This window comes from Kitasatospora sp. NPDC023385 (genome assembly GCF_055664045.1).
In genome coordinates this window covers 1-57,671 of sequence record NZ_JBVOOL010000002.1, presented here as the reverse complement: position 1 = coordinate 57,671, position 57,671 = coordinate 1, and the positions used below count along the sequence as shown (strand labels likewise).

48 protein-coding genes and 1 pseudogene (1 of these 49 running past the window's edge) are annotated in these 57,671 nt (G+C 73.0%); 21 read left to right on the top strand and 28 right to left on the bottom strand.

All coding sequences use genetic code 11. From position 1 onward, the window contains the following. From AC0B61_RS03155 to pdhA, 5 genes are all read right to left on the bottom strand, one after another. On the bottom strand, positions 1-302 hold the 5' portion of the coding sequence (locus AC0B61_RS03155; RefSeq protein ID WP_471738890.1) for a M64 family metallopeptidase. It extends 877 nt beyond the left edge of the window; the window shows 302 of its 1,179 coding nt (coding positions 1-302); its start codon is at positions 300-302; the stop codon falls past the left edge of the window. A gap of 230 nt (positions 303-532) precedes the next feature. Further along, entirely contained in the window at positions 533-1,756 is a 1,224-nt protein-coding gene (locus AC0B61_RS03150) for a benzoate/H(+) symporter BenE family transporter (protein ID WP_471738889.1), read from the bottom strand. 140 nt (positions 1,757-1,896) lie between these two features. Continuing rightward, entirely contained in the window at positions 1,897-3,378 is a 1,482-nt protein-coding gene (locus AC0B61_RS03145; RefSeq protein WP_471738888.1) for a dihydrolipoamide acetyltransferase family protein, read from the bottom strand. A gap of 15 nt (positions 3,379-3,393) precedes the next feature. Further along, on the bottom strand, positions 3,394-4,368 hold the full coding sequence (locus AC0B61_RS03140; protein ID WP_471738887.1) for an alpha-ketoacid dehydrogenase subunit beta: 975 nt from the start codon (positions 4,366-4,368) through the stop codon (positions 3,394-3,396). Continuing rightward, entirely contained in the window at positions 4,368-5,522 is a 1,155-nt protein-coding gene (gene pdhA / locus AC0B61_RS03135) for a pyruvate dehydrogenase (acetyl-transferring) E1 component subunit alpha (RefSeq protein ID WP_471738886.1), read from the bottom strand. The genes AC0B61_RS03140 and pdhA overlap by 1 nt, the downstream gene beginning before the upstream one ends. A 425-nt stretch (positions 5,523-5,947) precedes the next feature. Between pdhA and AC0B61_RS03130 the strand changes: the two genes are divergently transcribed. Together AC0B61_RS03130 and AC0B61_RS03125 are read left to right on the top strand one after the other, a co-directional pair. Then, entirely contained in the window at positions 5,948-6,607 is a 660-nt protein-coding gene (locus AC0B61_RS03130) for a response regulator (protein ID WP_471738885.1), read from the top strand. 65 nt (positions 6,608-6,672) lie between these two features. After that, positions 6,673-7,773, top strand: a complete 1,101-nt coding sequence (locus AC0B61_RS03125) for a phosphotransferase (RefSeq protein WP_471738884.1) — start codon at positions 6,673-6,675, stop codon at positions 7,771-7,773. Between the two features lie 61 nt (positions 7,774-7,834). On the opposite strand, the gene AC0B61_RS03120 is transcribed toward AC0B61_RS03125, so the two are convergent. The 10 genes and pseudogenes from AC0B61_RS03120 to AC0B61_RS03075 all read right to left on the bottom strand — a co-directional run bounded on the left by AC0B61_RS03120 (position 7,835) and on the right by AC0B61_RS03075 (position 19,317). After that, positions 7,835-9,571 carry a protein kinase domain-containing protein gene (locus AC0B61_RS03120; RefSeq protein WP_471738883.1) on the bottom strand — a complete coding sequence of 579 codons (1,737 nt, stop codon included), beginning with the start codon at positions 9,569-9,571 and terminating at the stop codon, positions 7,835-7,837. Positions 9,572-9,694: 123 nt separating this feature from the next. Continuing rightward, positions 9,695-11,140 (bottom strand): protein kinase domain-containing protein, encoded by a 1,446-nt coding sequence (locus tag AC0B61_RS03115; RefSeq protein ID WP_471738882.1) that lies wholly within the window; start codon positions 11,138-11,140, stop codon positions 9,695-9,697. A 291-nt stretch (positions 11,141-11,431) separates the two neighbouring features. Next, positions 11,432-12,046: a bacterial proteasome activator family protein gene (locus tag AC0B61_RS03110; protein ID WP_471738881.1), complete on the bottom strand. Its 615-nt coding sequence runs from the start codon at positions 12,044-12,046 to the stop codon at positions 11,432-11,434. Between the two features lie 281 nt (positions 12,047-12,327). Next, complete coding sequence (locus AC0B61_RS03105) at positions 12,328-12,744, bottom strand: hypothetical protein (RefSeq protein WP_471738880.1); 417 nt, start codon at positions 12,742-12,744, stop codon at positions 12,328-12,330. A gap of 496 nt (positions 12,745-13,240) precedes the next feature. Beyond that, positions 13,241-14,218, bottom strand: a complete 978-nt coding sequence (locus tag AC0B61_RS03100; protein WP_471738879.1) for an NAD(P)H-quinone oxidoreductase — start codon at positions 14,216-14,218, stop codon at positions 13,241-13,243. 71 nt (positions 14,219-14,289) lie between these two features. Continuing rightward, positions 14,290-15,372 carry a potassium channel family protein gene (locus AC0B61_RS03095; protein WP_471738878.1) on the bottom strand — a complete coding sequence of 361 codons (1,083 nt, stop codon included), beginning with the start codon at positions 15,370-15,372 and terminating at the stop codon, positions 14,290-14,292. Then, positions 15,369-16,577 carry a molybdopterin molybdotransferase MoeA gene (locus tag AC0B61_RS03090; RefSeq protein WP_471738877.1) on the bottom strand — a complete coding sequence of 403 codons (1,209 nt, stop codon included), beginning with the start codon at positions 16,575-16,577 and terminating at the stop codon, positions 15,369-15,371. Before AC0B61_RS03090 ends, AC0B61_RS03095 begins: the two co-directional genes overlap by 4 nt. Next, a pseudogene (locus AC0B61_RS03085) lies at positions 16,574-17,516 on the bottom strand (NTP transferase domain-containing protein). The gene AC0B61_RS03090 and the pseudogene AC0B61_RS03085 overlap by 4 nt, the downstream one beginning before the upstream one ends. A 16-nt stretch (positions 17,517-17,532) precedes the next feature. After that, entirely contained in the window at positions 17,533-18,561 is a 1,029-nt protein-coding gene (locus AC0B61_RS03080) for an MBL fold metallo-hydrolase (protein WP_471738876.1), read from the bottom strand. 108 nt (positions 18,562-18,669) lie between these two features. Continuing rightward, on the bottom strand, positions 18,670-19,317 hold the full coding sequence (locus AC0B61_RS03075) for an FMN-dependent NADH-azoreductase (protein ID WP_471738875.1): 648 nt from the start codon (positions 19,315-19,317) through the stop codon (positions 18,670-18,672). A 102-nt stretch (positions 19,318-19,419) separates the two neighbouring features. Here AC0B61_RS03075 and AC0B61_RS03070 point away from each other — a divergent pair, with 102 nt between their 5' ends. Beyond that, positions 19,420-19,827 carry a winged helix-turn-helix transcriptional regulator gene (locus AC0B61_RS03070; protein ID WP_471738874.1) on the top strand — a complete coding sequence of 136 codons (408 nt, stop codon included), beginning with the start codon at positions 19,420-19,422 and terminating at the stop codon, positions 19,825-19,827. A gap of 75 nt (positions 19,828-19,902) precedes the next feature. On the opposite strand, the gene AC0B61_RS03065 is transcribed toward AC0B61_RS03070, so the two are convergent. Beyond that, positions 19,903-20,667, bottom strand: coding sequence for a polyprenol monophosphomannose synthase (locus AC0B61_RS03065; RefSeq protein ID WP_471738873.1), 765 nt, complete (start codon positions 20,665-20,667; stop codon positions 19,903-19,905). 328 nt (positions 20,668-20,995) lie between these two features. On the opposite strand from AC0B61_RS03065, the gene manA reads away from it, so the two are divergent. Further along, positions 20,996-22,183 (top strand): mannose-6-phosphate isomerase, class I, encoded by a 1,188-nt coding sequence (gene manA, locus AC0B61_RS03060; RefSeq protein WP_471738872.1) that lies wholly within the window; start codon positions 20,996-20,998, stop codon positions 22,181-22,183. Between the two features lie 15 nt (positions 22,184-22,198). Here manA and dnaB read toward each other — a convergent pair whose 3' ends face one another. Continuing rightward, a complete protein-coding gene (gene dnaB, locus AC0B61_RS03055) occupies positions 22,199-23,761 on the bottom strand; it encodes a replicative DNA helicase (protein WP_471739364.1) in 1,563 nt (520 codons plus the stop codon). Between the two features lie 578 nt (positions 23,762-24,339). Between dnaB and AC0B61_RS03050 the strand changes: the two genes are divergently transcribed. Then, entirely contained in the window at positions 24,340-25,695 is a 1,356-nt protein-coding gene (locus AC0B61_RS03050) for an MATE family efflux transporter (protein ID WP_471738871.1), read from the top strand. 68 nt (positions 25,696-25,763) lie between these two features. Here the strand turns inward: AC0B61_RS03050 and rplI are convergent, their stop codons facing one another. The 4 genes from rplI to rpsF form a co-directional block, all read right to left on the bottom strand. After that, the gene (gene rplI / locus AC0B61_RS03045) at positions 25,764-26,210 is read right to left on the bottom strand and encodes a 50S ribosomal protein L9 (protein WP_471738870.1); all 447 of its coding nucleotides are present in this window, start codon (positions 26,208-26,210) and stop codon (positions 25,764-25,766) included. A 17-nt stretch (positions 26,211-26,227) separates the two neighbouring features. Further along, on the bottom strand, positions 26,228-26,464 hold the full coding sequence (gene rpsR, locus AC0B61_RS03040) for a 30S ribosomal protein S18 (RefSeq protein WP_030059640.1): 237 nt from the start codon (positions 26,462-26,464) through the stop codon (positions 26,228-26,230). A gap of 80 nt (positions 26,465-26,544) precedes the next feature. Further along, a complete protein-coding gene (locus tag AC0B61_RS03035) occupies positions 26,545-27,165 on the bottom strand; it encodes a single-stranded DNA-binding protein (protein WP_471738869.1) in 621 nt (206 codons plus the stop codon). A 96-nt stretch (positions 27,166-27,261) separates the two neighbouring features. Next, positions 27,262-27,552 carry a 30S ribosomal protein S6 gene (gene rpsF / locus AC0B61_RS03030; RefSeq protein ID WP_030233085.1) on the bottom strand — a complete coding sequence of 97 codons (291 nt, stop codon included), beginning with the start codon at positions 27,550-27,552 and terminating at the stop codon, positions 27,262-27,264. A 320-nt stretch (positions 27,553-27,872) separates the two neighbouring features. Here rpsF and AC0B61_RS03025 point away from each other — a divergent pair, with 320 nt between their 5' ends. The 3 genes from AC0B61_RS03025 to AC0B61_RS03015 all read left to right on the top strand — a co-directional run bounded on the left by AC0B61_RS03025 (position 27,873) and on the right by AC0B61_RS03015 (position 30,513). After that, positions 27,873-28,172, top strand: a complete 300-nt coding sequence (locus tag AC0B61_RS03025; RefSeq protein ID WP_471738868.1) for a hypothetical protein — start codon at positions 27,873-27,875, stop codon at positions 28,170-28,172. A 175-nt stretch (positions 28,173-28,347) separates the two neighbouring features. Further along, the gene (locus AC0B61_RS03020) at positions 28,348-29,466 is read left to right on the top strand and encodes a lipid II:glycine glycyltransferase FemX (RefSeq protein ID WP_471738867.1); all 1,119 of its coding nucleotides are present in this window, start codon (positions 28,348-28,350) and stop codon (positions 29,464-29,466) included. Between the two features lie 12 nt (positions 29,467-29,478). Beyond that, complete coding sequence (locus AC0B61_RS03015; protein WP_471738866.1) at positions 29,479-30,513, top strand: alanine racemase; 1,035 nt, start codon at positions 29,479-29,481, stop codon at positions 30,511-30,513. 19 nt (positions 30,514-30,532) lie between these two features. Here AC0B61_RS03015 and AC0B61_RS03010 read toward each other — a convergent pair whose 3' ends face one another. Then, positions 30,533-32,110: a glycosyltransferase family 87 protein gene (locus AC0B61_RS03010; protein WP_471738865.1), complete on the bottom strand. Its 1,578-nt coding sequence runs from the start codon at positions 32,108-32,110 to the stop codon at positions 30,533-30,535. A gap of 153 nt (positions 32,111-32,263) precedes the next feature. Further along, complete coding sequence (locus tag AC0B61_RS03005) at positions 32,264-34,723, bottom strand: transglycosylase domain-containing protein (RefSeq protein ID WP_471738864.1); 2,460 nt, start codon at positions 34,721-34,723, stop codon at positions 32,264-32,266. A gap of 547 nt (positions 34,724-35,270) precedes the next feature. On the opposite strand from AC0B61_RS03005, the gene AC0B61_RS03000 reads away from it, so the two are divergent. The 5 genes from AC0B61_RS03000 to AC0B61_RS02980 all read left to right on the top strand — a co-directional run bounded on the left by AC0B61_RS03000 (position 35,271) and on the right by AC0B61_RS02980 (position 40,533). Then, positions 35,271-35,972: a PadR family transcriptional regulator gene (locus AC0B61_RS03000; RefSeq protein ID WP_471738863.1), complete on the top strand. Its 702-nt coding sequence runs from the start codon at positions 35,271-35,273 to the stop codon at positions 35,970-35,972. A 124-nt stretch (positions 35,973-36,096) separates the two neighbouring features. After that, entirely contained in the window at positions 36,097-37,179 is a 1,083-nt protein-coding gene (locus tag AC0B61_RS02995; protein ID WP_471738862.1) for an inositol-3-phosphate synthase, read from the top strand. Between the two features lie 140 nt (positions 37,180-37,319). Then, entirely contained in the window at positions 37,320-38,636 is a 1,317-nt protein-coding gene (locus AC0B61_RS02990) for an MFS transporter (protein ID WP_471738861.1), read from the top strand. Between the two features lie 108 nt (positions 38,637-38,744). Further along, the gene (locus AC0B61_RS02985) at positions 38,745-39,446 is read left to right on the top strand and encodes an LppU/SCO3897 family protein (protein WP_471738860.1); all 702 of its coding nucleotides are present in this window, start codon (positions 38,745-38,747) and stop codon (positions 39,444-39,446) included. A 31-nt stretch (positions 39,447-39,477) separates the two neighbouring features. Then, the gene (locus tag AC0B61_RS02980) at positions 39,478-40,533 is read left to right on the top strand and encodes an LppU/SCO3897 family protein (RefSeq protein WP_471738859.1); all 1,056 of its coding nucleotides are present in this window, start codon (positions 39,478-39,480) and stop codon (positions 40,531-40,533) included. 75 nt (positions 40,534-40,608) lie between these two features. Here the strand turns inward: AC0B61_RS02980 and AC0B61_RS02975 are convergent, their stop codons facing one another. Then, positions 40,609-42,102, bottom strand: coding sequence for a CCA tRNA nucleotidyltransferase (locus tag AC0B61_RS02975; protein ID WP_471738858.1), 1,494 nt, complete (start codon positions 42,100-42,102; stop codon positions 40,609-40,611). 99 nt (positions 42,103-42,201) lie between these two features. On the opposite strand from AC0B61_RS02975, the gene AC0B61_RS02970 reads away from it, so the two are divergent. The 8 genes from AC0B61_RS02970 (at position 42,202) to trxA (ending at position 53,385) form a co-directional block, all read left to right on the top strand. After that, on the top strand, positions 42,202-42,498 hold the full coding sequence (locus AC0B61_RS02970; protein ID WP_471738857.1) for a hypothetical protein: 297 nt from the start codon (positions 42,202-42,204) through the stop codon (positions 42,496-42,498). Then, the gene (locus AC0B61_RS02965) at positions 42,491-45,004 is read left to right on the top strand and encodes a DUF6049 family protein (RefSeq protein ID WP_471738856.1); all 2,514 of its coding nucleotides are present in this window, start codon (positions 42,491-42,493) and stop codon (positions 45,002-45,004) included. Before AC0B61_RS02970 ends, AC0B61_RS02965 begins: the two co-directional genes overlap by 8 nt. Positions 45,005-45,062: 58 nt before the next feature. Beyond that, positions 45,063-47,570, top strand: a complete 2,508-nt coding sequence (murJ, locus tag AC0B61_RS02960; protein WP_471738855.1) for a murein biosynthesis integral membrane protein MurJ — start codon at positions 45,063-45,065, stop codon at positions 47,568-47,570. A 361-nt stretch (positions 47,571-47,931) separates the two neighbouring features. Further along, positions 47,932-49,986: a protein kinase family protein gene (locus AC0B61_RS02955; protein WP_471738854.1), complete on the top strand. Its 2,055-nt coding sequence runs from the start codon at positions 47,932-47,934 to the stop codon at positions 49,984-49,986. Between the two features lie 44 nt (positions 49,987-50,030). Further along, a complete protein-coding gene (gene sigM / locus AC0B61_RS02950) occupies positions 50,031-50,786 on the top strand; it encodes an RNA polymerase sigma factor SigM (RefSeq protein WP_471738853.1) in 756 nt (251 codons plus the stop codon). After that, positions 50,783-51,787, top strand: coding sequence for a hypothetical protein (locus AC0B61_RS02945; RefSeq protein ID WP_471738852.1), 1,005 nt, complete (start codon positions 50,783-50,785; stop codon positions 51,785-51,787). The genes sigM and AC0B61_RS02945 overlap by 4 nt, the downstream gene beginning before the upstream one ends. A 172-nt stretch (positions 51,788-51,959) precedes the next feature. After that, positions 51,960-52,925 carry a thioredoxin-disulfide reductase gene (gene trxB / locus AC0B61_RS02940; RefSeq protein ID WP_471738851.1) on the top strand — a complete coding sequence of 322 codons (966 nt, stop codon included), beginning with the start codon at positions 51,960-51,962 and terminating at the stop codon, positions 52,923-52,925. A 133-nt stretch (positions 52,926-53,058) separates the two neighbouring features. Next, positions 53,059-53,385, top strand: a complete 327-nt coding sequence (gene trxA, locus AC0B61_RS02935) for a thioredoxin (RefSeq protein WP_471738850.1) — start codon at positions 53,059-53,061, stop codon at positions 53,383-53,385. Between the two features lie 116 nt (positions 53,386-53,501). On the opposite strand, the gene AC0B61_RS02930 is transcribed toward trxA, so the two are convergent. From AC0B61_RS02930 to rsmG, 4 genes are all read right to left on the bottom strand, one after another. Next, on the bottom strand, positions 53,502-54,119 hold the full coding sequence (locus tag AC0B61_RS02930) for a GNAT family N-acetyltransferase (RefSeq protein WP_471738849.1): 618 nt from the start codon (positions 54,117-54,119) through the stop codon (positions 53,502-53,504). A 123-nt stretch (positions 54,120-54,242) separates the two neighbouring features. Further along, a complete protein-coding gene (locus AC0B61_RS02925) occupies positions 54,243-55,298 on the bottom strand; it encodes a ParB/RepB/Spo0J family partition protein (RefSeq protein WP_471738848.1) in 1,056 nt (351 codons plus the stop codon). After that, positions 55,295-56,344, bottom strand: coding sequence for a ParA family protein (locus tag AC0B61_RS02920; RefSeq protein WP_471739363.1), 1,050 nt, complete (start codon positions 56,342-56,344; stop codon positions 55,295-55,297). The genes AC0B61_RS02925 and AC0B61_RS02920 overlap by 4 nt, the downstream gene beginning before the upstream one ends. Positions 56,345-56,534: 190 nt before the next feature. After that, on the bottom strand, positions 56,535-57,353 hold the full coding sequence (gene rsmG / locus AC0B61_RS02915; RefSeq protein WP_471738847.1) for a 16S rRNA (guanine(527)-N(7))-methyltransferase RsmG: 819 nt from the start codon (positions 57,351-57,353) through the stop codon (positions 56,535-56,537). Between the last annotated feature and the right edge of the window lie 318 nt (positions 57,354-57,671).

The window sequence follows — 57,671 nt, the reverse complement described above, 5'->3', positions numbered from 1 at the left end:
CCCTGGTAGGTGCGGAAGGGCTCGATGTCCATCAGCGCGTGCCAGGCCTTGTCGGCCTGCTGCCGGAACTGGTCCTGCTCGCCGGCCGTGTAGCCGTCGCCGAGCAGGACCAGGGTGATCCGGTTGGCCGGGTCGCCGGTGCGACGTATGTCGACGGTGGGGGCGGCCACGAGGGTCCGCTGGTCGGCGCGGAGCGCGGTGTGCGGCGGCACCGCCCGGTCGGCCGGGGCCCCCGGCCCGATCACGCCGAAAGGCGAGGGGCCGGCCAGTTCCAGGGCGGCGGGGAGTACGGCGGTGGACACCAGCACGAGCGCGGCCAGACTCCGAACGAGACGGCCAGGGTTGCCAGACGGCATACGGGTGCGTCCTCGGGGTTCCGGTCACCCGGCGTCGCCCGGGTGGTGGAGCGGAGACGTACCCGGACCGGCGTGTCGCCCCCACCGGCGGACGCAAATGTCACCGACCTGGCCGAACGATCCACACCCTCCCTGTCATATGGGTCATACCAACCACTTCCTCAATCACCAACCCCTCACCGCTTCCGGAAGCCCAGCACGAGGTGGGTGCCCAACCCGAAGAGCAGCCCCCAGAAGGCCGAGCCGATGCCGAACAGGCTCATCCCCGAGGCGCTCGCCAGGAAGGTCACCACCGCCGCGTCCCGTCCGCGCTCCTCCGCGACCGCCGCCGCCAGGCTGCCCTGCAGCGAGGCGAGCAGCGCGACCCCGGCGATCACCGCGATCAGTTCCTTCGGCAGCCCGGTGAACAGGCTCACCAGCACCCCGCCGAAGCTGCCCACCACCACGTAGAGCACACCCGAGGACATCCCCGCGACGTACCGGCGGCGCGGGTCCGGGTGGGCCTCCGGGCCGGAGCAGATCGCCGCGGTGATCGCCGCCAGGTTCACCCCGGGCGAGCCGAACGGGGCCATCAGCATCGACACCGCGCCGGTCGTGCCGATCAGCAGCCGGTCGTCCGCCCGGTAGCCGAAGGCCCGCATCACTCCGAGGCCCGGCGCGTTCTGCGAGGCGAGCGTGACGATCGTGAGCGGCAGCGTCAGGCCCACCAGGGCGGACCAGGAGAACGCCGGCACCGTCAGCACCGGCGCGGTCAGGCCGCCGGAGCCCAGGTGCAGCGGCAGTCCGACGGTGAGCGCGGCCAGCACCCCGCCGGCCGCCAACGCGACCGGTACGGCGTACCGCGGCGCGAGGCGCTTGGCCAGCAGGAAGGCCGCGAAGCTGCCCACCACCAGCACCGGCGCGCCGTGCACGGCGCCGAAGATCCCGGCACCGAAGGAGAACAGGATGCCCGCCAGCATCGCGTTCACGATCCCCACCGGCACCGCCGCGATCAGCCGGCCGAACCAGCCGGTCACCCCGAACAGTGCCACCACCGCCGCGCTCACCAGGAAGGCGCCGACCGCGTCCCGGTAGGGATAGTTGCCCAGGCTGGTCACCAGCAGCGCGGCCCCCGGCGTGGACCAGGCGGTGATCACCGGCGTCCTGGTCCACCAGCTCAGCGCGAAGCCGCTGACCCCGCTGCCGACCGCCACCGCCCAGATCCAGGAGGCGGTGTGCGCCGCGTCCAGCCGTCCGGCGGCCGCCGCCGCGAGCACCACCACCAGCGGTCCCGAGAACGACACCGCTACGCACACCAGTCCGGCCAGCAGCGCCGGCCCCGAGGAGTCCCGCCGCAGCGACCGACGCTCCTCGTCACCGACCGGCACCCGACCCGGTCCGATCGTCAGTTCATCCGTCATCCCGGCAGTATCCCGAAGCCCACCGAGGACTCCCGGAAAACCCCGAAGGGGCCGTCCTCCACACCGTGGTGCGGAGGACGGCCCCTTCGAGGTCCTTCAGGCCCTTCATGCCCTGCAGGACCTTCAGGCCCTGCGGGCCGTCAGCCCCAGGTGATCAGGCGCTTCGGGCGCTCCAGCAGACCGGCCACGTCGGCCAGCACCTTGGAGCCCAACTCCCCGTCCACCAGGCGGTGGTCGAAGGACAGCGCCAACGTGGTCACCTGGCGCGGGACCACCTTGCCCTTGTGCACCCACGGCAGTTCCCGGATCGCCCCGAAGGCCAGGATGGCGGCCTCGCCCGGGTTGAGGATCGGGGTGCCGGTGTCGACGCCGAAGACGCCGACGTTGGTGATGGTGACCGTCCCGCCCTGCATGTCGGCCGGCGAGGTCTTGCCCTGACGGGCGGTCTCGACCAGCTCGCCGAGCGAAGTGGCCAGCCCCGTCAGGGTCTTCGACCCGGCGTCCTTGATGTTCGGGACGATCAGGCCGCGCGGGGTGGCCGCGGCGATGCCGAGGTTCACCTGGCCCTTGACGACGATCTCCTGGGCCGCCTCGTCCCACTGCGCGTTGATCTCGGGGTGGCGCTTGATCGCGGTGAGCAGCGCCTTGGCGACGATCAGCAGCGGGCTGACCCGGACGCCTTGGCCCAGCTCGCCACTCTCCTTGAGCCGGCGGACGAACTTCATCGTGCGGGTCACGTCGACCTGCACGAACTCGGTGACGTGCGGGGCGGTGAAGGCGGAGGCCACCATCGCCTGCGCGGTCGCCTTCCGGACGCCCTTGATCGGCACCCGGATGTCGCCCGAGGTGGAGACGGGCACCGGGGCCGCGACGGCCGCGGCGGTCTCGACAACCGGGACGGCCGGAGTGGCCGCGACTGCCGGAGCGGCCTCGACCGCCGGGGCGGCCAGGGCGGCGGCGTACCCGTGCACGTCCTCGCGGGTGATCACACCGTCCCGGCCGGTCGGGGTCACCGCGCGCAGGTCGACGCCGAGGTCCTTGGCCAGCTTGCGCACCGGCGGCTTGGCCAACGGCCGCTCCCCGGCAGGCACTTCGGCCACCGGCCCGGGAGCCGCCGGCGCGTGAGCCACCGGCGCCGCAGGGGCGGCCGGAGCCGGCTTGGTCGCGGCGACCGTGGTGGTGGTCGTCCGCCGTGCCCGGCGCTGGGTGCCGCCGGTGCGCGGGCCGTAACCGACCAGCACCGCGCGGCGCTCCGGCTCGGGTTCCTCCGCCGGAGCCGCGGCCGGAGCCGGAACGGCGGCCGAGGCCGCCGGGGCCGGAACCGGCGCGGCGACGGGGGCGGCCGGAGCCGCGGCCCCCGCCTCCCCGGCGACCGCGACGGAGATGATCACGGTGCCGACGTCGACCGTCGCGCCCTCGGGGAAGTGCAGCTGCTCGACCACCCCGTTGAACGGGATGGGCAGCTCCACCGCCGCCTTGGCGGTCTCCACCTCGCAGACGACCTGCCCGTCGGTGACGGTGTCACCGGGCTTGACGTACCAGCTGAGGATCTCGGCCTCGGTGAGGCCCTCGCCCACATCGGGCATCTTGAACTCGCGGAGCGAGCGAACTTCGGTGGTCATCTTCGCTCCCGGAGATCAGTACGCGAGCGCGCGGTCGACGGCATCGAGCACGCGGTCCAGGTCAGGCAGGAATGCTTCCTCGACCCGCGACGGCGGGTACGGCGCGTGGTAGCCGCCGACCCGAAGGACCGGCGCCTCCAGGTGGTAGAAGCACTTCTCGGTGAGCCGGGCGGCCAGTTCGGCGCCCATGCCCAGGAAGACCGGGGCCTCGTGCACCACGACGGCCCGCCCGGTGCGCTTGACCGAGTCCTCCAGGGTGGCGAAGTCCACCGGGGAGAGCGAGCGCAGGTCGATGACCTCCAGCCGGCGGCCGTCCTCCTCGGCGGCCGCGGCGGCCTCCTGGCAGACCTTGACCATCGGGCCGTACGCGATCAGCGTCAGGTCGGTGCCGGGCCGGACGATCCGGGCGTCGTACAGGCCCAGGTCGGCGGCGTCGCCGACCTCGCCCTTGTCCCAGTAACGGCGCTTGGGCTCCAGGAAGATGACCGGGTCGTCCGACTCGATCGCCTGCCGCAGCATCCAGTGCGCGTCGTGCGCGCTGGACGGGCTGACCACGCGCAGACCGGCGGTGTGCGCGAAGTACGCCTCGTGCGACTCGCTGTGGTGCTCGACCGCGCCGATGCCGCCCGCGTACGGGATGCGGATGGTGACCGGCATCTTCACGTGGCCGAGCGCGCGGGCGTGCATCTTCGCCAGCTGGGAGACGATCTGGTCGAAGGCGGGGTAGACGAAGCCGTCGAACTGGATCTCCACCACCGGGCGGTAGCCGCGCAGCGCGAGGCCGATCGCGGTGCCGACGATGCCGGACTCGGCCAGCGGGGAGTCGATCACCCGGTCCTCGCCGAAGTCCTTCTGCAGGCCGTCGGTGATCCGGAAGACGCCACCGAGCTTGCCGATGTCCTCGCCCATCAGGAGGGTCTTCGGGTCGTTCTCCAGCGACTTGCGCAGCGCCCCGTTCAGCGCCTTGGCGATGCTCAGCTGCCCGGCCATCAGTGGTTCTCCCCCGTCTCGAAGGAGGCCGCGTACGCGACGTACTCGGCCCGTTCCTCATCGACCAGTGTGTGCGGCTCGCTGTACACGTGGTCGAAGATCAGGGTCGGGTCCGGGTCCGGCATGCCGCGCACGCCCTCGCGCACCCGCAGCCCCAGCTGCTCGCTCTCGGCCTCGACGGCGGCGAAGAACTCGTCGTCGGCCAGGCCCTCCTTCTCCAGGTGGGCGCGGAGCCGGGTGATCGGGTCCTTGGCCTTCCAGGCCTCGGTCTCCTCGGTGTGCCGGTAGCGGGTGGGGTCGTCGGAGGTGGTGTGGGCGCCCATCCGGTAGGTGAACGCCTCGATCAGCACCGGCCCGTTGCCGTTGCGGGCGTGGTCGAGCGCCCAGCGGGTGACCGCGAGGCAGGCCAGCACGTCGTTGCCGTCGACCCGTACGCCGGGGAAGCCGAAGCCGGAGGCGCGGCGGTACAGCGGGATCTTGGTCTGGGTGGTGGTGGGCTCGGAGATCGCCCACTGGTTGTTCTGGCAGAAGAACACGACCGGCGCGTTGTAGACCGAGGCGAAGGTGAAGGCCTCGTTGACGTCGCCCTGGCTGGAGGCGCCGTCACCGAAGTACGCGATGACCGCGTCGTCGGCGCCGTCCTTGCTGATGCCCATCGCGTAGCCGGTGGCGTGCAGGGTCTGCGCGCCGATCACGATGGTGTACAGGTGGAAGTTCTTCTCGTTCGGATCCCAACCGCCGTGGTTCACGCCGCGGAACATGCCGAGCAGGTTGAGCGGGTCGACGTCGCGGCACCAGGCCACGCCGTGCTCGCGGTAGGTGGGGAAGGCGTAGTCGCCGGTGCGCATGGCGCGGCCGGAGCCGACCTGGGCGGCTTCCTGGCCGAGCAGCGAGGCCCACAGGCCCAGCTCGCCCTGGCGCTGCAGCGCGGTGGCCTCGCCGTCGAACCGGCGCACCAGCACCAGGTCGCGGTAGAGGGAGCGCAGCTCCTCGGGAGTGGTGGTGAGGGGGTAGTCCGGGTGCTCGACCCGCTCGCCTTCCGGCGTGAGCAGTTGGACGAGTTCCGGCTGGGCGTCCGTACCCGTGGCGCGGAGGGTGTCAGGGACAGCGGGGGCCGCCTTCTTGCGGGCCCTCGCCGTGCTTTTGACGGTCACGTTCACTCCTCGGTCTGTCCGGCCGCCCGGGGTCGCCGGTGACCGGTCCGGTCACCGCCTCGCGGGGCGCGCGTGGGTGTGCGCACCTACTGCGGGGCAGGTGGTGATCCTGTTCCGACGGCGTCCCTCACGAGAACGTTACCCAGCGTCCGCCCTTGGCGCGCTTGCGCTAGGACGTCCTACTTGTTCAGGGCCTACAACCCCGAGGGTGCCGCGTTCGGCTCGCCGTCGGAGGGTGGGGGTGACGGGCGACGTGACGCAGCTCTCAATTCGAGCGCCTTCAGGACACCAGCGCACGTTATCCGGGCGGACGCCCGTACGTAAGGGGGTTCTCGGTATCGGTTTAGGCGGGCTCTGGCCGGATCACGCCTTTACGGCGATGCGAGCGATAGGTCTTTCCTACGGTGTTATGGGAGGCTTTGGTCGTGACTGATAACGGACGAATCAGGGTATTCCTGCTCGATGATCACGAGGTCGTCCGGCGGGGTGTGCACGACCTGCTGTCGGTCGAGGACGACATCGAGGTGGTCGGCGAGGCCGGCACGGCCGCCGAGGCGCTCACCCGGATCCCGGCGGTCCACCCGGACGTGGCGGTGCTCGACGTCCGGCTGCCGGACGGCAACGGCGTCGAGGTCTGCCGCGAGATCCGGTCCCGGCTGCCGGAGGTCAAGTGCCTGATGCTGACCTCGTTCTCGGACGACGAGGCGCTGTTCGACTCGATCATGGCGGGCGCCTCCGGCTACGTCCTGAAGGCGATCCGCGGCACCGACCTGATCACCGCCGTCCGGGACGTCGCGGCCGGCCGCTCCCTGCTCGACCCGGTCGCCACCAGCCGGGTGCTCGCCCGGCTGCGCGACGGCGGCGAGAAGGAGGACGAGCGGCTGGCTCAACTCACCAAGCAGGAACGGCGGATCCTCGACCTGATCGGCGAGGGGATGACCAACCGTCAGATCGGCAACGAGCTGCACCTGGCCGAGAAGACGGTGAAGAACTACGTCTCCAGTCTGCTCGCGAAGATGGGCATGGAGCGGCGCACCCAAGCGGCCGCCTTCGTGGCGCGGCACCAGGCCGACCACCAGTACTGACCCGTTGACTGCACAGACCTGACGGTTTGTCAAGGCCCCCTGCCAGGTAGCCATACCCTCTGGCTGTGACTTTCAGCCAGACCCTCGCCTGCGCCCCGGCCCGCCCCGACCTCTCCGCACCACCGATGGGGACGCTCAGTCCACCCGTCCCCCTGGGCGCGCTCGCCGAGGTCCTGGCCCGCTACCGGGTGGGGGGCCTGCTGACCGCCGAACCGGTCGCCGAAGGCCTGCTGAACCGGGGGTACCAGGTCACCACCGAGGCCGGCCGGTACTTCCTGAAGTGCTACGTCGACGCCGCCACCGCCAGCCGTCCCAAGATCCTCGCCCATCACCGCGCGATGGCCGCGCTGAACACCCTCGGACTGCCGGTCGCACCCCCGCTGGCCTGCGCCGAACGCGCCGGCACGGTGGCCTCCTGGGGCGGCCGGATGTTCGCGCTGTTCCCCTGGACCGATGGCCGGCACCGGCACGGCACCGAGCTACACCCGGCGCAGTGCGACGCGCTCGGCACGCTGCTCGGCCGCCTGCACGGCGCGCTCGACGACGTCTGCGCCCCCTTCGAGCAGCCCGCCGGCTACCACAGCGCCGACCCCGCCGACAGCGCCGCACTCGCCCGTGACCTGCGGAGCAGCGCCCGGAGCCACCGCCCGTACAGCGAACTCGACGCGCTGGTCGAGCAACGGCTCACGGAACGGCTGGAACTGCTCGCCGAACACGCCCACCGCCGCCCCGCCCCGCAGGCCGCCCCGCCCACCGGCTGGACCCACGGCGACTTCCACGGCCTCAACCTGCTGTACGGGCCGGGCCCGGCGGGCGGCCGGGTCGCGGCCGTCCTGGACTGGGACAAGCTCGGCCCGCAGCCGCGCGCCGAGGAGGCCGTCCGCGCCGCCACCCTGCTCTTCAACGACCGGGTGTCCGGCGTCCTCGACCTGGTCCGGGTGCGCCGCTACTCGCAGGCCTACCGGGCCTGCGGCGCCGGCACCGCCGAGCACCTGGCCGCCGCCGCCCACCGGGTCTGGTGGGAGCGGCTGAACGACTTCTGGATGCTGCAGTGGCGCTACCAGCGGGGCGACCACCGGGCCGACCCGCTCTTCCCCGCCTCGGCGGGCCAGTTGGCGTGGTGGTGCCAGGAGTACGAGCAGGTCCTGGACGCCTTCACCAACTGACCACCTGCCACCGGCCACCGACCGCCAGCCGCTGAGCGCCAGCCGCCGCCCGCCGACCGCGTCAGGGGGTCGGCGGCGCCGCCGGCTTCGAGGTCGGCGGCAGCGGGTTGGTGGGCGTGATGCCGCCACCACCCGGCGTCTGCGAGGGCTGCTGCGTCGGCCCACCGGTCGCGGTCGCCGGCGCGGTGGCCGACGGCGTGTGGGTCGGGGACGTCGACGAGGTCGGCGTCGGGGTCGGCGTGTGCTTGCCCGAAGTCGGCGACGGCGACGTGTTGTTGCCGTTGTTCCAGGTGTTGTTCCCGTTGTTGCCGGTGTCGGTCGGCTGCTGCGGCTTCCTGCTGCCGGGCACCGTCGCCGGCGGGCTGGGCAGGCCGGTCTGGGCCGGCGGCGTCGTCTCGGTCGTGCTGACCACCGGGGCCGGAGTCGGGGGCACGACGTGGTCCGTGCCGCCGCCACCGCTGCCGCTGAGCGCGAAGGCGATCCCGGCACCGGCCGCGACCAGCACCGCGATCCCGCCGGCCACCCAGCCCCACGGCCCGCGCCGCCGGCCGTGGTCGTCCCCGTCCCCGCCGTGGCCCTCGCCACCACCGCCGTACGGTCCGCCGGCCGCCGGGTAGCCGGCGGCGGGGGTGTGCGGGCCGCCGGTCTGGTAGGGCAGCACGGAGGTCTGGTCGCCCGGGCGGACCGCGCCGAAGGCGGCGGTGGCCGCCGCCTGGTCCGGTCGGAGCACCTGGGTCGCGCCGGTGTCGCCCGGGAGGCCGGCCGCACCGGCCCAGGCCGCCCCGGTCGCGCCGTGCATCTCGCGCAGCGCGTGCTGCAGGTGAGCGCGGAACTCGTCGGCGTCCTGGAAGCGGTCGTCCGGGTTCTTGGCGAGCGAGCGCAGCACCAGCGCGTCGAGGCCGACCGGCACCCGGCCGTTGGCCTGCGAGGGCGGCATCGGCGGGTCCTGGACGTGCTGGTAGACCACCGAGAGCGGGGTGTCGCCGATGAACGGCGGGCGCAGCGTGAGCAGTTCGTACAGCATGCAGCCGGCCGCGTACAGGTCGGAGCGGTGGTCGACCGGCTTGCCGAGGGCCTGCTCGGGCGACAGGTACTGCGGGGTGCCCATGACCATGCCGGTCTGGGTCATCGTGGTGGCCCCGCCGGTCAGCGCCCGGGCGATGCCGAAGTCCATCACCTTGACCGCGCCGGTGGTCGTGATGATCACGTTGGCGGGCTTGATGTCACGGTGGACGATGCCGTGCCGGTGGCTGTAGGCGAGCGCCTCCAGCACCCCGGCGATGATGATCAGCGCCTGGTCGACCGGCGGCGCCTCCTCGTCCGCCAACAGCTCGCGGACGGTCCGGCCCTCGACCAGCTCCATCACGATGTACGGCGTGGACTCGTCCCCGACGTACTCCTCGCCGGTGTCGTAGACCGAGACGATCGAGTGGTGGTTGAGGGCCGCGACGGCGTGCGCCTCGCGGGTGAACCGCAGCCGGGCGATCTCGTCCTGGGCCAGTTCCCCGCGCAGCAGCTTGACCGCGACGGTGCGGCCGAGCCGCACGTCCTCGGCCGCGAGCACCTCGGCCATGCCACCGCGTCCGAGGCGGTGGGTCAGCCGGTAGCGGCCGTCGCCGACGGTGCCCAGGGGCGCGACGGTGCCGCGGCCCGGGGTCTGCGGGCCACCGGCCCCGAGGAACGGCGGCAGCGCCGAGGTCGCGGCCTCACTGCCGGGCTCCGGGATCCTCGGCGTCCCGCCGGTCCTTCCGGCCGCTCGGGCACCCGCGTCGTCGTCCGGCTGCTGCGTCTGTGCCATCGCTCCTCGCCCCGGGCGTTCGCTCGGATCGCGGTGCCCTGTCGCTTACGTATCCCCGAACGCTACCGCCTCCGGGGCGCACCCGTGGTACGCCCGTGGTACGCCCGAACCGGCCGGAACGCGTCAGAGCAGGCCGCTCCGGTCGGCCGGGAGGTCGAGGACCAGCACGTTGGCGGGACGCTCGCTGCCGGCGTGACCGATCTTGCCCTTGGTCTTCTCGTTCGCCTTGTTGACCACGATCGCGATGATGATGCCGGCCAGCACGAGCACGCCGACGATGATCCCGACCACGACCACGGCCGTCGAGCAGCCGCCGCCACCGGACGCCTTCGGCTGCTGGTACGGCGGCATCGGCTGCGGCGGCGGAGTGTGCGCCTGCTGCGGCCCCCCCGGCCGGAGGTACTGCGGGTGCGGCGTGTGCGGGGCCTGCGGGCGCGGGGGCTGGAAGGCGGGCGGCGGGGTCTGGTACTGCGGCTGCTGCTGCGGGAAGGGGTGCGGCGTGTGCGGGGCCTGCGGACCCGGCGTCGGGTAGGCCGGCGGCGGCGTCCGGTACTGCGGCTGCCCGCCCTGCTGGACGTACGGGGGCTGCGGGGTCTGCGGCGCCGGCGGGGCGGCGTGCACCGAGCGCGGGCCCTCGTTGATCACCAGCGGGGTGCTGGCCTGGAGCTTGTGCCCGCTGCCGCCGCCCTTGGCCGCCTCGATCAGCCGCTCCGCCTCGTCCCGCATCGCCGCCGCGCTCTGGAACCGGTGCGCCGGGTCCTTGCGCAGCGCCTGGGCGACGTAGGCGTCCACCTCGGGGGTGACCGAGCGGTTGAGGGCGGAGGGCGCCGGCGGCTCCTCCTGGACGTGCTTGTAGGCGATCGAGAACGCCGAGTCGCCGTCGAAGACCAGCTGGCCGGTGATCATCTCGAAGAGCATCACGCCGACCGAGTAGAGGTCGGAGCGGGCGTCCACCGGCTTGCCGAGCGCCTGCTCGGGCGAGAGGTACTGCGGGGTGCCGACCACCATGCCGGTCTGCGTCATCGACGTGACGCCGGATTCCAGCGCCCGGGCGATGCCGAAGTCCATGACCTTGACGTTGCCCTTGCGGTCGAACATGACGTTGCCGGGCTTGATGTCGCGGTGCACCAGGCCCATGTCGTGCGAGGCCTCCAGCGCGTTCAGCACGCCGACGATGACCCGCAGGGCGTCCTCGGCCGGCATCGCGCCGTACTGGCCGATCGCCTCGTTGATCGCCTCGCGCAGGCCCTTGCCGTCGATCAGCTGCATGACGATGTACGGCGTGCTGGAGCCGTCCGGGGCGATGTCCTCGCCGCTGTCGTACACCGTGACGATGTTCGGGTGCTCCAGTCGGGCCACCGCCTGGGCCTCGCGGCGGAACCGCTCCTTGAACGAGTCGTCCCGGCCCAGCTCGCTGTGCATGCTCTTCAGCGCCACCTGCCGGTCCAGCACGCTGTCGTAGGCGAGGTGCACGGATGCCATGCCACCCTCGCCCAGCAGCCGCTGCAGCACATAGCGGCCGTTGCCCAGGGAGAAGCCCTCGACCGCCGCGTTGCCGTGCTCGCTCATGGTCCTCTGCTCCCCCTCGGCGCGGCCGTGCTGCCGCAGCCGTGACGTTCGGTGTCGTCCGTGCGTGGTGGGCCCGGCCCGCTGGCCTGGCGGACCCCTGTCGCGGCGGCTCGACCGGCCTGCGACAGGGGTCAGGGTATCGGCTCGCGCCGACGGTGATCGGTTCAGGGCCGGTCCTGGCCCCGGGCCGCAGGCGCCGGATCCCGGTGGGCGGCCCGGCGGGCGGCCCGGGGCGGATGGTCGCGGTACGTCCGGTCCGGCGGACCGCACGCCCCGGCCGGCGGGTGCCGGCTACAGGTACGGACCGGAGCGGATGCCCCGGCTCTGGCCCGGCTCGTCCTCGTCGTGGTCCCCGCCGTGCAGGCCGGGCGGCAGTGCCCGGCGCATCTGCTCCAGCTGGGCCCGCGCCGCCATCTGCTGGGCGAACAGCGCGGTCTGGATGCCGTGGAAAAGACCCTCCAGCCAGCCGACCAGCTGGGCCTGGGCGATCCGCAGCTCGGCCTCGGTCGGGATGGTGTCCTCGGTGAACGGCAGCGACAGCCGCTCCAGCTCGGCGACCAGCTCCGGGGCCAGACCGAGTTCGAGCTCCTTGATCGAACTCGCGTGGATGTCCTTCAACCGGGCCCGGCTCGCCTCGTCGAGGGGCGCCGCCCGGACCTCCTCCAACAACTGCTTGATCATGCTGCCGATGCGCATGACCTTGGCGGGCTGCTCGACCATCTCGGTCACCGGGAGCTCACGCGGTACGTCGCCCTCGTCGTCCGTGTCCCCCATCGGGCCGGCGAACCCCTGGCCCACGGGCAGTCCGTCCGGTCCGACGATCAGCACCTTCTGGCCGTCCTGCGACTGCCCGCCGGCGGCCTGGTAGGGCTCCTGCGACGAGCGCTCGTTCATCGGATTCGTCATGAACAACATTCTCTCTCACTGGGGTTGGTCGGGCGGAAGCCCCCGTGCGTCCCGCCGTCCTGCGCCACCCGTGACGACGGTACGCCGCCGGGCGCCGCGCGGGAATCCGTACGGGTACTCAGATCGCCCACCCGGAACGACCCCGTGACCCGCACCGGACCTCCCCATCCCCGCCCTCGGCCGCCCGCGGCCCCCGGCCGACGCGCAACCGGGGGCCGCAGACCGAGAGCCGAGGGACGAGGCCCGACAACGCGCTGCCAGGCCTGGCGGCGGTCCTCGTCTCAGCCCTTGCGCAGCCGCAGGCCCACCAGCCCCAGCCCGCAGCCGATCAGCCCCAGACCGGCGCCCAGCGGCAGCTGGGTCGTGGAGGCGTCCTGCCAGCGGGCGGGGAGGACCAGGGGGACGGCGCCGGCCGCGACGGGCAGGCCGGAGGCCGCCGTGACGGTGTCCGGGGCGACGGCGTCGCCGGGGGCCGCCGGATCCGGGGTCTCCGGATCGCCTTCCGGCCGGGCGGCCGCGACGCCCTGGTCCGGCGCCTGGTCCGGTACCTGGTCCGGCGCCTGGTCCGGTACCTGGTCGGGTGCCTGGTCCGGTACTTGGTCGGGTGCCTGGTCGGGCGCCTGCTCCACGCTGGCGTCGGGGCGCTCCGGCAGCGACGCCGGGCGGTGCCGGAACGCGCGCGGAACGTCGCCGCCCACGTGCGGACGGTGGGCCGGGCGCTGCGGCGGCGCGGCCGCGGGCGGGTGCGGGGTCGAGGAGGCCGAAGCCGTCGGCTCGGCACCGGAACCGGCCTCCGCCCCGGTCACCGCCGACGAGGACGGAGACGGTAACGCCGGCGACGGGGACAGCGCGGGGGAAGGGGACACCCTCGCCGGAGGCCCCGGCATCGCCGTCGCCGCCGTCGCGGCGGCCAGCGGGAGCGCGAGCCCCAGCACGGCCGCCGCGACCAGCCGCTGGGCGCGGCACGGGCACGGGCGGCGACGGTTGCGACGGCGGTGCGGAGCTACGGGCAGCGGCCCGAGGAATGCGTACGGTGATGCAGCCACGGTCGGAGTCCTTCCGACGGCCGGCCTCGCCCGGGGGCGGGGTCGGCGGCGGGACAGCTCCGGACCAGCCTCGCACGATCCGATAATCCGGGCATTTCGAACGACCGCCGCACCGCCCGGCCCCTCAGCCAGACAGGCGCTCGCCCTCTCAGGCCCGCAGCACGACCTTCCCGACCTGCTCCCCGGCCTCCAGCACCCGGTGCCCCTCACCCGCGTCGGTCAGCGGCAGCACCCGGTCCACCACCGGCCTGACCACTCCGGACTCGACCAGCGGCCACACGTGCTCCCGCACCGCCGCGACGATCGCCGCCTTCTCCGCGAGCGGCCGCCCGCGCAGGTTGGTGGCGATCACCGCCGCGCGCTTGCGCAGCAGCGTGTCGAGGTCGAGTTCGCCCTTCACCCCGCCCTGCAGCCCGATGATCACCAGCCGTCCGTTGACCGCCAGCGCGTCCACGTTCCGCTGCAGGTACTTGGCGCCCATGATGTCGAGGATCACGTCCGCCCCGGCCCCGTCGGTGGCTTCCTTGAGCGCCTCGACGAAGTCCTGCTTCCGGTAGTCGATGGCGATGTCCGCGCCGAGCTCGGTGCACCGGGCCAGCTTCTCGGCGCTGCCCGCGGTGACCGCGACCCGGGCCCCGACGGCCTTGGCCAGCTGGATCGCCATCGTGCCGATGCCGCTCGCGCCGCCGTGCAGCAGCACCGTCTCGCCGGGGCGCAGGTGCGCGGTGAGGAAGACGTTGGACCAGACCGTGCAGGCGACCTCCGGCAGCGCCGCGGCCTGCTCCGGGCTCAGCCCTTCGGGCCGGGGCAGCAGCTGCCCGGTCGGCACCGCGACGCGCTGCGCGTAGCCGCCGCCGGCCAGCAGCGCGCACACCTCGTCGCCGACCGCCCAGCCGGACACGCCCGGCCCGAGCGCGACGATCCGCCCGGCGCATTCCAGCCCCGGGTAGGGCGACGCGCCGGGCGGCGGGTTGTAGTGGCCCTGCCGCTGGAGGAGGTCGGCACGGTTGACGGCGGTGGCCGCCACCTCGACCAGGACCTCGCCCTCGCCGGGCACCGGGTCGGGCACCTCGGCCCACACCAGTGCCTCGGGGCCGCCGGGTACGGGAATCGTCATCGCATGCATGGCCCGAACCTACTGCGCGTCAGGGCGGTTCACGGGCAGGGCCCGCGTCAGCCGGTCGACGTGGCCCCGGTCTACTTGGCTCCGGGCGACGTGGCCCCGGCGGAGGTGGCCCCGGTCGACGTGATGACGATCACCCGGTCGGTGAGCTGCAGCACGGCGGCCTCCGGCTCGGTGTAGTTGAGCACCCGCCGGCCCCGGACCACGGCGACCACCAGGTCCGCGCACTCGCGCGGGCCGTGCCCGGCCTCGGCCCGGGTGACCGGCCGTTCCACCACGTCCAGCCCGTTGCCGTACGTCAGGAGGTCCTCCATCACCGCACCGGCGTGCGGGCTGAGCATCGACAGCCCGAGCAGCCGCCCGGCCGAACTGGAGCTGGTGACCACGACGTCGGCGCCGCTCTGCCGCAGCAGCGGCGCGTTCTCGTCCTCCAGGACGGCGGCCACCACGGTGGCCCCCTTGTTCAACTGGCGCGCCGTCAGCGTGATCAGGACGGCGGTGTCGTCGCGTTCCGGTGCGACGACCACCCGGGCCGCCGTGGGCAGGCCGGCGCGGATCAGCGTGTCGGTGCGGGTGGCGTCGCCGACCACGCCGACCAGGCCGTGTTGCGCGGCCTGGTCGATCACCTTGCGCTGCGGGTCGACGACGACGATCTCCTCCTTCTTCACCCCCTGCCCGAGCAGGGTGTCGACGGCGCTGCGGCCCTTCGTCCCGTACCCGATGACGACGGTGTGCTCGCGCACGGTGGACCTCCAGCGGTTCAACCGCCATTGCAGGCGGGTCCGTTCGGTGAGCACTTCCAGGGTGGTGCCGACCAGGATGATCAGGAACACCACGCGCAGCGGGGTGATCAGGACGATGTTGCCGAGCCGGGCGCTGTCGCTGTACGGGGTGATGTCCCCGTACCCGGTGGTGGAGAGCGTCACGGTGGCGTAGTACGCCGCGTCGAGGAAGCTGAGCCCGCCGCCGGCGTTGTCGTTGTAGCCGTCCCGGTCGACGTAGACGATCAGCGTGGTGGCGACCAGGACGGCGAGCGCCAGCAGCAGCCGCGAGCCGACCTGCCGCAGGGCGGGTTCGGCCCGGCGGACGGGCAGCACGATCCCGGCGTCCGCCCATGGTTCGGTGCCCGGTGCCGGGGTGCGTCGCAGTCGGCTCACGGCGCCTCCAGCAGTTCGACCGTCTCCCCCGCCGCCACCCCGCCGGGCGGGACGACGGCCAGCGCCTCGGCCCGGGCGAGCCCGCGCAGCATCGCGGGCCCGTCGAAGGGGAGCGGGACGACCCCTGCGGCGGTCCGCCGGACGGGCTGCAGCCGGGTGTCCGCCGGGTGCCCGGGCAGCGCCGCCGCGGCGGGCGCGAGGGCGGGCGTGCCGACGGTCCGTCCGCTGCGGGCGTGCAGCAGCGGCAGGGCGAGCGTGACGGTGCCGGCGACGGCGGCCAGCGGGTTGCCCGGCAGGCCGACCAGGTGGCGCCCGCCGGGGAGTTCGGCCAGCAACATGGGGTGCCCGGGCCGGACGGCGACGCCGTCCACGACCAGTCGGGCGCCGGCCTCGGCGAGCGCCCGGTGCAGGAAGTCGACCGGCCCGGCGGCCGTCCCGCCGGTGGTGACCACGACGTCGGCGGTGGAGTGCCGCAGCGCGTCCCGGAGCAGCCCGAAGTCGTCCCGGACGTACCGCACGTCGGCCACCTCGGCACCGGACGACCGCAGCCAGGGCGGCAGCAGCGGCCCGAGCGCGTCCCGGACGAGGCCCGTCCCGGGGATTCCGGCGGCCAGCAACTCGTCGCCAAGGATGAGCAGTTCGACGACCGGACGGCGGCGGACCAGCAGCCGGTCGTGCCCGCAGGCGGCGGCCAGGCCGAGCACGGCCGGCCCGACCGGGGTGCCCGCGGGCAGCAACTCCTCGTTGCGGCGGCACTCCTGGCCGCGCGGGCGGACGTCCTGACCGGTGGTCAGCGGGTCCGGCCCGCGGTCGTGCAGCAGGGCGGCGTCCGTCCGGCCGTGCTCGCGGCGCAGGACGGCGGTTGCCCCGGGCGGCAGTTGGGCACCGGTGGCGATCTCCACGGCGGTGCCGTCGGCCAGCGGGGCCGGCTCGGCCGGGCCGGCCAGCACCTGCCCGGCGACCCGCCACGGGCCGGGCCCGGCGACCGCCCAGCCGTCCATCGCGGAGGTGTCGAAGGCCGGCAGGTCGGTCAGCGCGCCGAGCGGTTCGGCGAGGGTGTGGCCGAGCGCTTCGGCCAGCGGCAGCGCGACCGCGGGCAGCGGGCGCGGCCCGGCCCGGCGCGCGGCCTCGCGGGCCCGGGGCCAGCTCAGCACGCCGGGGCCGGTCGACGGGGTGGCCACGGTGGTCTGTCCGACCGCGCTCATTGCTCTCCCGGCCGGGCGGCGGCGCCCCACCCCTCGGCGAGGGCTTCGGTCCGCCGGGCGGCCTCGGCGACGGCCTCCGCGCCGCCGCCCCGCCGGGCGGCCGCGTAGCCGATCAGGAAGGCGGTCAGCGGTGCGGCCGGCCGGGCCACTCCGTGCGCGACCACCCGGGCCGTGTCGAGCAGGGCCCGGACGTCCACGTCCAGGTCGATGCCCAGGTCGGCCTTGACCTCGGTGATCCAGTCATCCAGCGTGCGCTCCATGCGCCCATGCTGCCTGATCGGCCGTTTCCCGGGAGTGTGCACCCCGTGTGCGGGGCGCGTCGTTTCCCGCACCGGGCGGTGCCGGGCGCGGTGAGGTTCAGCTCCGGTCGCGTTCCCGGGCCTGCTCCAGGTCCGCCCAGGTGTCGCAGTCGTGCGCGACGTCGCCGGTGTCGGCCACCCGCAGCCGGGCCAGCCCGCCGACGAGCCGGCGCAGCGGCAGGCCGTCGGGGTGGCCGAGGACGGCCAGCGCGGCGCGCAGCGGGGCGGTGCGGTACGCGGCGGCGAGCGGCTGGTCGTGCCCGCCGGCGTCGACCAGCACGGCGGCGTCCGCGGCCGCTCCGGCCTCGTCGAGGGCTGCGACCAGCCGTTCCACCGTCCGCCGGTCCAGGAAGGGCAGGTCGGCGGCGAGCAGCAGCACGGTGTCCGCGGTGACCAGGTCGAGCCCGGCCGCGACGGCGGCGACCGGGCCGCCGCCGGGCGGCTGCTCCCTGGTCCAGCGGACGCCGGTGCGGCCGGTCGGCCGGGCCGGGCCGACCACGACGGTGGTGCGGGCGTCGGCGCAGGCGGCCAGCACCCGGTCGAGCAGGGTGGTCCCGCCGACGGTCAGACCGGGCTTGTCGGCCCCGCCGAGGCGCCGGGCGGCGCCGCCCGCCGGAACGATCACGTCGTACGGCGTCATGCGGCCAGTATCCGCCCTACCCGGCGGCGTCCTCGGGCCCCTGCCCGCCCGCCGGCGCCTCCCCCGGTCCCGAGCCCAAGTCCGAGTCCGAGCCGGCGTCGGCGTCGGCGTCTGAGTCCGGGTCCGGGTCCGGGTCCGGGTCCGAGCCGGAACCCGCCGCCGCCCGGGCGGTGTTGGCCGCCGCGCCCAGCTCCAGGAAGGCCGGCAGCGTCAGCTCCCCGTACCGCGCGTTCATGGCCGTGACCAGCGCCTCCGGGTCGTCCGGGTGCTCGGCCAGCAGCCGGTCGAAGTCCCGCAGGTACTCGCCGGTGAAGGCGAGCACCCGGGCGGTGTCGTCGCCCTGGTCGGGGGCCCGGTGCCCGGCGATCACCCGGTCCACGTCGAGGTCGGCGATCCGGCCGAGGTTGTGTCCCCAGGTGGTGCGCTGGGCCGGGGTGGTGTCGGCGGTCCAGACGTGGGTGCCGTTGTGGACGAAGTCCCCGGCGATCACGGTCCGGATGCTCGGCACGTGGACGACCGCGGAGTCCCCGCAGTCGCCCTGGCCGAGCAGCAGGACGGGGATCACCTGGCGGTCCAGCATCAGCGGCTGCGGCAGCAGCGGGGCCGGGATCAGCGGGTGGTCGGGGATGTCGTCGCCGTACACCGGCTTCCACTGCGCGACCTTGGCGGCGGCGGTGCGTCGGATGCCCTCGGCCACCGCCGGCGCGGCCAGCAGCTGGGCGTCGGGAAAGAGCTTCAGCACCTCCTCGGCGCCGAAGTAGTGGTCTGGGTGCTGGTGGGTGACCACGATGGCGAGCAGTCGGCGGCCCTTCCCCGCGACCCATTCGGCCAGCTCCCGGCCGGCGCTGCGGGTCAGCTGGGCGTCCACCAGGATGGCGGTCCGTTCGCCGAGGATCAGCGCGGAGGTGGCGAAGAAGGCCGATTCGGGGCCGGTGAAGACGGCGACCTCCAGCGGCCGGGGCGGCCGCTCGGCGTCCGGGAGCGGGGCGGCTGCGGCGTCCGCACGCTCCGCGCCGGCGCTGTCCTCGGGCGGGGACGACGTCACGGGCTGCTCCCTCTGGTCGGCGGTCGGTCTTCCTGCGCCCTACAGCATGGGAGTACGGGTGCCGGATCGCGCGGAAGGCGCGCCCGGCGGGGCGCGCCCCGGCTCACGTCACACCGCGGTCCGGGCGGCGGTCTCCTTGGCCCGGCGGGCGGCCTGCTCCAGGGCCTGGGCCTTGGACTCGGCGGCCTTGGGGACGAAGTCGGCCATCGCCGGGACGGCTGCCGCCAGGGTGAACTCGGGGACGATGAAGTCGACCTCCAGTCCGAGCATCCCGGTCAGCACCTTCTCCAGGTAGGTGGTGACGAACTCGTACGGCTCGCGCGGGGCGCCGGGCGCGTACGAGCCGCCGCGGGCGGCGACCACGGTGACCGGCGTGCCCTTGGCGGAGGGTGCCTCGCCGGCGGTGCGGCCCACCAGGATCACCTGGTCGAGCCAGGCCTTGAGGGTCGAGGGGATCGTGAAGTTGTACATCGGGGCGCCGATCAGGACGGCGTCGGCCCGCTCGAGTTCGGCCATCAGCTCCTCGCGCAGCGCGAAGGCGGCGGCCTGTTCGGCGCTGTGGCTCTCGGCGGGGGCGAATCCGGCGCTGATGCCGTGCACGTCCAGGTGCGGGAGCGGGTCGGTGGCGAAGTCCCGGTGGATGACCGTGCCGTCGGGGTGTTCGGCCTGCCAGGCGGCCCGGAAGGCGGCCGTGACCTCGCGGGTGACGGAGCCGTCGGCGATCGCGGAGGAGTCGAGGTGCAGGAGCGTGGGCATGGCGGGGCCTCCAGGGAATTAGTAGCTTCCGTTTCCGATGCAACTGCAATTACGGTAGCAGCTTACTTTTCTGCAGTCACTAGGGGCGAGTAGGCTGGAGCCATGGCCGAGCACGGAGCAGCGAGCGACGGAGTCCCGACCGCCACCGACGCGTGCACCCGCGCGGACCAGGGCCCCTGCTTCAACGTCGAACTGGCCCTCACCCGGGTGTTCACCCTGCTGGGCAAGCGCTGGACTGGCCTGCTGGTGGGCGTGCTCAACCACGGCGGCCCCGCCCACTTCTCCGAGCTGCGCCGCGCGATCCCGGGCATCAGCGAGCGCATGCTCTCCGACCGGCTGACCGAGCTGGCCGAGGCCGGACTGGTCGTCCGCGAGGTCGACGCCGGCCCGCCGCTGCGGGTCAGCTACCGGCTCACCGAAGCCGGCACCGCCCTGAAGCCCGCGCTCACCGAACTGGCCGTCTGGGCCGACCGCCACCTGCCGGAGAGCGCCCTCAAGACCGGCTGCTGACCACCTGCGGACATGCCGAAGGGCCCGCCCGCCGTTCTCCGGCGGACGGGCCCTTCGGCCAGGATGCGGACCAGGTCAGCGCTTGGCCGCGCCGCGCAGCCGGGCAAGCCGGTCGGCCAGACCCCAGGAGGTCACCCGCCACAGCGCCTCGACCACGATGCTGCGGCTCATCTTGGACGCGCCCAGCTCGCGCTCGACGAAAGTGATCGGCACCTCGGCGACCTTGAACCCGGCCTTCACCGTGCGCCAGGCCAGGTCGACCTGGAAGCAGTACCCGGCCGAGGCGACCTCGTCCATGCCCAGGCCCAGCAGGGTCTCCTTGCGGAACGCCCGGTAGCCGCCGGTGACGTCCCGGATCGGCACGCCCAGCATCAGCCGGGAGTAGGTCGAGCCGCCGCGCGAGAGCAGCAGCCGCGACTTCGGCCAGTTCACCACCCGGCCGCCCGGCACCCAGCGCGAGCCCAGCACCAGGTCGGCGCCGCGCAGCGCGCCCAGCAGCCGGTCCAGCTCCTCGGGCTGGTGCGAGCCGTCCGCGTCCATCTCGACCAGGACGTCGTAGCCGTTGTCGATGCCCCAGCGGAAGCCCGCGAGGTAGGCGGCGCCCAGGCCCTCCTTGCCCTTGCGGTGCATGACGTGGACGTGCGGGTCCTCGACGGCCAGCTTGTCGGCCAGCCCGCCGGTGCCGTCGGGGCTGTTGTCGTCGGCGACCAGCACGTGGGCCTCGGGCACCGCGGCACGGACCCGGCCGACGATCCGCTCGACGTTCTCCGCCTCGTTGTAGGTCGGGATGATCACCAGGACCCTGCCGAGATCAGCAAAACTCTGCTGGTTCACGGTCACGTACAAACCTCTCGGCCGATGGCGGGGAATCTCAGAACACCGTCGCCCGCACTCTGGAACGCGGCTCCACCGGCAACCCTCCGGCGGGATGACCACGGTGGAGAACTGCGCGCAGGGCGGAGACTGCTGCGTCCTGGCATCCTACTACCGCCCCCGGGAACCACCGGTCCGGCCATGGCACTCCCACCGGATGCCCACCGTTTCCCCGTGGGTGACACCGTTCGGCTAGGGTCGATGCCCTTGCCCGTGCCCGGCCTCCCGCACCGCCGGGGCCGGCCCCGGCGACCCGGCACGCCCGCCCAGACTGCGAAGGAGTAGGACCGCGCGCATGGACAGGCTCGTCAACACCGTCCGCCCGTACGCCTGGGGGTCGCTCACGGCCCTGCCCGAACTGCTCGGACAGCAGCCGACCGGTGAACCGCAGGCCGAGCTGTGGATGGGCGCCCACCCCGGCGCCCCGTCCCGCGCCGACCGCGGCGACGGCCCGCGCCGACTGGACGAGCTGATCGCGGCCGACCCGGAGGGCGAGCTGGGCGCCGCGAGCGTGGCCAGGTTCGGCCCGACGCTGCCGTTCCTCCTCAAGGTCCTCGCCGCGGGCATCCCGCTGTCGATCCAGGCGCACCCCACGCTCGACCAGGCCCGCGCCGGCTTCGCCGCCGAGAACGCCCTCGGCATCCCGCCGGACGCCCCCGAGCGCAGCTACCGCGACGCCAACCACAAGCCCGAAATGATCTACGCGCTCGGCGAGTTCGAGGGCCTGTGCGGCTTCCGCCGGCCCGGCGAGGCGGCCGCGCTGCTGGCCGGACTCGCGGTGCCCGGGCTCGCCCCGGTGATCGCCCCGCTGGAAGGCGAGGACGAGTCCGAGGCGCTGCGCGGCGCCCTGGCCGCCGCGATCACGCTGGACGGGGAGACCGTGCGGCAGACCGTCGAGGCGCTGGCCCGCACCCTCCCCGACGGCGACCACGCCCCGTACGCCCCATACGCCCGGATCGCCAAGGACTTCCCGGACGACCGCGGCGTGGTCACCGGCATGCTGCTCAACCACTTCCGGCTGCGGGCCGGCGAGGCGCTGTACCTGGGCGCGGGGGTGCCGCACGCCTACCTGTCCGGCGTCTGCGTGGAGCTGCAGGCCAACTCCGACAACGTGCTGCGGGCCGGCCTCACCCCGAAGCACATCGACGTGCCGGAGCTGATGAAGGTCGTGGTCTTCGAAGCCGGCGCCGCCGAGCCGGTCACCCCCGTGCGGGTCGGGGACACCCCCGGCGAGGAGCTCTACCCCGTCCCGATCGACGAGTTCCGGCTCTCCCGCTTCGCGCTGGACGGCGCCGACCGCGAGATCGACGGCCGCACGCCGCAGATCCTGCTCTGCACCGAGGGCACCGCCCGGCTGACCTCCGCCGACGGCACCGCCCTGGACCTCGCCCGCGGCCAGTCCGCCTTCCTCCCCGCCACCGGCACCCCGACCCGCCTCTCCGGCACCGGCACCACGCTCTTCCGCGCCACCGTCACCGTCTGACCGGTGAGCCCGGGCTCAGTCCCGGGTCATGTCGACGAAGCGCGAGTAGTGGCCCTGGAAGGCCACCGTGATGGTCGCGGTCGGGCCGTTACGGTGCTTGGCGACGATCAGGTCGGCCTCGCCCGCCCGCGGGGACTCCTTCTCGTAGGCGTCCTCGCGGTGCAGCAGGATGACCATGTCGGCGTCCTGCTCGATCGAGCCGGACTCGCGCAGGTCGGAGACCATCGGCCGCTTGTCGGTGCGCTGCTCGGGGCCACGGTTCAGCTGGGAGAGCGCGATGACCGGGACTTCCAGCTCCTTGGCCAGCAGCTTGAGGTTCCGGGACATGTCCGAGACCTCCTGCTGGCGGTTCTCGGCCCGGCGGGAGCCGCCGGACTGCATCAGCTGGAGGTAGTCGATGACGACCAGCTTGATGTCGTTGCGCTGCTTGAGCCGGCGGCACTTGGCGCGGATCTCCATCATCGACAGGTTGGGCGAGTCGTCGATGAACAGGGGGGCCTCGCTGACGTCCGGCATCCGGCGGGCGACGCGCGTCCAGTCGTCGTCCGTCATGCTGCCGGAGCGCATGTGGTGCAGCGCCACCCGGGCCTCGGCGGACAGCAGGCGCATGGCGATCTCGTTGCGCCCCATTTCGAGCGAGAAGATCACGCTCGGCAGCTTGTGCTGGATCGAGCAGGCCCGGGCGAAGTCCAGCGCCAGGGTGGACTTGCCCATCGCGGGGCGGGCCGCGATGACGATCATCTGGCCGGGGTGCAGCCCGTTGGTGAGCGCGTCGAAGTCGGCGAACCCGGTCGGCACGCCGGACATCTGGCCGTTGCGGGAGCCGATCGACTCGATCTCGTCGAGGGCGCCCTCCATGATGTCGGCGAGCGGCGCGTAGTCCTCGTTGGTGCGCTGCTCGGTGACCGCGTAGATCTCCGCCTGGGCGGCGTTGACGATCTCGTCGACGTCGCCCTCGGCCGCGTAGCCCATGCCGGCGATCCGGGTGCCCGCCTCGACCAGGCGCCGCAGCACCGCGCGCTCGTGGACGATCTCGGCGTAGTACTCGGCGTTGGCCGCGGTCGGGACGGAGTTGACCAGGGTGTGCAGGTAGGAGGCGCCGCCGACGCGCTGCAGCTCGCCGCGCTTGGTCAGCTCGCCGGCGACGGTGATCGGGTCGGCCGGCTCGCCGCGGGCGTAGAGGTCGAGGATCGCGCCGTGGACCAGCTCGTGCGCGGGCCGGTAGTAGTCGGCCGGCTTGAGCACCTCGACCACGTCGGCGATGGCGTCCTTGGAGAGCAGCATGCCGCCGAGGACGGACTGCTCGGCGGCGAGGTCCTGCGGGGGGACGCGCTCGAAGCCGTCCGCGCCGCCGCCCCCGCCGTCACCGTCACTGCGGCGCTGCCAGCCGCCGTCCCGCTGGCCGTTCTCGCGCGAGGAGCCGTTCCGGCCGCCCTTGCCGCCCTGGAAGCCGCCCTTCTGGAAGCCGTCGCGCCCGCCGCCCTGCCCGCTCTGGCCGTCGCGGCCACCGCCCTGGCTGCCCTGTCCGTCCTGGCCGCCCTGGCCGCCCTGGCCGCTGCGGCTGCGCGAGACGGGCAGCCGGTCGCCGGGGCCCTCCGGGAAGGGCGCGTCGTCGAAGGCTCCGGCCGGGAACGGATCCTCGGCGGTCTGCCACTCCTCCTCCGGCGGCGGGGCGTCGTGGTCGTCGTACTGGGGGCCGGTCACGCGTGTTCCCCGATCAGCGAGTGGTGCGAGTTGGAGCGGGCCCTGCCGGTGGCTGGTGGAGCGGGGTGCGCTCCTCTTTGTACGCCACGGCTCCGACAAATCGGACGCCGGGGCGGTGCGAGTGTCCGGCGGAGGGGCCAACGCTAAGGCGCCGGGTGCCGTTGCGCCAAGGCGGTTATCCACAGGGGGTGTGGACGAGCGGCCCGGTCCTGTGGAGAACTGCCGCAAAGCTGTGGACACCCCTGTGGACGCTCCTGTGGATAACCGGACGATCGGTCCGTCGTCAACCTGTTGACCTGGTATTACCTCTTTCCGGGCCTGTGCATGAGAAATACTTCACACACCTCCGAACGGCTGTGGGCGCAGAGCGGACGAACCGCGCCGCTCAAGATTTCGAGTAATGGCCAATACCCACTGGCATCCATTACCTGTGGATGAGTAGCCTGGAGCCCATGACCGCCCCGCCGCCCCACGACACCTCGCCGGCCCCGCCGCCCGCCGGGCGCCGGCACGACCGGGAGATCCTCGCCCTCGCCGTCCCGGCCTTCGGCGCGCTGGTCGCCGAGCCGCTCTTCCTGATGGCGGACTCGGCGATCGTCGGCCACCTCGGCACCCCCCAGCTGGCCGGGGTCGGCGTCGCCTCCGCCGCGCTCACCACCGCGACCGGCGTGTTCGTCTTCCTCGCCTACGCCACCACCGCGGCGGTCGCCCGCCGGATCGGCGCCGGCGACCGCCGGGTCGCCGTGCAGCAGGGCGTCGACGGCATCTGGCTCGCCCTCGGCCTGGCCCTCCCGGTGGTCCTGCTGACCCTGCTGGTCGCCCCCTGGGTGGCCGACGTGCTGGGCGCCTCGCAGACCGCCGCACCGTACGCGGTGACGTACCTGCGGATCAGCTCCCTGGGCATCCCGGCGATGCTCATGGTGCTGGCCGCCACCGGCGTGCTGCGCGGGCTGCAGGACACCCGCACGCCGCTGCTGGTGGCCGTCGCGGGCTTCGGCGCCAACCTCGGCCTGAACGTCGGCCTGGTGTACGGCGCCGGGCTGGGGGTGGCCGGCTCGGCCTGGGGCACCGTCATCGCGCAGACCGCGATGGCCGCCGTCTACCTGGTCGTGGTGGTCCGGGGCGCCCGCCGGGAGCGGGCCTCGCTGCGGCCGGACACGACCGGCATCCGGGCGTGCGCGAAGGCCGGCGGTCCGCTGCTGGTCCGGACGATCAGCCTGCGCGCGGTGCTGATGATCGCGACCGCGGTGGCCGCCCGGCTGGGCGACGACCAGGTGGCCGCGCACCAGATCACCATGACGCTGTTCAGCTTCCTGGCCTTCGCGCTGGACGCGATCGCGATCGCCGGCCAGGCCATCATCGGCCGCTACCTGGGCGCCTCGGACGTCCCGGGCGCCAGGGCCGCCACCCGGCGGATGGTCGAGTGGGGCATCGGCTCGGGGGTGGTGCTCGGCCTGCTGGTGGTGGTCGCGCGCCCGCTGTACGTCCCGCTGTTCACGCCCGATCCGGCCGTCCGGGCCCAGTTGGCCACCGCGCTGCTGCTGCTCGCGCTCAGCCAGCCGGTCTCGGGGCTGGTCTTCGTGCTGGACGGGGTGCTGATGGGCGCGGGGGACGGCCGGTACCTGGCCCGGGCGGCGCTCGTGACGCTGGCGGTGTTCGCCCCGGCGGCCCTCGCGGTGCCGGCCGTCGGCGCCGGGCTGGCCGGGCTCTGGTGGGCGATGAACCTGTTCATGCTGGTCCGCGCCGCCTTCCTGGTCCGCCGTGCCCGCGGCGGCCAGTGGCTGGTGACCGGAGCCGTGCGCGGATAGCCGCCCCCGGGAACGACTGAGGGCCGGGCTCCCGGAGGAGCCCGGCCCTCAGGCCACTGCTACGGAACTCAGGCAGCGACGACCGCGATGTCCAGGTTGGCCTGGACGTCGGAGTGCAGCTTGACCGAGACCTTGTGGGTGCCCACGGTCTTGATCGGCGAGCCGATCGCGACGGCGCGCTTGTCCACCGACGGGCCGCCGGCGGCCTTGATGGCCTGGACGACGTCGGCCTGGGTCACCGAGCCGAACAGCCGGCCGGCCTCGCCCGAGCGGACGGCCAGCTTGACCTGGACGCCCTCCAGCTTGCCCTTGACCTCGTTGGCGGCCTCGAGCGTCTGGATCTCGTGGATCTTGCGGGCGCGACGGATGGCGTCGACGTCCTTCTGACCACCCTTGGTCCAGCGGATGGCGAAGCCACGCGGGACCAGGTAGTTGCGGGCGTAGCCGTCCTTGACCTCGACGACCTCGCCGGCGGAGCCGAGACCCGGCACCTCGTGCGTGAGGATGATCTTCATTACTTGGTCACCCTCTCTTAGCGCGCGGTGCTGGTGTAGGGCAGCAGCGCCATCTCACGGCTGTTCTTCACGGCCGTGGCGACGTCACGCTGGTGCTGGGTGCAGTTGCCGGTGACCCGGCGGGCACGGATCTTGCCACGGTCGGAGATGTACTTCCGCAGCAGGTTCGTGTCCTTGTAGTCAACGTAGTTGACCTTGTCCTTGCAGAAGACGCAAACCTTCTTCTTCGGCTTGCGAGCAGGCGGCTTCGCCATTGTGTGCTCCATTTGGGGTTCACGGCCCGGCGGGCGTCCGGGGACGCCGACGGCCGGGCCGCACGAAATCTGTCAGCTCTTTAGAACGGGGGCTCTTCCGAGTAGCCGCTGCCACCGGACGGGGCACCCCAGCCGCCGCCCTGGTTGCCACCGGACGGGGCGCCGGACGCCCAGGGGTCCTCGGCGGGGGGGCCGGACTGGCCACCGGAGTTTCCACCCCAGTTGCCGCCCTGCTGACCGCCACCGCCGCCCCAACCGCCCTGGCCGCCGCCCTGCTGGCCGCCGAAGCCGCCACCGGAACCGCCGGAACCGCCGGGAGCGCCGGGAGCGCCGGACCGGTTGGCCCGGGTGACCTTGGCGGTCGCCGAACGCAGGCTCGGGCCGACCTCGTCGACCTCGACCTCGAAGACCGTCCGCTTCTCGCCTTCCTTGGTCTCGTAAGACCGCTGGCGCAGTCGGCCCTGCACGATGACGCGCATGCCGCGCTGCAGCGACTCGGCCACGTTCTCCGCCGGCTGCCGCCAGACGTTGCACGTGAGGAAGAGGCTCTCGCCGTCCTTCCACTCGTTCGTCTGACGGTCGAAGGTGCGGGGGGTGGACGCGATACGGAACTTCGCGACCGCCGCACCCGACGGGGTGAAGCGCAGCTCGGGGTCGTCGACGAGATTGCCGACGAGGGTGATGACGGTCTCGCCTGCCATGGTGGTGATGACCTCTCGGGAAGATGTCCGTTCACCGCTGTTTCACGTGAAACAACGGACGCGAGCTACCCGAGACCCGAAGGCCTCAGAGGTGGCTCAGTGGGTGTCCGGGCGCAGGACCTTGGTCCGCAGAACCGACTCGCTCAGGCCCATCTGGCGGTCGAGCTCCTTGACGACCTCAGGCGTGGCCTTCAGGTCGATGACCGAGTAGATGCCCTCGGACTGCTTGTTGATCTCGTAAGCCAGACGGCGACGACCCCAGGTGTCGACCTTCTCCACCTTGCCGCCGCCGTTGCGGACGACAGTGAGGAAGTTCTCGATCAGGGGGGAGACAGCGCGCTCCTCGACCGACGGGTCGAGGATCACCATCACCTCGTAGTGACGCATGGGTAACCCACCTCCTTTGGACTCAACGGCCACGGTCTCTCCGTGGCAGGAGGGTTGTGCGTAGCGTCGGCACCGGAGCAGTGACGACTCCGGCCCACCGTAGCGGCCGGGTCGGACAGTCGGGCCCCGCACCACCCGGAAGGGGGTGTCACCCGAAAGAGGGCGCAGGGGGGCACAACTACACCAGTGCAGACGGCACAGCCTACCCGCACCCGGACGGCCGAACAAAATGCATAGGGGTTGTGAGACCGGCCCAACCGCCGCAATCTGGACGGAACGGGATTCCTGCCCGTTCGTCTCCACGCCAGGAGGTGGGACACATGGCCCAGTCCGTCCACCGCATGCCCGCGCTCACGCTGAACACCGACGGCCATCCGCACCCCCGCGAGAACACCCTGGTGGCGCTCACCGCCGTCCTGGGCGTGATCGCCTTCATCACGTCGTTCTTCCACAACCTGCACCTGCTGACCTCGTGGACCGGCCTGGCCGGGATCGTCACGGGGCTGTGGGGCATGTTCGTCTCGGTCACCACGGCCGAGCGGTTCGTCCTGATGATCACGCTCGGCGCCGCCGCGATCGGCTTCTACCTGGGCGTCGCCCGCGGTGGCCTCTGGGGCTGAGCCCGGGAGCGGCCGTCCAGGAACCCCCGGCGCCCCCGCCGCGTATCTGCAAGGGACAGGTACCGCGACGGGGGCGCCGTCATGCCCGCCAGGACGGGCCCCGGGGCCCCGGACGATAGGGTCAGCCCCAGAACCTGGGGCCCACCGCAGCCCGACCGACGAGGAGCACCGAGCAATGAGCCTGCGCCTGAGGACGATCACCCGCGAGGAGCACCTCGCCTTCATCAGGAGCCGTGCCTCGGCCAGCCACATGCAGGTGCCGTCGTGGGGTGACGTGAAGGCCGAGTGGCGGTCCGAGTCGATCGGCTGGTTCGACGAGGCCGACCAGCTGGTCGGCGCCGGCCTGGTCCTCTACCGCCAGCTGCCGAAGCTCAAGCGGTACCTGGCCTACCTGCCCGAGGGCCCGGTCATCGACTGGTTCGACCGCGACCTCGACCGCTGGCTCTCCCCGATGCTGGCGCACCTGAAGTCGCAGGGCGCGTTCTCGGTGAAGATGGGCCCGCCGGTGGTCATCCGCCGCTGGAACGCCCCCACCATCAAGGAGGCCATCGCCGCCAAGCAGGCCAAGCGGCTGCGCGACATCGAGGCCGACTGGTACGAGGCGCGCGCCTTCGAGGTGGCCGACCGGCTGCGCAAGGCCGGCTGGCTGCAGGGCGAGGACGGCGGCGCCGGCTTCGGCGACGTCCAGCCCCGCTACGTGTTCCAGGTGCCGCTGGCCAACCGCTCGCTGGACGACATCCAGAAGGGCTTCAACCAGCTCTGGCGCCGCAACATCAAGAAGGCCGAGAAGAGCGGCGTCGAGGTCTTCCAGGGCGGCTACGACGAGCTGCCGATCTTCCACCAGCTCTACCTGGTCACCGCCGAGCGCGACCGCTTCACCCCGCGCCCGCTGGCCTACTTCCAGCGGATGTGGAAGGCCCTCACCGCCGAGGACCCGAACCGCATGCGCCTCTACATCGCCTACCACGAGGGCGAGCCGCTGGCCGCGACCACGATGCTCGTGGTCGGCGAGCACGTCTGGTACTCCTACGGCGCCTCGGCCAACCACAAGCGCGAGGTCAAGCCGTCCAACGCGGTCCAGTGGCGGATGATGCGCGACGCCTACGCCCTCGGCGGCGGCGTGTACGACCTGCGCGGCATCAGTGACACCCTGGACGAGAACGACCACCTGTTCGGCCTGATCCAGTTCAAGGTCGGCACCGGCGGCCAGGCGGCCGAGTACCTCGGCGAGTGGGACTTCCCGCTCAACAAGCTGCTGCACAAGGCCCTCGACCTCTACATGTCCCGCCGCTGAGAGGCTGACCCGATGACGCTGTCGCTCTACCTCGACACCGAACGCTGGCGCACCCACCAGCGCTCCGTCCTCGCCGAGTTCCCCGGCCTGGTGCCGGTCGCCAAGGGGAACGGCTACGGCCTGGGCAACCACCGGCTGGCCGAGGAGGCGACGCTGCTGGGCACCGGGGTGCTCGCCGTCGGTACCGCCTACGAGGCGGCCGACGCCGCCGAGTGGTACGGCGGCGAGCTGCTGGTGCTGACCCCGTACCGGGTCGGCGAGGAGGTGCTGCCGCTGCCGCACGCCCGGGTGATCCGCACGGTGGCGAGCGTGGCCGCGCTGCGGGCGCTGCACGGCGCCCGGGTGGTGCTGGAGTGCATGACCACGATGCGCCGGCACGGCGTGAGCGCCGCCGACCTCGCCACCGTCGCCGCCGAGCTGGACGGCGTCGGCTTCGAGGGCCTGGCGCTGCACCTGCCGATGGACCGGCCGGACGGCTCCGACCCGGTCGAGGAGGTCGCGTACTGGGTGGACACCGCCCGGGCGGCCGGCCTGCCCGTCCACACCGTGTTCGTCAGCCACCTCGGCGCGGCCGGCATGGCACAGCTGGCCCAGCGCTACCCGCAGACCGTCTTCCGGGCCCGGATCGGCACCCGGCTCTGGCTGGGCGACCACGCCGCGCTGGAGGTCCGGGCCACCGTGCTGGACGTCACCCCGGTGCGCAAGGGCGACCGCTACGGCTACCGCCAGCACCCGGCGCCGTCCGACGGCCACATCCTGGTGGTCGCCGGCGGCACGGCGCACGGCATCGGCCTGGAGGCGCCCAAGTACGTGCAGAGCATGGCCTCGCGGGCCAAGGGCATCGCGCGGGCCGGCCTGGCGACGGTCAACAAGACCAAGTCGCCGTTCCACTGGTCCGGCAAGCAGCTCTGGTTCGCCGAGCCGCCGCACATGCAGGTGTCGCTGCTCTTCCTGGACGGCGAGACCCCGCCGCCCGCGATCGGCGAGGAGCTCGGCCTCCAGGTCCGGCACACCACCACGCACTTCGACCGCGTGGTGGACCGCTGAGGCCGTCGCGCAGGACGGGTCACGACTTCTCGGCCGGCTCCGGCAGTCCTGGCTCGTCCAGCCACTGCTCGGGGCCGGCCGGCGCGTACGCGGCGTAGGTCTCCTCCTCGCGCAGCCGTCGGGCGGTGCCCAGCACGAACACGTCCGGGGCGTGGTCGAGCACCCCGCCGGAGGGGTCGTCGCTGCCGTCCCAGCGGACCGGGTCGCGGTCCGGGTGCAGGATGTCGCGGACGACGAGGGCGACCAGGTAGAGGGTGCCGACCATGTGCAGCCCGATCGCGAAGTGGTACCAGGCCTCGCCGATCCCGTGCTGCTTGGGCCCGGTGACGAACCCCAGGTGGGACCAGATGCCCAGGGTGTAGAGCACCTCGCAGGCCTGCCAGACCAGGAAGTCCCGCCAGCGCGGCCGGGCCAGCACCGCGAGCGGCAGCAGCCAGAGCGCGTACTGCGGCGAGTACACCTTGTTGGCCAGCACGAACAGGGCGACGACCAGGAAGGCCAGCTGCGCGAAGCGCGGGCGGCGCGGCGCCGAGAGGGCGAGCCACCCCAGGGCCGCGCAGCCCAGCACCATCAGCACGCCGATGTAGAGGTCGAGGTCGGCCAGTCCGGCGCCGCGGACCTGCATCAGGATCAGCCAGAACGAGCCGTAGTCCTCGCCGCGGTGCTCGCTGAACACGTAGAACGTCGACCAGCCCTGCCAGTTGGCCAGCATGATCGGCAGGTTGACCACCAGCCAGGAGCCGACCGCGCCGCCCAGCACCAGCCGGAACTCGCGCCACCTGCCGGTCCGCCAGCAGAGCACCAGCAGCGGGCCGAGCAGCAGCACCGGGTAGAGCTTGGCGGCGGTGGCCAGCCCGATGAACACGCCGGCCCAGCCCGGCCGGGCGCGCGCCCACCAGGCCATCGCCACGGCGGCCAGGGCGACCGCGAGCAGGTCCCAGTTGACCGTGCCGTTGAGCAGCAGGACGGGCGCGAGCGCGAACAGCAGCGCGTCCCAGGGGCGCCGGCGGTGGGTGCGCGAGAGCGCCACGACGGCGATCACCGCGCAGGCCGCCAGCAGTCCGGCGTTGATCGCCCAGAACCACTGCTCCTGGCTCTGCCGGTCCCCACCGCCGGGCGTCAGCCAGGCCGCGACCTGCATGAACAGGCCGGTCAGCACCGGGTACTCCAGGTACTGCAGGTCCCCTGAGGAGCCCGGAATGCGGTCCACGTACGGGTGCAGCCCGGCGGCGAAGCCGCGGCCGGAGAACAGGTGCGGGATGTCGCTGTAGCAGGCGTGGATGTACTGCGGCGAGCCCGGCTGGAACCAGGCCTGCTCGTAGCAGGGCAGCTTCTGCACCATGCCGAGCACCGAGACCACGATCACCGCGAGCGCCAGGAAGCGCGCCGGGATCCACCAGGACACGCCGAGCAGCGCCCGGCGCCCGGGCGGTCCGCCGATCACCTCGCTGCCGGCCGCCGCGACCGGGTCCTCGTCGGCCGGGACGACCACGGTGTCGGCCGACGGCGCGGCCGTGGCGACGGCGGCCGGGGAGGGCCCTGCGGCGGCGCCGGACCCGACCGGGCCGGCGGTTTCGTCACGATCGCTCGACGTCATGCCGGACATCCTGCCGCACCGTTCCCGCCGGGACGAGGAGGACCCCGTGGCGGCCTGCGGCGCTCCGCGGCGGCCGGGCCGCGAATCAGGGCGAAAACGGTGGTGGCGGCCCTCCCTGAGGAGGACCGCCACCACCGTTCCGCGCGCTGGGGACTACTGCCCCGCGGCGCCTTGGGTGCCCCCGGTGGGGGTCGGCGTCGGCTTGCCGCCGGTCGGCTTGCCGCCACCGCCCGGTGTGGTGGTGTCCGTCGGCGTCGGCGTCGGGCAGGGCATCAGCGGGAAGCAGCTGCTGGTCGGGTGCGGGGTCCCGGTGGGCGAGTGGGTCGGATGCAGGTCCCCGGGGCAGTCCACGCCCGGCACGCAGGTCTGGGTGGGCTGCGGCGGCAGCGGCTGGGTGGGCTGCGTCGGCTGCTGGGCCTGGGGCGGGGCCGACGGGGAGTCGGACGTGGTCGGCGTCGGCACCGCCGAGGCCGTGGACGGCGCACCGGAGGAGTCGACCTCGCTGCCGACCGGCTGCGGGGTCGGGAAGTCGAGCTTCTTCTCGTTGGCCAGCGCGACCCTCATGTACCGGGTGAAGACGTCGGTCGGGATGTCACCACCGTGGATGGACTCCTTGCCGCCGGTGCCGTTGAGCGACTGCCGTTCGTGCTTGGTCGGGTCCTCGCGCCACATCGCGACGCTGGTCACCAGCTGCGGGGTGTAGCCGACCCACCAGGCCGACTTGTTCTGGTCGGTGGTGCCGGTCTTGCCCGCGACCGGGCGGCCCAGGTCCTTGGTCTTGGTACCGGTGCCCTTCGCGGCCACGTTCACCAGCACGTCGGTGACGTTGTCGGCGACCACCGGCTCCAGCGCGACCTTGGGGTCCTTCTTGCCGAAACCGGGGCGCTCCACGCCGTTCAGCTCGACCTTGGTGACCGAGTACGGCTCGGACTCCTTGCCGCTGGCCGCCAGGGTGCTGTAGGCGGTGGCCATCCGGATCGGGCTGATGGTGGAGGTGCCGAGCGGGAACGTCGCGGTCTTCGGGTCGGCGAGGCTCTCCTTCTTGACGCCCATCTGCACCGCGATGTCGGCCACGTTCTGGCCGCCGACGTCCTGGTTGAGCTGGACGAAGGGCACGTTGTACGAGAACTGCATGGCCTGCCGCAGCGAGACGTAGCCGTGCTTGGCGGTGTCCTCGTTCTTCTGCCGGTAGGGCTTGCCGTCGTCGCCGATCACCAGCGAGCCGTCCGGCTTGCGGATCTCGGACAGGTCGTCGGCCAGGTAGCGGCTGTCGGCGTTGATCCGCTTCGGCTTGCCGTCGTCGCCCTTGGCGGTCTGCACGCCGACCTGCATGGCGGTGGCCAGCACGAAGGGCTTGAAGGTCGAGCCGACCTGGACGCCGGTGGCGTCGGCGTTGTTGTCGAAGTGGCCGTTCTCCACGCCGTCGCCGCCGTAGAGGGCGATGATCGCGCCGTCGCTGGGGCGGATGCTGGCGGAGCCGAACTGGATGTTGGTGTCGTTGTCCGGCCGCTTCTGCGGGTTGAGGTTCTCCGCCTTGACGTCGTCGACGGCCTTCTTCAGGGCGTCGACCTTGTCCTTCTCGAAGGTGGTGTAGATCTTCAGACCGCCGCGGTCGATCACCTGCTGGGTGATCGACTTGTCGGAGGCCATCACGTACTTGTTGGCGGTGTCGACCAGGTAGCTGATCTCGCCGTTCATGTTGGTGTTGGGCTTCAGCGGGATCGGGTCCGGGAACGTGGTGCACTTGGCCCGCTCGTCCGCCGTGATGGCCTTGGTCTTGACCATGTTCTCGAGGATCCAGCTCCACCGGCCCTGGGCGCGTTCCTTGTTGGCCGGGTTGGTGGGGTCGTAGTACGCCGCGCCCTTGAGCAGCCCGGCCAGCATGGCGCTCTGGCAGAGGTTGAGGTCCTTGGCGTCCACCCCGTAGTACGCCTGGGCGGCGGCCTGGGCCCCGTTCGCCCCGCGACCGAACCAGCTGGTGTTCAGGTAGCCCTTGAGGATCTCGGGCTTCCCCTTCTGCTGGTTGATCTTCAGGGTGATGAAGAACTCCTTCACCTTGCGGCTGAGGGTCTGCTCCTGGCTCAGGTAGGCGTTCTTCACGTACTGCTGGGTGATGGTCGAGGCGCCCTGGGTCTCACCGCCCTTCGCCATGTTGTAGACGGCGCGGAGCATGCCCTTGGGGTCGATGCCGTTGTCGGTGCGGAAGTCCTGGTTCTCCGCCGCGATGACGGCGTTCTGCAGGTTGGGGCTGATGTCCTGGAGCTCGACGATCTGACGGTTCGTCTGGCCCTTGTGGGTCATCTCCGTGTTGTCGGCCCAGTAGTAGATCGTGTTCTGGCCCTGCACCAGCTTGTTCAGCTCCGGGACCTCGGTGGTCTCGTACAGGTAGAACACCAGGCCGACGAAGCAGCCGAAGACCAGCAGGAAGCCGCTCAGCCACTGCTTCCAGGACGGCAGCCAGCGCCGGACGCCGGTCTTGCCGAAGCGCGGGTAGTCGATGAAGCGCTTCTTGCCGGGCCCGGCGGCCGCGGCGGAGGCCGCGGCCTCACCGCGCCGCCCGCCGCCGGCCTTGTCCTTCTTCTGCGCGGCCTTGCGCATCTCCGCACGGGTCATCCGGGGCTGTTGAGCCGTCTCCCGGGTGCCCTGCGGACGCCGGCGCCCGATCCCGTCCGAGCCCAGCTCGTCCGGACCGGGCCCACCCGGACCAGGCCCACCCGGGCCGCCCGGCCCTCCCCGACGGCCGCCGCCTCCCGGGGGCTGCTGCCCGTCACCGCCCGGGTTGGGCGTCCTTCGCCGTCGCTCGCTCATCTTCCAGCACTCCTCGTCAGGCGTTTCCAGCCTGAAGGCAGGGTTCACGTCCGATGCCCGCAAACCGCCCTAACCCCGGAGGTGGTCCTCGTGCACACGCGACAGCGTACGCAGCACTGAATTACACCTAATCGGGCATCAGTCGCCAATAACCGCAAAACGGCGACAGATCATTACACGCCCGTTGCCAAGCCCACCCGCGCGTCGGCTTGTGATCACATTCACGCGTGGCCCCCTTGCCCGTTCGGGGGGTCGGGTTTACTGTTCTCGATATATCGAGCCGATACATCGAAACGGCATACCGCCGGATGCGGTGGTCGGACGGAAGCCGAGAGGGAGGAGGACGACGGCAGTGGGCAGACGCTCAGGAGTGCTGGAGTTCGCCGTCCTCGGCCTGCTCCACGACGCCCCGATGCACGGCTACGAGCTGCGCAAGCGGCTCAACATCCTGCTCGGCACGTTCCGGGCACTGTCCTACGGAACGCTCTACCCCTGCCTGAAGAGCCTGGTCGCCCAGGGCTTCCTCGTCGAGGACAACCCGGACGTCGAGTACGTCCCGGCCACCGCGCTCAACGGCAAGCGGTCCAAGATCGTCTACCGGCTCTCCCCGGAGGGGAAGCAGCGCTTCGAGGAGCTGCTCGCCGACTCCGGCCCGGACGCCTGGGAGGACGAGCACTTCGGCGTCCACTTCGCGTTCTTCGGCCAGACCGACCGGGCCGTCCGGATGCGCGTCCTGGAAGGGCGCCGCAGCCGGCTCGAGGAGCGCCTGGAGCGGATGCGCAACTCACTGGCCCGGGCCCGCGAACGGTTCGACGACTACACCGTCGAGCTCCAGCGGCACGGACTGGAGTCGGTGGAGCGCGAGGTCCGCTGGCTCAACGAGCTGATCGAGACCGAGCGGTCCAACCGCACCGGCCGGACGGGGCCCGCCACCGGCGGGACCTCCACCGCCGTATCCCACAAGACTTCGGACGGCCGTGGCCAGGAGACCGGGTCCTCGGACCCGTCCGGGCCACCGTACGACCGCCCGGGGCGCTCCGACCAGGAGCGCTGACACCGCGCCAGCCCTGTGCCGCGCGGAAGGATTGGGCGCCTCGCGCCCTACAAGCAGTCATCGAAGATGCAGGACGAGTGCCGCCGACGCCGGCGCGCTCATGAGATCACAGGGAGCAACCGGAATGGGTTCGGTTCGCGTAGCCATCGTGGGCGTGGGCAACTGCGCCGCGTCGCTGGTGCAGGGTGTCGAGTACTACAAGGACGCCGACCCGGCCGGCAAGGTCCCCGGCCTGATGCACGTCCAGTTCGGTGACTACCACGTCCGTGACGTGGAGTTCGTCGCCGCGTTCGACGTCGACGCCAAGAAGGTCGGCTTCGACCTGGCCGACGCCATCGGCAACAGCGAGAACAACACCATCAAGATCTGCGACGTGCCGCCGACCGGCGTCACCGTGCAGCGCGGCCACACCCTCGACGGCCTGGGCAAGTACTACCGGGAGACCATCGAGGAGTCGGACGAGGCCCCGGCCGACGTCGTCCGGATCCTCAAGGACCAGCAGGTCGACGTCCTGGTCTGCTACCTGCCGGTGGGCTCCGAGAACGCCGCCAAGTTCTACGCCCAGTGCGCCATCGACGCCAAGGTCGCCTTCGTGAACGCCCTGCCGGTGTTCATCGCGGGCACCAAGGAGTGGGCGGACAAGTTCACCGAGGCCGGCGTGCCGATCGTCGGTGACGACATCAAGTCCCAGGTCGGCGCCACCATCACGCACCGCGTGATGGCCAAGCTGTTCGAGGACCGCGGTGTCGTGCTCGAGCGCACCATGCAGCTGAACGTCGGCGGCAACATGGACTTCAAGAACATGCTCGAGCGCGAGCGCCTGGAGTCCAAGAAGATCTCCAAGACGCAGGCCGTCACCTCGCAGATCCGCGACCGCGAGCTGGGCGCCAAGAACGTCCACATCGGTCCCTCGGACTACGTGGCCTGGCTGGACGACCGCAAGTGGGCCTACGTCCGCCTGGAGGGTCGCGCGTTCGGCGACGTCCCGCTGAACCTGGAGTACAAGCTGGAGGTCTGGGACTCCCCGAACTCCGCCGGTGTCATCATCGACGCTGTCCGCGCCGCGAAGATCGCCAAGGACCGCGGCATCGGTGGCCCGATCCTGTCGGCCTCCTCGTACTTCATGAAGTCCCCGCCGGTCCAGTACTTCGACGACGAGGCCCGCGAGAACGTCGAGAAGTTCATCAGCGGCGAGGTCGAGCGCTGAGCGATGAGCGCTTGGCACTGAGCGCTGAGCACTGAGTGCCGCTCGGAAGGGCCCACGATCACCGGATCGTGGGTCCTTCGCCGTTTTCCGGACCGATGTTTCACGTGAAACGTCAACCGGTTCCATGGCACCCTGGGCGGGTGGCGATCACCGAGAACGGCAGCACCCACCAGTCCGCGCACCGCGCCACGCTCCTCGACCTCCTCCGGGGCCGCGACTTCCGGCGGCTGCTGACCGCCCGGGTGCTCTCCCAGCTCTCGGACGGCGTCTTCCAGGTCTCGCTCGCCGCCTACGTGGTCTTCTCCCCCGAGAAGCAGTCCTCCCCCGCCGACATCGCCTCGGTGCTGGCCGTGATGCTGCTGCCGTTCTCGGTGATCGGCCCGTTCGCCGGAGTACTGCTGGACCGCTGGCGCCGCCGCCAGGTGCTCTACGTCGGCAACCTGGCCCGTTTCGGCCTGGGCCTGGTCACCGGCGCGCTGCTCCTGGCCGAGGCCCCGACCTGGCTGTTCTTCGCCTCGGCCCTGCTGGTCACCGCGCTCAACCGGTTCATCCTGGCCGGGCTGTCCGCCGCTCTGCCCCGGGTGGTGGAGCAGGACCAGCTGGTAACCGCCAACGCGCTCTCCCCCACCCTCGGGACGGTCGCCGCCGCCTCCGGTGGCGGCATCGGCTTCCTGCTGCACCAGGTGATGGCCCCCGGCCCCCGGGCGGACGCCGCCCTGGTGACGGTCGCCTCGCTGCTCTACCTGTCGGCCGCGCTGGCCGCCCGCCGGATGGACCGCGACCTGCTCGGCCCCGACCAGCACGCCGACCGCCCGGCGCTCGGCCAGGCGCTGGTCCGGGCCGCCGTCGAACTCGGCGCCGCGGTGCGCCACCTGGTGCGGGACTGCCGGCCCGCCGTGCACGCGCTGGCCGCCGTCACCGCGGCCCGGTTCTGCTACGGCGTGCTGATCGTGGTCGTGGTGATGCTCGCCCGGTACACCTTCAACGACCCGGCCGACAGTGCGGCCGGCCTGGTCACCCTCGGTCAGGCGGTGGGCCTCTCCGCCGCCGGGTTCTTCGTCGCCGCGCTGGTCAGCCCCTGGTGCACCCGCCGGCTCGGCCTGACCGGCTGGATGACGGTCTGCCTGGTCGCCCCGGTGGTCTTCGTCCCGGCCCTCGGCCTGGGCTTCACCCTGGTGCCCTGCCTGATCGCCGCCCTACTGCTCGGGGTGGTCACCCAGGGCACCAAGATCTGCGCCGACACCGTGGTGCAGGAGTCGGTCGACGACGAGTACCGCGGCCGGGTCTTCGCCATCTACGACGTGCTGTTCAACGTCGCGTTCGTCGCCGCCGCCATGGTCACCGCGCTGGTGCTGCCGCTCTCGGGCCGCTCGGTCACCGTGGTCGTCGGGGTCGCCGCCGTGTACGCCCTCACCGCCGTGCTCTACCTGCGCGCCGCCCGCCGCCCCCGGCCCTGACCAGCGCTCCCGAAATCCCCCGGGGACTCGGGACGGATGGCGTCCGACCGGGTCGCTAAGGTGTCAGACCTGTCGGCACGACAGCACTCTGTCTCGGGGGACGAACTGATGACCACACCGCCCAACCCGTACGGGCCGCCGCACCCGGCCCCGGTCGGGGCGCCCGCCTCACAGCCGTACGGCGCGCCGGTCCCCCCGCCGGCCGCGCCGTACGGACCGCCGCCGGCCTACGGACCGCCCCCGGCCTACGGGCAGCCCGCGCAGCCGGCCCCGCCCGGCTACGGGCCGCCGCCGCCGTACGGGCAGCAGCCGCCCGGCCAACCTCCCTACGGACAGCAGCCGTACGGGCAGCAGCCCTATGGACAGCCGCCGTACGGACAGCAGCCGCCCGCCGGGTCGTACGGCTACCCGCAGCCGGGCGCGCCGGCACAGGCCGCGCCCGCGCCCGCGAAGAAGCTCGGCGCCAAGGCCAAGCTGAAGGCGGCCGGCCTGGTCAGCGGCTGCCTGGCACTGGCGGTCGGATACTTCGTCGCCGGACCGAGCGTCAGCAGCGCCAAGCCCGGCGACTGTGTGCGGGTGGGCGGCTCCCGTGATGTCTCGATCGTCAAGTGCACTGATTCCCAAGCGAATTACCGCGTACTGTCGAAGTTCGAAGGCACCACCGACGTGAACCGCTGCAAGCAGACCCCGCAGACCACGAGCGCCGTCTCCGGCAAGAGCGGCCGCCGCTGGAACAAGAAGCGGTACGTGCTCTGCCTCGGTCCGCTGACGCCCGCCACCACCGGCGTCCCGCCGGTGAAGAAGTCCTGAACTCTTCCACCACTCCTCACCGGGGGACCACTTGTCCGTTCCGCCTCCGCCCCAGATGCCGTACGGCGCTCCGCCGCCGGAGGACGGCAACCCGTACTCCGCCGGCGGTGCCTACGGCGCACCGCCCCCGCCGCCGGCGTACGGCTACCCGAGCCCTCCGCCGCCGCCCGGCCAGTCCGGCCAGCCCGGGTACGGCTACCCGAGCCCCCCGCCGCCCGAGCAGCCGTACGGCTACCAGCAGCCCCCGGCCGCGTACGGCTACCCGCCCGGCCCGACCTGCCGGTTCTGCGGCGGCTACCCGGCGGTGGACGCCACCGTGCGCGGCCACCAGGGCCTGGTCCTGGCGTACCGGATGCTGCGGATGTCCGGCCCGTTCTGCCGTACCTGCGGAACGGCCACCGTGCGCGACATGTCCGCCCGGACGCTGGTACAGGGCTGGTGGAGCCCGGTGTCGTGGCTGCTGACCCCGATCACCCTGCTGCTGAACCTCGTCCCGCACAACAAGTTCAAGCGGCTGCAGCCCCCCGTCCCGGGCACCCACGGCCCGCAGCCCGACCCGGGCGTGCCGCTGGCCCGCCGCCCGCACGTCGCGATGCTGCTGGTGCCGGCCTCGCTGGCGGTCGCCGTCGTCCTGGCCGCGACCGGGGTGCTCGGCCCGACGAAGAACGACGGCCCGAGCGGTGGGATCGTCGCCGCGCCGTCGCCGTCGCCCAGCTCCTTCACCTACTCGCCCCCGCCGGCCTTCCCCTCGCCGACGTTCACGATGCCCGTGATGCCGAGCATCACCCTCCCGCCGGTCACCACGCCGAGCGACCCGGCCGACGCGGCCGACAGCGTCGACACGGCGAAGGCCGGCGACTGCCTGCGCAACGAGAACGGCACCGGCTCGACCACGGACACCCACCCCAAGGTCTCGGTGCTGGCCTGCACCGACACCAAGGCCCAGTACAAGGTGGTCTACAAGTACCCGGCGACGTCCGACGAGAAGGTCTGCGAGCAGCAGCCGAAGGCGGACAGCTGGTACACCCGCACCTACACCAACCTCCCGGCCCTGAACTACGTGCTCTGCCTCAAGAAGCTCAAGTAGCCCGACCCGCGCGCGAGGGGTGGCCCCGGCCGAGTGCCGGGACCACCCCTCGCGTCGTCGGGGCCGCCGGCCCGGTCAGCCCTGCTGCTCGGCCCACCAGGCCCGCAGCGCCGCGACCGCCTCGTCGTGCTCCATCGGGCCGTGCTCCAGGCGGAGTTCGAGCATGTGCTTGTACGCCTTGCCGACCTGCGGACCGGGCTTGACGCCGAGCAGCTCCATGATCTGGTTGCCGTCCAGCGCCGGGCGGACGGAGTCCAGCTCCTCCTGCGCCTTCAGCTCGGCGATCCGCGTCTCCAGCCCGTCGTAGGTGCGCGCGAGCGCCGTCGCCTTCTTCTTGTTTCGGGTGGTGCAGTCGGAGCGGGTCAGCTTGTGCAGGCGCTCCAGCAGCGGCCCGGCGTCGGTGACGTAGCGGCGCACCGCGGAGTCGGTCCACTCGCCGCCGCCGTAGCCGTGGAAGCGCAGGTGCAGCTCGACCAGGCGCGAGACGTCCTCGGTGAGCTCCTTGGAGTACTTGAGCTCGCGCATCCGCTTGCGGGCCATCTTGGCGCCGACCACCTCGTGGTGGTGGAAGGAGACCCGGCCGTCCGACTCGAAGCGGCGGGTGCGCGGCTTGCCGATGTCGTGCAGCAGCGCGGCCAGCCGCAGGGTGAGGTCCGGGCCGTCCTGCTCCAGGTCGACGGCCTGCTCCAGGACGGTCAGCGAGTGCTCGTAGACGTCCTTGTGCCGGTGGTGCTCGTCCCGCTCCAGCTGCAGCGCGGGGAGCTCGGGCAGCACGTGCCCGGCCAGGCCGGTGTCGACCAGCAGCCGCAGACCCTTCACCGGGTGCTTGGCCAGCAGCAGCTTGTTGAGCTCGGCCTGGACCCGCTCCGCGGAGACGATGGTGATCCGCTCGGCCATCGCGGTCATCGCGGCGACCACCTCGGGGGCCGGCTCGAAGTCGAGCTGGGCGGCGAAGCGGGCGGCCCGCATCATCCGCAGCGGGTCGTCGGAGAAGGACTCCTCGGGGGTGGCGGGGGTGCGCAGCACCCGGGCCTCCAGGTCGTCCAGGCCGTGGTGCGGGTCGACGAAGGCGCGGCCGGGCAGGTCGACGGCCATCGCGTTGACCGTGAAGTCCCGGCGGACCAGGTCCTGCTCGATGGTGTCGCCGTAGGTCACCTCGGGCTTGCGGGAGGTGCGGTCGTAGGCCTCGGAGCGGTAGGTGGTGATCTCGATCAGGAAGGAGCCCTCGGGGGTGTCCTTGCGGGCGCCGACGGTGCCGAAGGCGATGCCGACGTCCCAGACCGCGTCCGCCCAGCCCTTGACCAGCTTGAGCACCTGCTGGGGGCGGGCGTCGGTGGTGAAGTCCAGGTCGTTGCCGAGCCGCCCGAGCAGCGCGTCCCGCACCGAGCCGCCGACCAGCGCCAGCCGGTGCCCGGCCGCCTGGAAGCGGCGGGCGATCTCGTCGGCGACCGGCGACACCCGCAGCAGCTCTTGCAGCCCCAGGGTCTGGGCCTCGCTAAGGCCTGGGACGACCTGGACGGCGGTGCTGGAACGGTCGGTGCGCGTGGTGGGCTCATTGGCAGTGGACACGGCTCACAAGGGTACGTGCCCGAGCAGGTCAACCGCCCGCGCGTTTTGGGCGTCTCACCCCACAGCCCGCAACACTGCACCCGAGGCTGCATCGTTACCATGCCGGTGGACGAGTCTCGGGCACCGGACAGGGGATGCGGTGCCGCGTGCCGCCTCGGTCTGCGGCGCCGCCGCGGCAGCGGTGCGGCGACGGCGGCAGGCGCAGGGTTCCAGCAGTTCCAGGAATTCCGACAGTCCGAAGAGCTTCAAGAGTTCCAGAGTTACAAGAGCTTCAAGAGTTCCAAGAGTTCCAAGAGTTTCAAGCCAAGGACGCCGGGCGCACCGCGCCGGGCGGCCAGCACCAGCAGCCATCAGCAGCAAGCGATCGAGAACGGCGAGGGCGAAGCGAGTGAGTGAGCCGGCACGGCACTCGGGCCTGGGAGCGCACCGACAGCCTGGAGGGGCCGAACGTCCCGCCGACGGGCGCCATCCGGTCCGCCGCGCGGGCCTGCGCCTCGCCGCCGCCTGCGCGGCCGCCCTGACCTTCTTCACGGCCGCCCCGGCCGGCGCGCTGCCCTCCGGCGGCGACGTCCGGCCGGCCGCCGACTCGACCGCCTCGGCCGAGTACCCGGTGGTCCTGACCATCGAGTCGCTGGCCCCGCAGGTGGCCGCCCCGAACGGCACAGTGACGATCACCGGCCACGTGACCAACGCCGGCAAGTCGGCGCTCAAGGGCGCCCACGCGGCCGTCCGCAAGCCGTTCTCCGGCCGGCCGCTGGACCGGCGCAGCGATCTGGCGAACGTGGCCGGCCGCACCACGCCGGGCGGGGCGGACGGCGTGGAGCTGGACAGCCCGCAGTACGCGCTGCCGGAGCTCGACCCGGGCCAGACCCTCCCGTACACCCTGAGCGTCGCCGTGAACGAGCTCGGGATGTCCGCGAGCGGCGTGTACGAGCTCGCCGTGGACGCCTGGGGCTCGACCGCCGACAACCCGCACGACCGCGCCCTGGGCATCGCCCGGAGCTTCCTGCCGTTCAACCCGGGCGGCGCCGAGGCGCAGCCGACGAAGGTCACCACGCTCTGGCCGCTGGTGCACGCGCCGGTGCTGGCCGCGCAGACCGTCGCCGACAACGACCAGTCCGTCTCGGTGCTGCGCGACGACAGCCTCGCCACCGAGTTCGCCCCCGGCGGGCGGCTGTACGAGCTGCTCGACACCGGCTCCAAGCTGACCGGGCTGACCTGGGTGATCGACCCGGACCTGCTGGACGCCGCGTTCGCCATGACCAAGCCGTACCGGGTGCAGAACCCGCACACCGAGAACACCGGCAAGCCGGCCAGGGACGACAACACCGTCCTGAACAACGGCTCGGCCGCCGCCGCGGCCTGGCTGGAGAAGCTGCGGACCGCGGCCGCCAAGCCGGGCAACCAGGTGGTGACGCTGCCGTACGCCGACCCGGACCTCGCCTCGATCGCGCACAACGGCGCCGACCTGCCCGCGATGACCGGCACCCTGAACAGGGCGGCCACGGCCGGGCGGCTGACCGTCGAGGGCCGGCTCTCGGTGGACACCCGCTCGGACGTCGCCTGGCCGTACCAGGGCTACGTCGACCAGCAGATCACCGGCCTCGCCCAGCAGGCGGGCAGCGGGCTGGTGCTGGTCGACGGGGCGAGCATGCCGGAGCCGGACTCGCTCACCTACACCCCGAGCGCGGTGCGCCCGATCGGCAACGGGCAGAGTGCCGCGGTCGCCGACGAGACGGTCTCCGCGCTCTTCCGCGGGGACCTCAGCACCCCGAAGGACCAGACCGCGGCGGCCCAGCGCTTCCTCGCCGAGACCTTCGCGATCACCCACGAGCAGCCGCAGAACCAGCGCGGCCTGCTGGTCATGCCGCCGCGCGAGATGAGCGTCGACACCGCCAGGGTGCTGGCGACCGCCCTGCAGACGGCCTCCGACAAGTGGATCACCCCGGTCAAGCTGGACACGCTGACCCAGATCCCGCCCGACCAGAAGGCCGGCACGGCCGTCCCGGCCGCCGCCGACTACCCGACCCGGGCCCGGGCGTCGGAGCTGACGGCCGCCGACCTCAGCGGCACCGACGACATCCAGTACCGCCTGGACACCCTGATGCGGGTGCTCACCCTGCCGCAGCGGGTGCGCGGCCCGTTCAGCGCCGCCATGGTGCGTTCGCTGTCCACCGAGTGGCGCGCCCAGGCGCCGGCCGGCTCCGACTACCGCACGGGTGTCAGGCGGTACCTGGACGAGCTGACCGACGCCGTCCAGGTACCGCAGAAGACGGTGGTCACGCTGGCCGGCGACACCGGCCTGCTCCAGGTCAGCGTCCGCAACGACCTGACCCAGACGGTCACCAACCTGAAGCTGGTGCTCACCTCGGCCCAGCCGAACCGGCTGAACGTGCGCCGCGAGGAGGAGCTGGTCCTCCCGGCCTCGCAGAGCGCCACCCTCCGCTTCCAGGCCGAGGCGCACAACAACGGGCCGGTCAGCATGACCGCCCAGCTCTGGACCACCGGCCCCAACTCGCGGCCGTACGGCACGGCGCGGACGTTCACGGTCGAGGTCACCTCGGTGACCAACGGCGTGCTGTACGTCTTCGCGGGCGCCGGCCTCCTCCTGCTGCTGGCCGCGCTGCGCTTCATGCGCCAGCGCAAGCGGCGGGGCGGGCAGTCGCACGAGGACGGCGACCAGCCGGTCGGCGACGCCCCGGCGGACGGCGGCGCCGCGGGAGCCGCAGACGCTGCGGAAGCTTCGGAAGCCGCCGAACCCGCGGGTACCGATGTCTCCGACGGCACGGGCGGGGACGGCCCGGCGGGCGACGACGCCGGGGACGGTCCGGCGCAGACACCGCGCGGCAGCAGCCCGGATGGCCGGGATCGGACCTCCAGTGATGAGAAGGTTGGTCCTTGATACCGCCGACCCCCCGCAACCCCGGGCCGGCCTCCCCCCACGACAGCGAAGAGGTGACATGACCGGGCGCAGCGAGGAGCGGCCGCCGGGCCGCGGTGAGAGCCGGCCGGGCGCCGAGTCGCCGTCCGGCGACTGGTACGTGGCCGACACCTACGCCCAGGACCCGTACGCGGCCGACGCGTACGGGAACCCCCGGGACGGCCAGGACCCGTACGGCCTGCAGGCCGGCCGGCCCGCCGCGCCGCAGCAGCCGGCCACCGCGTACGACGTGCCCCCGCAGCTGCCGCCGCAGGGTGGCGGCTACCCGACGCCGGTGCCGCCCGTCCCGTACCCGGCGGCGGACCACTTCGCGCCGCCGGTCCCGCCGGCGCAGCCCGGCTGGGACACCCCGGTGCAGGACGCCTGGCAGCCGGAGGCCGCCACGGCTCCGGCCGGCGGCCACTGGGGCGCCGCGGAACCGCCCCGGCAGCAGTGGGAGCCCGGCCCGGCGCATGCGGCCTGGGACAGCGAGACCACCGAGTACGTCGGGGTGGACGCACTGTTCGGCGGCCGCCCGGCGCAGGACGCGGCGCAGCCCCCGGTGCCGCCGCCCGCTCCGGCCCCCTCCCCGGTCCCGGGCCCGACCCAGCAGCCGACACCGCCGACGCAGCCGTACGGCGCGTACGGCGCACCCGTGCCGCCGGGCGGCCCCGCTCCGTTCCCGCCGATGGGCGGCTACCCGGGGCAGCCGCAGCACGGCGGCCCGGGCGGGCCGCGCCCCTTCATGCCGCCGATCGAGTTCGACCCGCCGCTCTCCGAGGAGGAGGCCACCATGCAGGTGGCCGCCGTCGCGGTGCCCCCGGCGGTCGAACCGCTGGCCGACCTCACTGCCGACGAGCACGCCGCGCGGCAGCAGCCCGCGGCCGCGCCCGCCCCGGCGGCCGGCGGGGGCGGCAAGGTCGCGAGCCTGCTGAACTCCAGCGCGATCATGGCGGCCGGCACGCTGGTCTCCCGCGGCACCGGCTTCGTCCGGACCATGGTGATCACCACGGCCATCGGCGTCGGCGTGATGGGCGACTCGTACAACGCGGCGAACACCCTGCCGACCCTGCTGTACATCCTCATCGGCGGCGGCGCGCTGAACGCGGTGTTCGTGCCGCAGCTGGTGCGCAGCATGAAGAACGACGAGGACGGCGGGACGGCGTACGCCAGCCGGCTGCTCACCCTGGTGATGGTCGGACTGGCCGGCGTGGTCTTCCTCGCGGTGCTCGGGGCGCCCGTGCTGGTCCAGCTGATCGCGCACCCGATGATGGCGAACCCGGAGCGCGCCGACACCACGGTGGCGCTGGCCCGCTACTGCCTGCCGACCATCTTCTTCATGGGCATCCACGTGGTGATGGGCCAGGTCCTCAACGCCCGCGGCCGGTTCGGCGCGATGATGTGGACCCCGGTCCTGAACAACGTCGTGGTGATCTTCACCTTCTCCGCCTACCTGTGGGTCTACGGCGGGTTCGGCACCACCCAGATCACCCCGGAGGCCATCTCGCCCGAGGGCGTGCGGCTGCTCGGCCTCGGCACCCTGGTCGGCCTGGTCGTCCAGTCGCTGGCGATGATCCCGTACCTGCGGGCGGCCGACTTCCACTACCGGCCCCGGTTCGACTGGCGCGGCCACGGCCTCGGCAAGGCCGCCCGGCTGGCCAAGTGGACGTTCTTCTTCGTGCTCGCCAACCAGGCCGGCTACCTGGTGATCACCCAGCTGTCCACCCAGGCCGGCGCCGCCGCCGGACACAACGGTGTCGGCCTGGCAGCGTTCTCCAACGCCCTGCTGATCTGGCAGCTCCCGCAGGCCGTGATCACCGTCTCGATCATGAGCGCGGTGCTCCCCCGGCTCTCCCGGGCGGCCGCCGACGAGGACGCCGGCGCCGTCCGCGACGACATCTCCTACGGTCTGCGCACCACGGCGGTGGCGGTCGTCCCGGCGGCCTTCCTCTTCCTGTCGCTCGGCCCGGTGGTCGGCCGTTCGATCTACGCCGTCGGCGGCGACGCGAGGGTCCTGACCGACGCGGGCAACGTCGGTCTGATGCTCTCCGCGTTCGCACTGGGCCTGATCCCGTACTCGGCCCAGTACGTGATGCTGCGCGGGTTCTACGCCTACGAGGACACCCGCACGCCGTTCTCCAACACCGTCTGGGTCGCGGTCTGCCAGGCCGGCTTCTCCCTGCTGTGCTGGCTGCTGCTGCCCGCCGAATGGACGGTGACCGGCATGGCGTTCGGCTACGGCCTCGGGTACGCCATCGGGGTGACGGTGGCCCTGCCGAAGCTGAAGAAGAAGATCGGCGGGTTGGACACCAAGCGGATCGGCCGGACGTACAGCCGGCTGGCCGCCGCCTGCGCCCCGGCCGCACTGGTCGGCCTCGGCGCCAGCCTGGGGGTCCAGCACGTCCTCGGCGGCTGGACGGGCAGCGTGGCCGCCCTCCTGGTGGCCGGCGCCCTGCAGCTGGGCGTCTTCGTGCTGATCGCGAAGCGCCTGCGGATCGAGGAGCTGAACGCCGTCCTGGGCATGGTCCGCGGCCGGATCGGCCGCTGACCGTCCGTCGACCCGTCTGCCCGACCGATCTGCCGACCGATCTGCTGATCCGTCCGAAAACGTCCGACCACCGGCCGGACGAGCGGGCGCCCTGACCGGGCGTCAACCGGAGCGTACGGCTCCTCCGCTCGTCCGGCCGAGTGCCGGACAACCGGTTCATCGCCGGCCCGGCCCGGCAACGAGATGGCGAGCCGGTGTCGGTTCTGCACCACATCTCTCCACCGCGCAACCGAGCGGACGCCTCAGCGGTCGTACCCGGTGGAGAAGAGTGGGCACAATTGTCCTGGAGCACAGGGCCACCAACCCGCGGGCTCCAGCGACTCTCTCAGGCCGGGGCGACACAAGGGGAGGCAGGACCACGGTGGCTGATGGCACCAAGGCGGTCGTCGACACGTCAACAGCTGACGCGGCGGCGGACGAGGCCGCGCTGGCCGCGGCGATCGACGGGCTCGCGGTGGCGAAGGACGCCCACGGGCGCGCCTGCGCGGACACCGGCAAGGGCGCGTCCACCGCTGCCGCCGGCTCCGGGACCGACGAGGACGCCGACGACCCCGCCGAGGACCCTGACGACTCGGACGACTCGGACGACCCTGACGAACCTGACGACTCCGGCAAGGACGGGGACGAGAGCGAGGTCGACGCACGGTCCGCCGGCCCGGCGGGATCCGTCTCCGAGGAGACCTCGGAGATCACCGCTCCGCTCTCGGTGCAGGAGATCCGCGCCGAACTGGCCGCCGACTCGCCCCAGAAGAGGCCCGCACCCACCGCCGCGCCCGCGTCCGCCACCCGCCGCCCCACCGACCCGCAGCCCACCGTCGACCCGCGCGACACCGCCACCCTCCCGCGCACCCTCCCCGCGCCGCAGCGGCGCAGCGGCGACATGATCGGCCACCGGTACCGGCTGGAGGAGTGCATCTCCCAGACGGAGACCTTCAGCAGCTGGCGCGCCGTCGACGAGAAACTGCGCCGGGCCGTCGGCGTCCACCTGATGGCCTCCGGCCACCAGCGGGCCCGCAAGGTGCTGGCCGCGGCCAAGTCCGCCGCCCTGCTGGGCGACCCGCGCTTCGTCCAGGTCCTGGACGCCGTCCAGGAGGGCGAGCTGGTCTACGTCGTGCGGGAGTGGCTGCCGCACTCCTCCGACCTGGCCAGGCTGATCGCCAACGGCCCGATGGAGCCGCACGAGGCGTACCAGATGGTCCGCCAGGTCGCCGACGCGGTCGCGGCCGCCCACCGGCGCGGCCAGGCCCACCTGCGGCTCACCCCGCGCTGCGTGCTGCGCACCGACAGCGGCCAGTACCGGATCAACGGCATCGCGGTGGACGCCGCCCTGCGCGGGCTGCCCGCCGAGGAGACCGCCGAGGACGCCCAGCGCGCCGACACCCGTGCGATCGGCGCCCTGCTGTTCGCCGCGCTCACCCACCGCTGGCCGTACCCGGAGGACCGCTACGACCTCCAGGGCTTGCCGAAGGGCCTCCAGAACGCCGCGCCGGACCAGGTCCGCGCCGGGGTCCACAAGGGCCTGTCCGAGCTCGCCGCCCGGGCCCTGTCCGACCACCCGCCGCACCACGCCGAGCCGATCACCACCCCGGAGGAACTGGTCCGGGAGATCGCGCGGATGCCCCGGATCCGCCAGCCCGAAGCGGAGCTGCCCGCCTTCCCGGCCCCGCCCCGGCACAACACCCACGCCCTGCCCACCGCGCCCAACCCGAGCCGGGTCGCCGACCCCGCGGTCGCCCCGTTGCCCGCCTCCTCCCGCCCGGCCACCACCCACCGCACCCGTCGACGGCTGCGCCGGGTGGTCAAGGCCACCGCCTGGGCGGTCGCCCTGGGCGCGATCGGCGTCGCCTCCTGGCAGTTCGTCGACAACCTGCGCCACACCGGTCCGTCCGTCGCCGCGCCGAAGCCCTCGGTCAGCACCCCCGCGCCCACCCCGCACCCGACGACGCGCCAGCCGGTGCCGATCCCCGTCAAGGAGGCGCAGTCGTACAACCCGCTGGGCGACGGGCCCGAGGGCAGCGAGGCCGTCGCGAAGGCCGTCGACGGCGATCCCGGCACCGCCTGGACCACCAGCTGGTACAACGACCAGTTCGGTCCCAAGCCGCCCGCCCTCAAGTCGGGCACCGGCCTGCTGATCGACCTCGGCTCGCAGCAGCAGGTCTCCTCGGTGAACGTGCAGTTCCTCGGCGGCGAGCAGACGGCGGAGCTGCGGGTGCCCACCGCGGCCGCCGCCACCAGCCCGATGCAGGCCAAGCCGGACGGCTTCACCGTCGTCGGCACGAAGTCCGGCGGCAACGCCGAGTACGCCCTCGACTCGCCGATCACCACGCGTTACCTCTTGATCTGGCTGACCGGCCTGGCGAAGGATGGCGACGGCAAGTACCGAGGCCACGTGGCCGAGGTCAAGGTCTCCGGCTGACCGCGACGGCCCGCGCACCGGAACGACGGCAAGGGGTCGAAGGGGTGACAGTGGCGGACGACGACGCGGCCTTGCTCGCCCGGCACGTCGCCGGCGATCCGGAGGCCTTCGGCCGGTTGGTGGACCGCCACCGCGACCGGCTCTGGGCGGTCGCCCTGCGCACCCTGGGCGACCGCGAGGAGGCCGCCGACGCCCTCCAGGACGCCCTGGTCTCCGCCTTCCGTGCGGCCGCCGGCTTCCAGGGCCGCTCGGCGGTCACCACCTGGCTGCACCGGATCGTGGTCAACGCCTGTCTGGACCGCGCCCGGCGCAGTGCCACGCGCCGCACCACCCCGCTCGACGACGATCCGCAGCGGCTCGACACCCTGGTCGGCGCCGCCGAGCCGGCCGACTCGTCGGTGGTCCGGGCCGAGCTGCACCGCGAGGTGACCGCCGCGCTCGCCGAGCTGCCCGCCGAACAGCGGGCCGCGCTGGTGCTGGTCGACATGCAGGGCTACCCGGTCGCCGAGGCCGCCGAGCTGCTGGGCGTTCCGGTGGGCACCGTGAAGAGCCGCTGCGCCCGGGGTCGCGCCCGGCTGCTCCCCCTCGTCCGGCACTTGCGCGAGAACGACGACGGGCCCGGTGTTTCACGTGAAACGCCGGCCGCCCCCGGCCCGACGCCACCGCTGCGACGGAACGCCCCGGGGAACCCGAAGGGCTCCCGCACCGTCAGAGAAACAGGCACCGGCCCCGGCACAAGCACCAGCGCAGGGACAGGCACCGGCCGGACGATCCTGGAAGGAGACGCGAGCACACGATGACCGCCCACCTCTCCTCCCCGGATCCCGCCGAGGAGCACCCCCCGGTCGAGCGGCTGGCCGACCTCGCCGAAGGCCTGGTCGACTCCCCCGACGCCGTCGAGGCGCTGCGCCGGCACCTGGACGGCTGCGCCGAATGCCGGGAGACCGTCGAGGCGCTCGCCGAGGTCCAGGCACTGCTGGGCACCGTCGACACCCCTCCCATGCCCGCCGACGTCGCCGCCCGCCTGGACGCCGCGCTGGCCGCGGCGGCGGCCCAGGCCGCTGCCGAGCTCCCCGCCGAGGCGCCCAGCGGGAGCGGCCATGAGGGCTCAGACAGCCCCCGGAAGACCCCGACCGCCGCCAGCCGCGCCGCCGCCCCGGCCTCGGGCGCACGCGCCGCCACGGGCTCCTCAGCGCCGCCCTCGCGGCCCGCTGTCCGGTCCGCCGCCTCCACCGCCTCTACCGGCCCCGGCCGCTCCCGGCCCCGGCGACGGTTCGCCCTGCTGCTCGGTGCCGCCGCCGCGCTGGCCGCGATCGGCCTCGGCGGGGCGCTGCTGCTGCAGCCCGACGACCGGGCCGGCGGCACCGCGGTCACCGCGGGCGCCCCGGCGGGCACCTCCGCCGCCGAGCAGAGCGCCCGCACCCCGCACGCGGCCGGTCCCGGCACCGTCTACCGTGCCGACCAGCTCGCCGCCCAGATCCAGCAGCTGCTGGCCCGCTCCGAGGCCGCTCCGGGGCTGCGGGCGACCGGACCCGCCAAGTCCGAGGCAGCCCTGCCCGCCGAGGGCGCCCGGCCGGAACTGTCCTCCCCGGGCTCCCCCACCTCGTCCCCGACCGCCTCGCCGTCCTGCCCGGCCCCCGCTCCCGGCGTCCCGCTGGCCACCGACCGGGGCAGCTACCAGGGCTCCCCGGTCGACGTGCTGGTCTTCCCCGTCCCCGGCCTGCCCGGCTCGGTCGACGTCTACCTGCGCTCCCCCGACTGCGGCCCGGTCCTCCTGCACGAGACCGTTCCCAGCCGCTGACCGGTGGTTCCCATGCGATCCACGACCAGCGCGGCACGCCACTTCCGAGTTCGGGCGCCTGGTACTGATCCGCCTGGGAATGCGAGACACTGGTCAGTCGTTGTCCCGGGCGGCGGAGCAGGACCGCCCTCCCCGCAGCAAACGCGGGTCGCGATGCGAACCAGGAGATGCAGTGAGCGACGTCCGTAACGTGATCATCATCGGTTCCGGCCCGGCCGGCTACACGGCCGCGCTCTACACCGCCCGTGCCTCCCTCCAGCCACTGGTCTTCGAGGGCGCCGTCACCGCCGGTGGTGCGCTGATGAACACCACCGAGGTCGAGAACTTCCCGGGCTTCCGGGACGGCATCATGGGCCCGGAGCTGATGGACAACATGCGGGCCCAGGCCGAGCGCTTCGGCGCCGAGCTGATCCCGGACGACATCGTCGCGGTCGACCTCACGGGTGACGTCAAGACCGTCACCGACTCCGAGGGCAACGTGCACAAGGCGCGCGCCGTGATCGTCACCACCGGCTCCCAGCACCGCAAGCTCGGCCTGCCGAACGAGGACAGGCTCTCCGGCCGCGGCGTCTCCTGGTGCGCGACCTGCGACGGCTTCTTCTTCCGCGACCAGGACATCGCGGTGGTCGGCGGCGGCGACACCGCCCTGGAGGAGGCGACCTTCCTCTCCCGCTTCGCCCGGAGCGTCACGATCATCCACCGCCGGGACAGCCTGCGCGCCTCCAAGGCGATGCAGGAGCGCGCCTTCGCCGACCCGAAGATCCGCTTCGAGTGGGACAGCGCGGTCGAGGCCATCCACGGCGACCCGAAGCTGACCGGCGTCACCCTGCGCGACACCACCACCGGCGAGACCCGTGAGCTGGCCGTCACCGGCCTGTTCATCGCGATCGGCCACGACCCGCGCACCGAGCTGTTCAAGGGCCAGCTGGACCTCGACGCCGAGGGCTACCTCAAGGTCGAGGCCCCCTCGACCCGGACCAACATCCCGGGCGTGTTCGGCGCCGGCGACGTCGTGGACCACACCTACCGCCAGGCCATCACGGCCGCCGGCACCGGTTGCTCCTCCGCGCTGGACGCCGAGCGCTACCTGGCCGCCCTCGACGACCTGGAGGCCAAGGCCGCCGCCGTGGCGGTCTGAGCCCCGAGCCACCGACCCACCCCACGGGGGTGTTTCACGTGAAACGCCCCCGCCCGGCCAGGCAGAAACAGAACGGGCCCACCCGTTGTTGACCTGGCAGCAGCCCCCTCCGTCCGAACCCCGAGGAGTCCCCGTGGCCGGCGCCACCACCACCGTCACCGACGCGACGTTCAAGTCCGACGTCCTGGAGAGCGACAAGCCCGTGCTGGTCGACTTCTGGGCCACCTGGTGCGGCCCGTGCCGCCAGGTCGCCCCGATCCTCGACGAGATCGCGTCCGAGCACGGCGACAAGCTGACGATCGCCAAGCTCGACGTGGACGCCAACCAGGCGACCGCCGCCCAGTACGGCGTCATCTCGATCCCGACCCTGATCCTCTACAAGGGCGGCGAGCCGGTGAAGTCCATCACCGGTGCCCGTCCCAAGGCCGCGCTGCTGCGCGAGCTGGACGGCTTCATCTAGGTCGTCAGGACGACGACCGTACGGCGGCGGGGCTCCCCACTCGGGGGCCCCGCCGCCGTCGTGTGTCCCCGTCCCTCCGCGGCCGCGGCGGAAAAAAGGGCGCTCGGAACGCCCGCTCAGAACGGCCGCAGGGCCGGCTCCTTGCGCCCGCCGCCGAGCAGCCGCTCCAGCGCCCCCTCCATGTCCCCCCGCCAGGAGAGCGTGCTCCGCGCCTCCAGCCGCAGCCGCGGGTAGCGCGGGTGCGGCCGGACGGTCTTGAAGCCGACCGCGAGCAGGTGGTCGGCCGGCAGCACGCAGCCGGTCGGCAGCCGTCCGGCCGAGCCGAAGGCCTCGATCGCCCGCACCCCGCGCCCGATCAGGTCCTTGGCCACGGTCTGCACCAGCACCCGGCCGAGCCCCTGGCGCTGGTATCCCGGCAGCACCCGGCTGACCATCAGCTGAACGGCGTCCGGGGAGACCGGGCTGGTCGGGAAGGACTGCGAGCGGGGCACGTAGGCGGGCGGCGCGTAGAGCACGAACCCGGCGGGCTGGTCGTCCACGTAGACGATCCGCCCGCAGGAGCCCCACTCCAGCAGCACCGTGGAGATCCACCCCTCCTTCTCCAGCTCCGGCTTCCCGGATTCCACCGCCTCCCTGGCGCTGACCGGGTCCAGCTCCCAGAACACGCAGGAGCGGCAGCCGGTCGGCAGGTCCCCGAGGTTGTCCAGCGTCAGCGGAGCGATCCGGCGTCCCATGCCCGCACCTCCTCCTCCACGTCACGGTCGAGCATTCCCCCACGAACACCGATGGGTGCACGTTTCACGTGAAACAGCGCTCACGTGAAGCATGCACCCAGCGGGTCAGTGCTCTCCCCCGGCTCAGCCGTGCGACAGCCGCAGTCCGTCCTCACCGGGAGCCATGCTGTCCAGGATCCGGTTGAGGTCCTCCACCGAACCGAACTCCAGCACCACCTTGCCCTTGCCCAGCTTCCCGCCGCGCTGCGACACCTCGACCTTGACCCTGGTGTCGAAACGGTCGGACAGCCGGCTCGCCAGGTCGTTGAAGGCCGGGGAGTTCAGCTTGCCCGCCTTCGGCGCCTGGCGGCGCTTGGGCTGGTCGGACTCCGTGGCCATCATCCGGGCGATCTCCTCGGTGGTCCGCACCGAGAGGCCCTCCGCGTTGATCCGCTTGGCCAGCTCCTCCTGCTGGTCGCTGTCCTGCAGCCTGAGCAGCGCACGGGCGTGCCCGGCGGTCAGCACCCCGGAAGCGACCCGGGTCTGGACGGACGGCGGGAGCTTCAGCAGTCGCAGCGTGTTGGACACGTGCTCGCGCGAGCGGGCGATCCGCTCGGCCAGCTCCTCCTGGGTGCAGGAGAAGTCCCGCAGCAGCTGGTCGTAGGCAGCCGCCTCCTCCAGCGGGTTCAGTTCGGCCCGGTGCAGGTTCTCCAGGAGGGCGTCCACCAGGAGCTTGTCGTCCTCGGTGGCCCGGATGATCGCGGGGATCCGCTCCAGCCCGGCCTCCCGGGAGGCGCGCCACCGGCGCTCACCCATGATCAGCTCGAAGCGGCCCGCCGCGACCTGGCGCACCACGATCGGCTGGAGCAGCCCGACCTCCTTGATGGAGCCGACCAGCTCCTTCAGCTTGTCCTCGTCGAAGATCTCGCGCGGCTGACGCGGGTTGGAGGCGATCGCGTCCACCGGCAGCTCCGCGTACCGGGCTCCGGCGACCTCGGCGAGCCCGGCGGCCCGGGCGGCCACCGTCCCCCGGCCGGAGGGCAGCACCGGCACCGCGGCCGGCGAGACCGTTCCGGTCTTCACCACCGCGGCCGATGCGGTCACGGCCACCGGGGGCTCTGCCGCCGTCCCGTCGCCCGTCGGCGGAGCCGACGGGAGCAGTGCCCCGAGACCCTTCCCCAAAGCCCTGCGACCACTCACTGATGACCCTCCGTCGTGCCGTGCTGTGCCACCGGGGCGGCCTGCCCCTGCTGGCCGTCCCGCTGCTGGCCCACCGGCGAGCCGCTCCGGCCCACCGCACGCAGCGCGAGCTCGCGGGCGGCCTCCAGGTAGGAGAGCGCCCCGGTCGAACCCGGGTCGTAGGTGAGCACCGTCTGCCCGTAGCTGGGCGCCTCCGAGATGCGCACCGAGCGCGGGATCGCCGTGCTCAGCACCTCGCGCTGGAAGTGGGTCCGGACCTCCTCGGCGACCTGGGCGGCCAGCCTGGTCCGGGCGTCGTACATGGTGAGCAGGATGGTCGACACGTGCAGCGCGGGGTTGAGGTGCGCGCGGACCAGCTCGACGTTGCGCAGCAGCTGGCCGAGGCCCTCCAGCGCGTAGTACTCGCACTGGATCGGGATCAGCACCTCCTGGCCGGCCACCAGGGCGTTGACCGTCAGCAGGCCCAGCGAGGGCGGACAGTCGATCAGGATGTAGTCGAGCGGCTGCTCGTAGGCCGCGATGGCGCGCTGGAGCCGGCTCTCCCGGGCCACCAGGGAGACCAGTTCGATCTCGGCACCGGCCAGATCGATGGTGGCGGGGACGCAGAACAGTCCCTCGACGTCGTGCACCGGCTGGACCACGTCGGCCAGCGGCTTGCCCTCCACCAGGACGTCGTAGATGGACGGCACCTCGGCGTGGTGGTCGATGCCCAGCGCGGTGGAGGCGTTGCCCTGCGGATCGAGGTCGACGACCAGGACGCGCAGTCCGTGCATGGCCAGCGAGGCGGCCATGTTCACGGTGGTGGTGGTCTTGCCCACCCCGCCCTTCTGGTTGGCGACCACGATCACCCGGGTCGCGGCGGGCCGGGGAAGCCCCTCGCCCGCTCGGCCGATCGCCTGGACCGCAGCCTGGGCGGCCCGTCCGATGGGCGTGTCATCGATCTGGTCGATGGTCTCCGAGTCCTGCATGGGGGTCAGTGTTTCACGTGAAACCGGAGCGGCAACAGTCGCCGCCCGGAAGAGGCCGAGCCCGCGGCGGAGCCGCAGATCGAGACTGTCCGAGAGCAAGGAGCGACGTTTCACGTGAAACACCATGCCCGCTATGCCGGAAATCTGACGTTGCGACACTCCGGTTTCCCGATGTCGGCCCACCGGTCACCTCAACGCCGACGGGCGGCCGGTTCCCCCGTTCAGGAGGACCGTCCGCCCGTCTCCGCAGGTGCGCGAGCCGCCCGGCTCAGCGGCTGCGGCGCCGCCCGCCCCGACCGCGCTCACCCGTCCGGGCGGTCGCGGTGCGGCCGGCCCGGGCCGCCTTGGCCCGCCGGGTCGCGGCCTTCACGCCACCGGGGCTCTCCCCCGCCTTGACCTGGACCACCCGGGTGGAGGTCTCCAGGGTGCCCTCGCCGACCGAGATCACGCTCCACTCGACCGCGCCCAGCTTGGTCAGCCCGGCGCGGGAGTCGGCCAGCTCCTGCTCGGCGCTGTCCCCCTTGAGCGCCAGCATCTGACCGTGCGGCCGCAGCAGCGGCATGCCCCAACCGGCGAGCCGGTCCAGCGGCGCCACCGCCCGGGCGGTCACCACGTCCACCGCGAGCTTGCCGATCATCTCCTCGGCCCGGCCGCGCAGCACCGTCACGTTCTCCAGCCCCAGCTCCCGGACGACCTCCTCCAGGAAGGTGGTCCGGCGCAGCAGCGGCTCCAGCAGCGTGACCGAGACGTCCGGGCGGGCCAGCGCCACCGGGATGCCGGGCAGGCCGGCGCCGGAGCCGACGTCGCACAGGGTGGTGCCGGCCGGCAGCAGCTCGGCCAGCACCGCGCAGTTGAGCACGTGGCGGTCCCAGAGCCGGGGCACCTCACGCGGCCCGATCAGGCCGCGCTGGACGCCTGCGGTCGCCAGCAGCTCGGTGTACCGGACGGCGGCGTCGTAGCGGTCGCCGAAGACCTCCCGGGCGACGGCCGGCGCCTCGGTCAACTCGACCGCCTCGGCGGCCCGCCCCTCGGCGGCCGGATCCACGTCCGCCCCCGGCCGGCCGCCAGCCGCGTTCTCCGTGTCCATCTCGACCTCTCCGATCCCCGGATCCACCGACCCGCTCAACGCACTGTTTCACGTGAAACGTCTCCCGCCGGGCAGCTCCCCGCGGAAAGGGACGACGACCCCGCCCGCACGAGGCGGACGGGGTCGCGTCCGGTGAAGCTCTCCGGCCGCCGCGGCGGCCGGTCGTGGGGGGGGGGGGGGGGGGGGGGGGGGGGGGGCCCCCCCCCCCCCCCCCCGCCCCCCCCCGGCCCGCGTCCGCGGACGCGCACCGACCGGCTGTCCCCTCCCGATGGAAAGAGCAGTGCCCATGGCCCGCGACCTCACCCCCGGCTCCGGCAT

What these genes read in the sequence shown, in the direction of transcription:
- AC0B61_RS03150 (WP_471738889.1), bottom strand. Translation starts at nt 1,756, where the DNA reads ATGACGGATGAACTGACGATCGGACCGGGTCGGGTGCCGGTCGGTGAC.
- AC0B61_RS03145 (WP_471738888.1), bottom strand. Translation starts at nt 3,378, where the DNA reads ATGACCACCGAAGTTCGCTCGCTCCGCGAGTTCAAGATGCCCGATGTG.
- AC0B61_RS03140 (WP_471738887.1), bottom strand. Translation starts at nt 4,368, where the DNA reads ATGGCCGGGCAGCTGAGCATCGCCAAGGCGCTGAACGGGGCGCTGCGC.
- AC0B61_RS03120 (WP_471738883.1), bottom strand. Translation starts at nt 9,571, where the DNA reads ATGGCACAGACGCAGCAGCCGGACGACGACGCGGGTGCCCGAGCGGCC.
- AC0B61_RS03115 (WP_471738882.1), bottom strand. Translation starts at nt 11,140, where the DNA reads ATGAGCGAGCACGGCAACGCGGCGGTCGAGGGCTTCTCCCTGGGCAAC.
- AC0B61_RS03110 (WP_471738881.1), bottom strand. Translation starts at nt 12,046, where the DNA reads ATGACGAATCCGATGAACGAGCGCTCGTCGCAGGAGCCCTACCAGGCC.
- AC0B61_RS03100 (WP_471738879.1), bottom strand. Translation starts at nt 14,218, where the DNA reads ATGCATGCGATGACGATTCCCGTACCCGGCGGCCCCGAGGCACTGGTG.
- AC0B61_RS03090 (WP_471738877.1), bottom strand. Translation starts at nt 16,577, where the DNA reads ATGAGCGCGGTCGGACAGACCACCGTGGCCACCCCGTCGACCGGCCCC.
- AC0B61_RS03075 (WP_471738875.1), bottom strand. Translation starts at nt 19,317, where the DNA reads ATGCCCACGCTCCTGCACCTCGACTCCTCCGCGATCGCCGACGGCTCC.
- AC0B61_RS03070 (WP_471738874.1), top strand. Translation starts at nt 19,420, where the DNA reads ATGGCCGAGCACGGAGCAGCGAGCGACGGAGTCCCGACCGCCACCGAC.
- manA (WP_471738872.1), top strand. Translation starts at nt 20,996, where the DNA reads ATGGACAGGCTCGTCAACACCGTCCGCCCGTACGCCTGGGGGTCGCTC.
- AC0B61_RS03050 (WP_471738871.1), top strand. Translation starts at nt 24,340, where the DNA reads ATGACCGCCCCGCCGCCCCACGACACCTCGCCGGCCCCGCCGCCCGCC.
- rplI (WP_471738870.1), bottom strand. Translation starts at nt 26,210, where the DNA reads ATGAAGATCATCCTCACGCACGAGGTGCCGGGTCTCGGCTCCGCCGGC.
- rpsR (WP_030059640.1), bottom strand. Translation starts at nt 26,464, where the DNA reads ATGGCGAAGCCGCCTGCTCGCAAGCCGAAGAAGAAGGTTTGCGTCTTC.
- AC0B61_RS03035 (WP_471738869.1), bottom strand. Translation starts at nt 27,165, where the DNA reads ATGGCAGGCGAGACCGTCATCACCCTCGTCGGCAATCTCGTCGACGAC.
- rpsF (WP_030233085.1), bottom strand. Translation starts at nt 27,552, where the DNA reads ATGCGTCACTACGAGGTGATGGTGATCCTCGACCCGTCGGTCGAGGAG.
- AC0B61_RS03025 (WP_471738868.1), top strand. Translation starts at nt 27,873, where the DNA reads ATGGCCCAGTCCGTCCACCGCATGCCCGCGCTCACGCTGAACACCGAC.
- AC0B61_RS03020 (WP_471738867.1), top strand. Translation starts at nt 28,348, where the DNA reads ATGAGCCTGCGCCTGAGGACGATCACCCGCGAGGAGCACCTCGCCTTC.
- AC0B61_RS03015 (WP_471738866.1), top strand. Translation starts at nt 29,479, where the DNA reads ATGACGCTGTCGCTCTACCTCGACACCGAACGCTGGCGCACCCACCAG.
- AC0B61_RS03010 (WP_471738865.1), bottom strand. Translation starts at nt 32,110, where the DNA reads ATGACGTCGAGCGATCGTGACGAAACCGCCGGCCCGGTCGGGTCCGGC.
- AC0B61_RS03005 (WP_471738864.1), bottom strand. Translation starts at nt 34,723, where the DNA reads ATGACCCGTGCGGAGATGCGCAAGGCCGCGCAGAAGAAGGACAAGGCC.
- AC0B61_RS02995 (WP_471738862.1), top strand. Translation starts at nt 36,097, where the DNA reads ATGGGTTCGGTTCGCGTAGCCATCGTGGGCGTGGGCAACTGCGCCGCG.
- AC0B61_RS02985 (WP_471738860.1), top strand. Translation starts at nt 38,745, where the DNA reads ATGACCACACCGCCCAACCCGTACGGGCCGCCGCACCCGGCCCCGGTC.
- AC0B61_RS02970 (WP_471738857.1), top strand. Translation starts at nt 42,202, where the DNA reads ATGCCGGTGGACGAGTCTCGGGCACCGGACAGGGGATGCGGTGCCGCG.
- murJ (WP_471738855.1), top strand. Translation starts at nt 45,063, where the DNA reads ATGACCGGGCGCAGCGAGGAGCGGCCGCCGGGCCGCGGTGAGAGCCGG.
- AC0B61_RS02945 (WP_471738852.1), top strand. Translation starts at nt 50,783, where the DNA reads ATGACCGCCCACCTCTCCTCCCCGGATCCCGCCGAGGAGCACCCCCCG.
- AC0B61_RS02930 (WP_471738849.1), bottom strand. Translation starts at nt 54,119, where the DNA reads ATGGGACGCCGGATCGCTCCGCTGACGCTGGACAACCTCGGGGACCTG.
- rsmG (WP_471738847.1), bottom strand. Translation starts at nt 57,353, where the DNA reads ATGGACACGGAGAACGCGGCTGGCGGCCGGCCGGGGGCGGACGTGGAT.